General features: G+C 73.0%; 34 protein-coding genes and 1 tRNA gene (1 of these 35 cut by a window edge). 15 read left to right on the top strand and 20 right to left on the bottom strand.

The window, feature by feature from the left end; genetic code table 11:
• The 4 genes from MXD59_RS17930 to MXD59_RS17945 form a co-directional block, all read right to left on the bottom strand.
• Positions 1-4,053 carry the 5' portion of a type I polyketide synthase gene (locus tag MXD59_RS17930; protein ID WP_248825846.1) on the bottom strand. 1,275 nt of this gene lie to the left of the window's left edge, so only the first 4,053 of its 5,328 coding nucleotides appear in the window; the start codon lies at positions 4,051-4,053; its stop codon lies off the left edge, out of view.
• A complete protein-coding gene (locus MXD59_RS17935) occupies positions 4,046-12,415 on the bottom strand; it encodes a type I polyketide synthase (protein WP_248825847.1) in 8,370 nt (2,789 codons plus the stop codon). Before MXD59_RS17935 ends, MXD59_RS17930 begins: the two co-directional genes overlap by 8 nt.
• Positions 12,416-13,689: 1,274 nt before the next feature.
• Positions 13,690-13,911 carry a hypothetical protein gene (locus MXD59_RS17940; RefSeq protein ID WP_248825848.1) on the bottom strand — a complete coding sequence of 74 codons (222 nt, stop codon included), beginning with the start codon at positions 13,909-13,911 and terminating at the stop codon, positions 13,690-13,692.
• A gap of 146 nt (positions 13,912-14,057) precedes the next feature.
• Positions 14,058-14,843, bottom strand: coding sequence for a helix-turn-helix transcriptional regulator (locus MXD59_RS17945; RefSeq protein ID WP_248811344.1), 786 nt, complete (start codon positions 14,841-14,843; stop codon positions 14,058-14,060).
• A 1,078-nt stretch (positions 14,844-15,921) separates the two neighbouring features.
• On the opposite strand from MXD59_RS17945, the gene MXD59_RS17950 reads away from it, so the two are divergent.
• Complete coding sequence (locus MXD59_RS17950; protein ID WP_248825849.1) at positions 15,922-16,506, top strand: hypothetical protein; 585 nt, start codon at positions 15,922-15,924, stop codon at positions 16,504-16,506.
• 111 nt (positions 16,507-16,617) lie between these two features.
• Here the strand turns inward: MXD59_RS17950 and MXD59_RS27020 are convergent, their stop codons facing one another.
• From MXD59_RS27020 to MXD59_RS17965, 3 genes are all read right to left on the bottom strand, one after another.
• Positions 16,618-19,941, bottom strand: a complete 3,324-nt coding sequence (locus MXD59_RS27020) for a winged helix-turn-helix domain-containing protein (protein WP_248825850.1) — start codon at positions 19,939-19,941, stop codon at positions 16,618-16,620.
• Between the two features lie 160 nt (positions 19,942-20,101).
• Positions 20,102-20,401 carry a DUF4193 family protein gene (locus tag MXD59_RS17960; RefSeq protein WP_248811341.1) on the bottom strand — a complete coding sequence of 100 codons (300 nt, stop codon included), beginning with the start codon at positions 20,399-20,401 and terminating at the stop codon, positions 20,102-20,104.
• 476 nt (positions 20,402-20,877) lie between these two features.
• Positions 20,878-21,270: a GroES family chaperonin gene (locus MXD59_RS17965; protein WP_248825851.1), complete on the bottom strand. Its 393-nt coding sequence runs from the start codon at positions 21,268-21,270 to the stop codon at positions 20,878-20,880.
• A 255-nt stretch (positions 21,271-21,525) separates the two neighbouring features.
• Between MXD59_RS17965 and MXD59_RS17970 the strand changes: the two genes are divergently transcribed.
• The 4 genes from MXD59_RS17970 (at position 21,526) to MXD59_RS17985 (ending at position 26,459) form a co-directional block, all read left to right on the top strand.
• Positions 21,526-22,194 carry a hypothetical protein gene (locus tag MXD59_RS17970; RefSeq protein WP_248825852.1) on the top strand — a complete coding sequence of 223 codons (669 nt, stop codon included), beginning with the start codon at positions 21,526-21,528 and terminating at the stop codon, positions 22,192-22,194.
• 232 nt (positions 22,195-22,426) lie between these two features.
• Positions 22,427-24,307: a hypothetical protein gene (locus tag MXD59_RS17975; RefSeq protein ID WP_248825853.1), complete on the top strand. Its 1,881-nt coding sequence runs from the start codon at positions 22,427-22,429 to the stop codon at positions 24,305-24,307.
• Positions 24,308-24,537: 230 nt separating this feature from the next.
• Positions 24,538-24,984: an ATP-binding protein gene (locus MXD59_RS17980; RefSeq protein WP_248825854.1), complete on the top strand. Its 447-nt coding sequence runs from the start codon at positions 24,538-24,540 to the stop codon at positions 24,982-24,984.
• Between the two features lie 236 nt (positions 24,985-25,220).
• The gene (locus MXD59_RS17985; RefSeq protein WP_372512126.1) at positions 25,221-26,459 is read left to right on the top strand and encodes a lysylphosphatidylglycerol synthase transmembrane domain-containing protein; all 1,239 of its coding nucleotides are present in this window, start codon (positions 25,221-25,223) and stop codon (positions 26,457-26,459) included.
• Positions 26,460-26,559: 100 nt separating this feature from the next.
• Here MXD59_RS17985 and MXD59_RS17990 read toward each other — a convergent pair.
• Positions 26,560-26,641, bottom strand: a tRNA-Leu gene (locus tag MXD59_RS17990).
• A gap of 313 nt (positions 26,642-26,954) precedes the next feature.
• On the opposite strand from MXD59_RS17990, the gene MXD59_RS17995 reads away from it, so the two are divergent.
• Positions 26,955-27,410 carry a hypothetical protein gene (locus MXD59_RS17995; protein ID WP_248825856.1) on the top strand — a complete coding sequence of 152 codons (456 nt, stop codon included), beginning with the start codon at positions 26,955-26,957 and terminating at the stop codon, positions 27,408-27,410.
• A gap of 7 nt (positions 27,411-27,417) precedes the next feature.
• Here the strand turns inward: MXD59_RS17995 and bcp are convergent, their stop codons facing one another.
• From bcp to MXD59_RS18010, 3 genes are all read right to left on the bottom strand, one after another.
• Positions 27,418-27,909 (bottom strand): thioredoxin-dependent thiol peroxidase, encoded by a 492-nt coding sequence (gene bcp, locus MXD59_RS18000; protein ID WP_248825857.1) that lies wholly within the window; start codon positions 27,907-27,909, stop codon positions 27,418-27,420.
• A 123-nt stretch (positions 27,910-28,032) separates the two neighbouring features.
• Positions 28,033-28,776: a DsbA family protein gene (locus MXD59_RS18005; RefSeq protein WP_248825858.1), complete on the bottom strand. Its 744-nt coding sequence runs from the start codon at positions 28,774-28,776 to the stop codon at positions 28,033-28,035.
• Positions 28,751-29,425: a MauE/DoxX family redox-associated membrane protein gene (locus MXD59_RS18010; RefSeq protein WP_248825859.1), complete on the bottom strand. Its 675-nt coding sequence runs from the start codon at positions 29,423-29,425 to the stop codon at positions 28,751-28,753. The genes MXD59_RS18005 and MXD59_RS18010 overlap by 26 nt, the downstream gene beginning before the upstream one ends.
• Positions 29,426-29,908: 483 nt before the next feature.
• Between MXD59_RS18010 and MXD59_RS18015 the strand changes: the two genes are divergently transcribed.
• Together MXD59_RS18015 and MXD59_RS18020 are read left to right on the top strand one after the other, a co-directional pair.
• A complete protein-coding gene (locus tag MXD59_RS18015; RefSeq protein ID WP_248825860.1) occupies positions 29,909-30,277 on the top strand; it encodes a DUF3618 domain-containing protein in 369 nt (122 codons plus the stop codon).
• Positions 30,274-30,876 (top strand): histidine phosphatase family protein, encoded by a 603-nt coding sequence (locus tag MXD59_RS18020; RefSeq protein ID WP_248825861.1) that lies wholly within the window; start codon positions 30,274-30,276, stop codon positions 30,874-30,876. The genes MXD59_RS18015 and MXD59_RS18020 overlap by 4 nt, the downstream gene beginning before the upstream one ends.
• 104 nt (positions 30,877-30,980) lie before the next feature.
• On the opposite strand, the gene MXD59_RS18025 is transcribed toward MXD59_RS18020, so the two are convergent.
• Positions 30,981-31,415: a winged helix-turn-helix transcriptional regulator gene (locus MXD59_RS18025; protein WP_248825862.1), complete on the bottom strand. Its 435-nt coding sequence runs from the start codon at positions 31,413-31,415 to the stop codon at positions 30,981-30,983.
• Positions 31,416-31,569: 154 nt separating this feature from the next.
• On the opposite strand from MXD59_RS18025, the gene MXD59_RS18030 reads away from it, so the two are divergent.
• From MXD59_RS18030 to MXD59_RS18040, 3 genes are all read left to right on the top strand, one after another.
• Complete coding sequence (locus tag MXD59_RS18030) at positions 31,570-32,682, top strand: 4Fe-4S binding protein (RefSeq protein WP_248825863.1); 1,113 nt, start codon at positions 31,570-31,572, stop codon at positions 32,680-32,682.
• A gap of 179 nt (positions 32,683-32,861) precedes the next feature.
• Positions 32,862-33,434, top strand: coding sequence for an NUDIX hydrolase (locus MXD59_RS18035; RefSeq protein WP_248825864.1), 573 nt, complete (start codon positions 32,862-32,864; stop codon positions 33,432-33,434).
• A 17-nt stretch (positions 33,435-33,451) separates the two neighbouring features.
• Positions 33,452-34,339, top strand: a complete 888-nt coding sequence (locus MXD59_RS18040; RefSeq protein ID WP_372512127.1) for an NAD(P)-dependent oxidoreductase — start codon at positions 33,452-33,454, stop codon at positions 34,337-34,339.
• Here the strand turns inward: MXD59_RS18040 and MXD59_RS18045 are convergent.
• The gene (locus MXD59_RS18045) at positions 34,302-34,682 is read right to left on the bottom strand and encodes a hypothetical protein (RefSeq protein ID WP_248825866.1); all 381 of its coding nucleotides are present in this window, start codon (positions 34,680-34,682) and stop codon (positions 34,302-34,304) included. The two genes, MXD59_RS18040 and MXD59_RS18045, sit on opposite strands and share 38 nt — an antisense overlap.
• A gap of 643 nt (positions 34,683-35,325) precedes the next feature.
• Here MXD59_RS18045 and murI point away from each other — a divergent pair.
• The 4 genes from murI to rdgB are packed head-to-tail and all read left to right on the top strand — an operon-like array spanning position 35,326 to position 38,444.
• Positions 35,326-36,261, top strand: a complete 936-nt coding sequence (gene murI / locus MXD59_RS18050) for a glutamate racemase (RefSeq protein ID WP_248825867.1) — start codon at positions 35,326-35,328, stop codon at positions 36,259-36,261.
• A complete protein-coding gene (locus MXD59_RS18055) occupies positions 36,258-37,004 on the top strand; it encodes an MBL fold metallo-hydrolase (protein WP_248825868.1) in 747 nt (248 codons plus the stop codon). Before murI ends, MXD59_RS18055 begins: the two co-directional genes overlap by 4 nt.
• 34 nt (positions 37,005-37,038) lie before the next feature.
• Positions 37,039-37,821: a ribonuclease PH gene (gene rph, locus MXD59_RS18060; RefSeq protein ID WP_248811322.1), complete on the top strand. Its 783-nt coding sequence runs from the start codon at positions 37,039-37,041 to the stop codon at positions 37,819-37,821.
• Positions 37,818-38,444, top strand: coding sequence for an RdgB/HAM1 family non-canonical purine NTP pyrophosphatase (gene rdgB, locus MXD59_RS18065; RefSeq protein WP_248825869.1), 627 nt, complete (start codon positions 37,818-37,820; stop codon positions 38,442-38,444). Before rph ends, rdgB begins: the two co-directional genes overlap by 4 nt.
• A 98-nt stretch (positions 38,445-38,542) precedes the next feature.
• On the opposite strand, the gene MXD59_RS18070 is transcribed toward rdgB, so the two are convergent.
• From MXD59_RS18070 to MXD59_RS18100, 7 genes are all read right to left on the bottom strand, one after another.
• Positions 38,543-39,490: a PLP-dependent cysteine synthase family protein gene (locus MXD59_RS18070; protein ID WP_248825870.1), complete on the bottom strand. Its 948-nt coding sequence runs from the start codon at positions 39,488-39,490 to the stop codon at positions 38,543-38,545.
• A 31-nt stretch (positions 39,491-39,521) separates the two neighbouring features.
• Positions 39,522-39,836, bottom strand: a complete 315-nt coding sequence (locus MXD59_RS18075; RefSeq protein ID WP_163547292.1) for a MoaD family protein — start codon at positions 39,834-39,836, stop codon at positions 39,522-39,524.
• A 249-nt stretch (positions 39,837-40,085) separates the two neighbouring features.
• Positions 40,086-40,490, bottom strand: coding sequence for a M67 family metallopeptidase (locus MXD59_RS18080; RefSeq protein WP_163547291.1), 405 nt, complete (start codon positions 40,488-40,490; stop codon positions 40,086-40,088).
• 77 nt (positions 40,491-40,567) lie between these two features.
• Positions 40,568-41,107, bottom strand: a complete 540-nt coding sequence (locus MXD59_RS18085) for a DUF2017 domain-containing protein (protein ID WP_248811320.1) — start codon at positions 41,105-41,107, stop codon at positions 40,568-40,570.
• 511 nt (positions 41,108-41,618) lie between these two features.
• Positions 41,619-41,909: an ATP-dependent Clp protease adapter ClpS gene (gene clpS / locus MXD59_RS18090; protein ID WP_163547318.1), complete on the bottom strand. Its 291-nt coding sequence runs from the start codon at positions 41,907-41,909 to the stop codon at positions 41,619-41,621.
• 79 nt (positions 41,910-41,988) lie between these two features.
• Positions 41,989-42,678 (bottom strand): NUDIX hydrolase, encoded by a 690-nt coding sequence (locus MXD59_RS18095; RefSeq protein WP_248825871.1) that lies wholly within the window; start codon positions 42,676-42,678, stop codon positions 41,989-41,991.
• A 27-nt stretch (positions 42,679-42,705) separates the two neighbouring features.
• A partial coding sequence (locus MXD59_RS18100; protein WP_504858358.1) for a beta/alpha barrel domain-containing protein occupies positions 42,706-43,701 on the bottom strand: 996 nt, incomplete at its 5' end.

Genomic DNA, 43,701 nt, shown 5'->3' on the forward strand with positions numbered 1-43,701 from the left:
GTCCAACAACGCTCCGGACGCGGACGGCACCCGCAGCCGCCCCCGAACGCCACCCGAGGCGATCCCGTCGATGTGTTCGACACCCTGATAGCCGGGGCCGTGGAACAGAAACCGGCCGCGGTAGAGATCCGGCCCCTGCTGGCGCGGCGCACGCTCGTCCGGCAGGACGGGTGTGCCCGCCGGAGCCGGCAGATCCGCGGTGGTCGGACTCGTCGCCGGTGGGCTCGGATAGCCGGCGGCGAACAGCACCGTGCCGCGGGCGTACCCCTCGACACTGACCCGCACCGCTTCGACCGCCTCGGGCTCCCCGGCCGCCGTGCCACCGTCGCGCGGCCCGCGCTCCACCGCGGCGGGCTCGACCCCGCTCAGGGTGATCGTCACCTCGACGGCGGGCTCGATCGCGAGCCAGCGCAGCGCCCGCACGTCCCGCAGCCCGATCGGCACCCGTCCGGGCAGCAGCGCCGCCGCCTCGGCGATCATCAGCTCCAGGACCTCGGTCATCGGCACGACCGGAAAACGGTCGGACTGGTCGGTCCAGCCCGGCGGCTGCCGGTAGAAGCAGTGGTCGACGACGTGCGGCATCGACGCCAGCGACAGTCGACGCACCACGGTGCGCGGCCCCGCCCCCAGCCCGGACGACGGCACCGCCCCGGACGGCCCAGCCGCGCCGGGCGGCCCAGGCGGTACGCCCGCCCCGACCGGCGCCGAGGAGCCGACCAGCCCGTTGGACGCGGCGGACCTGGACGAACCAGCCGATCTCGCGGGCACCGAGGGCCTGGACGGCCTTGAGGGTCTGGAGGGCCTGGACGGTCTGGCCGGCGCGGCCACTCGCCGCCCGGGCGAGGTGCTCCGGTCGCGAGCGGCGGGCGAACCCGGCACCGCCCCGTTCCAGCGGCCGACGACAGCGGTCAGGGCCTGGTCCCCGTCCGCCAGCACGCCCTGCAGCTCGGCCAGCACAGGCGACCCGACCGCTCCGGGTGACCCGACGGTGCCAGATGACGCGACGGTGCCAGGTGACGCGACGGGCACTGTGGCAGGCGCGGCCTGGGGGGTCTGGGGGGTCCGGGCGGACGGGCGGCCCAGCAGGTCGGCGGCGGCGGGCCCGAGGCGCACCAGGGGCGTTCCCAGTCGCAACGGGACGGGCCGGCCTGCGCCGCGCGGCAGTTGCACGCGCCGGCCGGGCGGTGTCACGGGCGCCCCGGTTCCCACCGGGGGCGCGGGCGGCGTGGGGCGGGTCCGGCAGGGCAGCAGGTCCAGGCGCGGCGCGGCACCCTCGGCCCACAGCGCGGCGGCGACCCGGCGCAGCTGTTCCAGACCTGACCGCTTCGGTGTGTTCGAGACCAGGGAGAGATGTTCCCGTCCGCGCAGCGTGTCATCGACGAACCCGGCGATGCTGCCGACACCGACCTGCACGAACGCCCGCACCCCGGACGCGTACAGCTCGTCGAGCAGCTCCCGGAACCGCACCGGCGCGACGAGGTGGCGCAGCGTCAGGTCGCGCACCTCGTCGTGGTCACGGGGGTAGGGCGCCGCGGTCGTCGCCGACCAGATCGGCACCGTCGCCTCGGCGAAGGTGGTGGCATCGATCGCGGCGCGCGCGACGTCCTGGTAGGGCTCGAAGAACGGGGAGTGGAAGCCGGAGCGGAACGGCAGCAGCCGGCCGAGCACGCCGGCGCGGCGCAGTTCATCCAGCGCGGCGCGCACGCTGTCCTCCCGCCCGCAGATGATCGACTGATGCGGGCAGTTGTCGTGCGACAGGACGACCTCGTCGAGGTGCGCGATCACCGCGCCCGCCTGCTCGGCGCCGCAGCCCAGCGCCCCGAAGGCGACCCCGGGCACCTCGAGGGAGGCGGGGTCGAACCCGGCGATGAACGAGTCGGCGAAGGCGTCGGTGACCAGCCCGCAGGAGATCATCGCGTTCCACTCGCCGATGCTGTGCCCGCCGACGAGGTCGGGGACGATACCGAGCCGGCGCAACGCGAGGTCGAGGACCCGGCCGATTTCGATGCTCGCCACGCCATGCTGCCCCAGCCCGGCGGTGTCAGTGGCGTTGGGTCTGTCAAGGCCGAAATGGTCGCAGACGTCGTCGACGCGCGGGGTGAAGTTGTCCTCGAGCCCGCAGAACAGGAACGCCGTCTGCCCGGCGCCGGCCGGGTTCGCCGGGTCGAGCAGGCCGGTGGGGCTGAACCACAGGTCGTTGCGGCCCCGCCAGGGCGTTCCTCGTCCGACCGCGCTGCGGGCGAGGGCGAGACGCCGCGCGTTCGGCGCGACCAGCGCCAGTCGCCAGGGCCCGCCGGTGGGCGGGGCCGCGGCGTCGTCGCGGGCCAGCAGTTCGGCATCGGGCCGGTCCAGCTGGGCGAGAAGATCGTCTGGCCCGGAACCGGCCAGCAGCAGCACCCGTTCGGCGCCCGCGTCCGCCCCCAGCTCACCGGACGACACCACCACGCCGGACGGCGAGGCGGCGGCGGACGACGCGGCCGTGGGAGCGGGGAAGGTGCGGGCGGCGGTGACCGGGATGTCCGGCGGGGCCTCCTCGACGACGAGGTGCGCGTTGATGCCGCCGAAACCGAAGGCGTTGACGCCGGCCCGGCGCGGACCCCCGCCCGCCGGTTCGGCCCAGGGGGTGGCGGTGCGCACGGGGGCGAAGCGGCTGGCGGCGAAGGCCGGATGTGGTTCGTCGCAGTGCAGTGTGGGTGGCAGTGTCCGGTGGTGCAGCGCGAGGGCCGTCTTGATCAGACCGGCCGCGCCCGCCGCCGGCATCGCGTGGCCGATCATGGACTTGACGGACCCGAGGCCGATGCCACCCACGTCAGCGGCCGCGGCCTGGCCGAAGACCTCGGCGAGGGTGGCGAGTTCCACCGCGTCACCGGCGGGGGTGGCGGTGCCGTGCGCCTCGACCAGGCCGATCGCGCCGGGGGCGGTCGGGTCGAGTCCGGCGTCCGCCCAGGCCCGTCGCACGGCGAGGACCTGACCGCTGGTGTCGGGGGCCATCAGCGAGGCACCGCGCCCGTCGCTGGACGCCCCGGCGCCGCGCAGCACCGCGTAGACGCGGTCGCCGTCGCGGCGGGCGTCGTCCAGCCGGCGCAGCACCAGCATGCCCACGCCCTCGCCGATGACGATGCCGTCGGCGCGCCGGTCGAACGGCCGGATCACCTCGCTCGGTGACAGCGCCCGCAGCAGCGTGAACACACTCCAGAACGACGCCTCATGGACGAGATGGGCGCCACCGACGATCATCGCGTCGGTCCGGTGGGAGCCGAGGTCGCGCAGCGCCGACTCGACGGCGATCAGCGACGAGGCGCAGGCCGCGTCCACCGTGTAGGCGGGTCCGCGCAGGTCGAGCCGATTCGCGATCCGGGACGCGGCGAGGTTGGGCACCAGGCCGATCGACGCCTCGGCGCGCACCGGCCCAAGCTGGTCACAGAAGGCCGCGCGGACCCGTTCGACGGCGTCCGCCGGCAGGTCCGGCAGCACCTCCCGCAGGGTCGTGACGAGCTGACGTGAGGTGCGGACCCGCTGTTCGAGCCGGGCCACGCCGGAGCCGACGTAGCCACCGCGGCCGAGGACCACGCCGACCCGGTCGGCGTCACCGAGCCGGTCCGCTCCCCCGGCGTCCGTGATCGCCTCGGCGGCCAGGCGCAACGCGAGCAGCTGGTCGGGTTCGGCCCAGTCCACGGCGTTCGGGACGATGCCGAACGCCGTCGGATCGAAGGCCGCCAGATCGTCCACGAACCCGCCACGCCGACAGTAGAACGCGCCCCCGTCAGCGGCCGAGCTCCCCGAGCCGTTCGGACCGCCCTGGCCGCTCAGGCCCGAGACACCGGAGCCGCCCAGCCCACCGGCCGCGGACGGCGCGGCGAAGTAGTCCTCGACGTCGAACCGGCCGGGGGGGATGGCGCCCACCGCGTCCACCCCGCCGACGATGTTGCGCCAGAAGGCACCGAGGTCGCCCGCGCCGGGAAACAGCGCCGACATGCCGACGATGGCGATCGGCACCGCGCCACCCCGGCCCCCCGCTGCGCCGCCGGGATCCGGCGCGACGGGTTCAGGCATCGAACGCCTCCGCGTCCGCGCACATGTAGACCACCTGCGCGGGACCATCGAGCGGGCCGGCGAGCTCCGCGAGCAGCGCCTCGACCCCCTCGACCGGGTCGATCAGCCCGATGCCACGCCGGGCGTACTCGCGGGCGAGCTCCGGCGAGACCATCCCGCCGCCGGCGTGGGACGAACCCCAGGGGCCCCAGTCCACGCTGACGACCCGGCCGGCGAACCGCCCGGACGCCGCGCGGGCAAGCGTGTCGAGCGCGTCGTTACCGGCGGCGTAGTCGACCTGACCGCGGTTGCCGAACACACCGGCGACGCTGCCGAACAGGGCGACGAAACCGATGTCGTCGCGCGCCGCCGCGAGCAGCGCCCGCGCGCCGCCGACCTTCGTATCGTACACACGTTCGAAAGAGTCGGGCGTCTTGTCCCGCAGGAGCCGGTCGGCGAGCACCCCGGCACCGTGGATGATCCCGTCGAGCCGGCCATGGCGGGCGTAGACGTCGGCGACAACCGCCGCCACGGCCTCCGGGTCACGCACGTCCACCGCGTGATAGCGCACCGAGGAGCCGAACTGACCCAGCGTGGCCAGCGTCGCGCGCACCTCCCGTTCGGCGAGCAGCCGGGCGATCCGCGCCTCGATCTCCGCCGGGCGACGCACCCCCGCGGCGATGAACGCCCGGCGCAACGCCGGGGCGTCCGACGCGGACGCCGTCGCCGCGTCCTCCGGTCCGGTCGGCAGCGGTGTGCGACCCACCAGTTCGATCGCGCAGCCACTGCGGCGAGCCAGCTCCACCGCGACCCGGGCCGTGATCCCCCGTGCGCCGCCGGTCAGCAGCACCACCGCGGACGCGTCGAGGGCGGCGGGCAGCGCACCGCCGTCCGGTCCGGGGGCCGGGCGCAGCCGAACCACCGCCCGGGCGCCGTCCCGGTAGCCGACGACCAGCGGCCCGTCGGCGGTGAGCAGTTCGGTGAACAGACTGTCGGCGATGCCCCGCGGTTCCTCCTTGGGCTCCACGTCGACCAGCCGCAGCGTCAGTCCCGGCACCTCCTGGGCGATCGTGCGGACCAGCCCGGCCAGCCCCGCTCCGCGGGTCGGGCGCACCGCGGGCCGCTCGACCTCGATCTCACGCTCCGCCCCGTTGGCGACGCTGGCACCGGCGGCCCGGCCCGGCACCGCCGGCGTCGGGCAGCCGAAACGTCCGCCGTCGCCGGTGACCACCAGCACCCGCCGGCAGCCACCAAGCGCCGCGGCCCGCAGCGCCGGGAAGGCCGCCGGCAGCACCGCGTCCTCCTGGGCATCCGGATCGGCGGAGGCGATCCAGGCCAGACCATCGGCGCCGGCCCCGGCCCGGATCTGGTCGACCAGTCCCCGGTCGTGCGCGGCGAGGATACGCACCTCGGCGCCGGCCCGTTCCAGCCGGGTCGCCAGCGCCAGGCCGACCCCGAGGCCACCCTCGACCAGCAGGAACCGAGCTCCGCGCAGGTCGGTGGCGCCCACCTGCGCGGGCGGTCCGGCCTCCCGTACCTCGACGACGTACCGCCGCAGCGGGAACACACCGGACGGCTCGGCTTCAAGCGCACCGCCCGTGGACCGGGCCGCACCCGTGGCCGCGGCCCGGGAGACACCGGCCAACGCCGGCTGGGAGCTGCGATCATCGGAGCGGTGACCCGCAGAGGTCAGCGAGGCCTGTTCGGGCATGACGACATCGGCGAACGCCGGACCGGCGAAGGTCGCCGCGGTGCCGTTGGAGTTCGAGCCGCCCGTCGGCGTGCCGGCGAACGACCCGGTCCCGACCGGCGAGGCACCGCCCGGGGCCGACGGGCCCGGGCCGCCCGGTGCGGACGGGCCCGCCGACGCCGGATCAGCGGGGCCCTGGACCGGCACCCGGACCGGGTCCGCCACGGCCGCCGGCTCCCCCGGACCGGGGCGGGCGACGATCCAGTCGACGATGCCGCGCACCGTCTTGATCGCGGCCAGCTCCTCGACCACCGACTCGTCCAGCTCACCGGAACCCGGCGCCGCCAACCCCAACCGACCGGCCAGCTCCCCGAGCACCTCCGTCCGCTTGATCGAGTCGATCGACAGATCAGCCTCAAGATCCAGATCAGGTTCGAGCATCTCCACCGGATAACCGGTCTGCTCCGCGATCACCCCGACCACCACCTCGGACACCGCCACCCGGTCCAGCCCCACCGACGACGCCGCGGCGCCCCCGGTACCGCCACCCGCGACATTGGACGGCGGGACGCCGGCGCTCACCGCGGCCGCCGGGGCCGCGGCCGGGGCGGAGCGGGCGACGATCCAGTCGACGATGCCGCGCACCGTCTTGATCGCGGCCAGCTCCTCGACCACCGACTCGTCCAGCTCACCGGAACCCGGCGCCGCCAACCCCAACCGACCGGCCAGCTCCCCGAGCACCTCCGTCCGCTTGATCGAGTCGATCGACAGATCAGCCTCAAGATCCAGATCAGGTTCGAGCATCTCCACCGGATAACCGGTCTGCTCCGCGATCACCCCGACCACCACCTCGGACACCGCCACCCGGTCCAGCCCCACCGACGACGCCGCGGCGGCCGGCTCCACCGCTACCGACACAGCGGCGACCGGAACAACCCCGACCGGCACCCCAGCGCCGTTTCCACCCGCCGGTGACCCCTGACCCGCGGCCAGGCCCACCGGGCCGCCCACCGCCGCATCGGGACGGACCTGCGGCGGAACGCCCGCCCGGGCAGCGGACGCGACCGCCGGCACGACAGCCGCCGATGCCCCGGGCGTCGGTGCCACCGCCGTCCGGATGACAGCCGTCTGGGTGAGAGCCGCCGGGAGGGCGGCCGGTGGTGCCGCGGGATGGTCGGCGTACCCGGCCGGGTCGTAGCCCAGGTAGCCAAGTACGACATCGCGCTGCGCGGCGATCATCTCGCGGCTGGTTCGCAGGAAATCCAGGACGACGGCCTCCACCGGACCATCACCTCCAAACTCGGGCGTGGTCTCGGTCGTCGAAACATCGACCGTGGACGTGGGCGGTGGCGTGACGTTGGCCGACACCACCGGGCTGGTCAGGGATCGCGGCGTCGGTAGGGCGGGCGCCGGTCCGTGACCGTTGGACGAGCTGTCGACGGCATGCGCCGCACCAGCGGTGACACTCACGGCGGTCACCGGAACGGCGGTGCCGCCCGGAACGGCGGTGGCGACCGCCGGCGCCGCGGTAGCGGTGGGAACAGCGCCGCCGGCCGGGGTGAGCTGGCGTGGCGGCTGCAGACCACCGGCGACATGGGTGCCGTCGACGGTGCGGACGTAGGCCCCGTCGATCGTCCAGCCAGGGCGGCGCGGGATGTCGCTCGCGGCGACGATCCGTGCGTCGCGGCCGACGAACAGGGGGGACGGATCGACGGCGACGCCGGCGGCGGCGAGTTCGGCGACGGCGAGCAGCAACCGGCGCACCCCGGACTCACCGGCGACATCGGTGGCGACCACCCGGTGCGGCCGCGTCCCGAGGATCTTCGAGACCAGCTGGGACAGCACGCGGCCGGGGCCCGCCTCGATGAACGTCCGCACACCGGCGGCGTACATCGCCTCGATCTGCTCGACGAACCGCACCGGCGCGGCGACCTGACCGGCGAGCGCCGCCCGGATCTCCGCCGGTGTGCTCGGATACGGCGCCGCGGTGGTGTTGGACCAGACGGTCCGGTGCGCGGACTCGACCCGGGTGTCGGCGAGCCGGGTGGCCAGGGTGCGCGCGGCGGCGGCCACCACCGGACTGTGGAAGGCGCAGGCCACCGGAATGCGCCGGGCCGTCAGACCGGCCTGCGCGAACGCCTCGATCGCCCGGGCCAGTGCCGCGGTCGGCCCGGAGACGGCGACCTGACGAGGCGCGTTGTGGTTGGCGACCACCACCACGGTGCCCTCGGCCCCGTCGGCGCGCAGGTCGGCGAGAACCGCCCGGACCTGCTCGATGGGAGCGGCCACGGCGGCCATCGCGCCGGGGTCGTCGCCCGCGGCGGCCAGGATCGCGCCGGCCCGCGCCTCGCTGAGCCCGATCAGGTCAGCCCGGTCGAGCACGCCGGCGGCGACCAGGGCGACGAGTTCGCCGTAGGAGTGGCCACCGACATGATCGGGTCGGATGCCCAGGCCCGCGAGCAGGTCGTGCATGGCCAGCCCGGCCAGGCCCAGGGTGGGCTGCGCGGCCCGGGTGTCGGTGATCGCCGCGGCCTGGGCGTCTCGTCCGGCGCGGGTGAAGGCCGCCGGCGGGAACATCGTGTCGACCCACTGGGGGGCGAGATCGAGGACCTCACGCAGCCGCGGGAACGCCACGAACAGGTCGGCGAGCATCCCCGGCCGCTGGCTGCCCTGACCGGGGAACAGCATCGCGGTCGCCCCCGGACCAACGTCATCGCCGGCGTCAGCGTCGTCGGCGCGGACGAACCGACCGGCCGTCGGGTCCGCGGTGAACGTGCGGGCCGCCTCGATCGCGCCCGGCAGGGCAGCCAGGTCGTCGACGACGAAGGCGACCTGGACCGGCCCGCCGCCGGCGCTGGCCGTGCGGGCGAGGTCACGCAGCCGCAGCGGATGGCCGGCCGTGGCGCTGGCGGTGACGAGCTGTGTGAGTCGGTCCAGGGCCCGGCCGGCGGCCGCCCGGTCGCCACCGCGGATCACGAACAGTTCCGCGGGCCACTGGTCGAGGCCGTGGCTGGGTTCCGGACCGCCGTCGTAGGCCGAGAGCACGACGTGGAAGTTCGTGCCGCCGAACCCGAACGCGGACACGCCGGCGTGACGGTCCGCGGCCGGCGCCACCCAGGGCTTGGCCGACCGGTCGAAGTAGAACGGGCTGGTGTCGGCCTGCCAGTAGGCGTTGGGGGTGTCGATGTGCAGCGTCGGCGGACGCACCCCGGTCTCCAGCGACTTCGCCACCTTGATCAGTCCGGCCAGGCCGGCGGCACACTTGGTGTGCCCGATCTGCGACTTCACCGAGCCCACCGCGCACGAACCGGGCTCGGCACCGTTGTCGACGAACATCTCGGTGAGGGTGGCGAGTTCGGTGCGGTCACCGACCACGGTGCCGGTGGCGTGCGCCTCGAGCAGACCGACGTCACGCGGGGAGATCCCGGCCCGGGAGTAGGCCCGTTCCAGCGCGCGGACCTGGCCCTCCTTACGCGGGGCGGTCAGGCCGAGCGCCCGCCCGTCGGACGAGCCGGCCACCGCGCGGATCACGGCGTGGATGCGGTCGCCGTCGCGCTCGGCGTCGGCGAGCCGCTTGAGCACCACGACCGCGGCGCCCTCGCCGAGGCTGGTGCCGTCGGCCCCGGAGTCGAAACTGCGGCACCGGCCGTTCGGCGACAGCGCGTGCACCGAGGAGAACAGCAGGAAGTCATGGGCGCCGGCGTGGGTGTCCACACCCCCGCACAGCACCAGGTCGGAGGTACCGGCGACCAGTTCCTTACAGCCGGTGTCCAGGGCGGCCAGCGACGACGCGCAGGCCGCGTCGACGGTGAAGTTCACCCCGCCGAGGTCGAGCCGGTTCGCGACCCGTCCGGCGATGACGTTCGCGAGCATGCCGGGGAAGGAGTCCTCGTCCAGCTCGGGCAGGAACGCCTCGAGCTCCGCCGGCAGGGAACCGAGCAGTCCCGGCCACAGGGAACGCATGCTGTAGGCGGCGGACAGGTCGGTACCGGCCTCGGTCCCGAACACCACCGACGCGCGCGACCGGTCGAACGGACGGCCTTCACCGTGGCCCTTCTGGGCCGTGTCGTATCCGGCGCCGCGCAACGCCCGCGCGGCGACCTCGAGCGCCAGCAGCTGGCTGGTCTCGATACTGCGCAGCGCCCGCGGCGGGATGCCGTAGGCCAGCGCGTCGAACGGGATGCGCGGCAGGAAACCACCCCACTTCGACGGGGTGTGCCGGCCGGCGTCCTTGGTCACCGCGTCGGGACGGTAGTAGATCCGCGGGTCCCACCGGTCGTCCGGTACCTCGCGGATGGCGTCGACACCGGCCACGATGTTCGCCCAGTAGGCGTCGAGATCGGCGGCCTCCGGGAAGACCGCCGCCATGCCGACGATGGCGATGTCCAACGGTCGTGCGTCGCCGTCCCCGACCGGCACCGCCGTGGCCGGCCCGGTACGGCTGGACGGCCCGGTGGTCAGGCCCAGGTCGGCGGCGCGGGCCGCCAGCGCCTGGCCGGCACCGCTGGTGACCTCCTCGTGCAGGTCGGCGACCGTCGTGCGGGCCGAGCGCAGCGCCGCCACCTGACCGATCATGAACATTCCCTCCCGGACCTGCAGCGCCGGGTCGACCTGGACGAGCCGGTCACCGTCGCGGCGCAGGCCCTTGCTGGCCACCCGCAGCCGGCCCAGGTTCAGCGACTCCAGCTCCTGCCACATCTGCTGGCGGGGCGTACCGGCGGCCAGCAGCTCCCGGCGGCGGTCGAGGAAGGTGCGCACGAAGTCGGACTCGACGCACCGGGTGGCATGCCCGGGTGAGGTCTCCAGCAGAACGGTGCGTTCGCAGTCAAGCGCGGCCTGCTGGAAGCCAGTCATGATCGCACCGGACGTGACCGCCTCGGCGGTGAACAGGTAGGCGGTGCCCATCAGCACGCCGACGCGCGCACCGCGGGCGGCCAGGGGGGCCGCGGCGGCCGCGACCATCGCCGCCGACCGGGCGTCATGCACCCCGCCGGCGAACAGCAGGTGCAGTTCGGCGAAGAAGTCGGGTCCGGCCGCTGTGGACTCCCCGTAGGCGAGCAGACCCGCGATCTGGGCCTCCCACAGCGGGAAGCTCGCCCGCGGACCGACGTGCCCGCCGCACTCGCGTCCCTCGAAGACGAACTTGCGGGCGCCTTCGGCCAGGAACCGTCCGAGCAGGCCCGGCGAGGGCACGTGGAGGAACGTGTCGATGCCCGCGGCCTCCAGCGGGGCGGCCTGAGACGGACGTCCACCGGCGATGATCGCGCACGGCGGACGGATCTCACGGACCGCCTCGAGTTGGGCCGCGCGCAGCTGCGGCGGGGCGAATCCGAGGATGCCGACGCCCCACGGCGCGTCGCCAAGCTGGTCGGCGGTGCGGGCCAGCAGCTCGCGGGTGGCCGGCCCGCCCATCAGCGCCAGGGCCAGAAACGGCAGGCCGCCGCCGTCCGCCACGGCCCGGGCGAACTCGGCCCGGTCGCTGACCCGGGTCATCGGACCCTGCGCGATCGGGTAGCGCAGGCCGCGGTCGGCCGCGAACGGCGAGCCGGCGTCGAGCGGACGCACCCGCCCGGCGGTGGCCAGACCCTCGCGGATCGCAGCCCGTACCGCCCGCACCACCGCGCCGGCATGGCGGAACCGGTCGGCGAAGGCGGCGGCGAACGCCCCGTCCTGGCCGATCGGCAGAAACTGCTCACTCAGATCCCGGGCGCCCAGCCGGGCCGCGACCCACGCCGCCCGCTCCTGATCCTGATCCCGCCCGTCCCGGCTGGCCTGGTCGTCCCGGCTGGCCTGGTCGTCCCGGCTGGCCTGGTCCAGCGCGGCGGCGTCGGGCGAGTGTTCCGCCCGACGGGGAGCGGTGACGGACAGCGCGCCGTCCGAGGCGATCTCGCCGCCGGTGGCCCGCAGGTCGGTGACCGGCCGGCCGGAGCCGACCAGACCCGCGATGGGCAGATCGGGCCGGGTGTAGAGCCGGTGGCCTCCGTACAGGGCGGTCTCGCTGCCGTCCATCGCCCGGATCGCCGCCGCCACCCGCTCGGGCAGTTCCAGCTCCTGGACGAGCGCGAGCTGGGCGTCGAGCACGACCCCCGCCGCGCCACCGGCGACCGCGGCGGCTGCCGTGGCCAGGCCGATCCCACCGGCGGCGAAGACCGGCATGTCCCGTCCTGCGGTGGCGCTGGGGCCGTCCTCGGCAAGCAGATGCTGTAGCAGCGTGAACGTGGTCAGGTCACCGACCGCGCCGCCGGACTCGTTACCCCGTGCGAGCAGACCGGTGGCGCCGGCCTCGATCGCGGCCACGGCCGCGCCGACCGAGGTCACCTCGACCCACACCTGTCTGCCGGTCGCCGTCACCTCACCCACCGACCAGCCTCGTTCCGGCGCGCCGGCGGCGAGCACGACGAGATCCACCGCGTCCGGGAGGTCCCGCGGCACCAGCGGACAGTCGGTGCCCACGCGGACACCGAAGGCGCCGGGCGTCCAACGGGTCGCGTCCCGCAGCGCACGATGTGCGACGGCCTCGGATCGTCCCAGGTCAAGCACGCCGCGCCCGCCTGCGCGCGCCACCGCGGCGACCAGGGCCGGCGCGGGTTCGGCAAACGGTGTGATCACCACGACCAGATCGGCCGCGGCCAGCGGATCACAGCGGTCGCGACCAGCCGAGGACGCGAGGGAATGCGGGACAGCGATGGTCATCGGCAGGTCCTCCTGGCGGCTCGTAACCTGGGGTACAGCGACATGCATGTCGTACAGATCCGGTTCAGGGAGCCCACTGCGGCCGCGTGGCACGTTGACCGCCGCGACACCGGGGCATCCCGACTCGCCCTACTGGCACATGACCCGGATCCATAGCAACCGGACCCAGGACAAGGAAAGCACCCACCTCGCCAACGCGATGGACACGTTTCGACGGACGAGATCGCCCAGAGCGTCGATGACCCCCTGGCCGGAGCCTCTGGGTGACAGACGTCCTGGGGAAGCGGTATCTGTACTGAGTACGCGGAAAACGCACTGACCCCCAGCAACTCTCGTAGAACTGACACGGCGAACTACACGTGGCCCCGAGCGCATAGCCGTCGCGACATCACCAACGTGCGCGGATACTAGTCCGCCCCGACCTGAGCACCCGCACGGTGGCGGCCGCCGGTCGCCGAACGGAGCCACTGGCGTAGCTGACAGGTATGGGCCGACCGGGTCTGCACCTGCTCGATGACACAGATCACCATGGCCCGACATCGTCCGCGATGTCACCGGTCACAGTCCGCGCCAAGCCCATAAAAAGGCGGCGAACGCACACACCGGCCCGCAGCCTGCAGCAAGCTCAGGAATTCGTGGCCCACCCACCGAAAACCAGGTTCACCGCACGCCAGCTATTTCCGTTCGGACCCGAAGGCCAATTCCCCATCGGGCACGGCAGCACTGTTTTCCTTTTCTCTGCCACAAATGGCAAACGAGCGAAAAAAACCCGGGTACATCGCGCCCAATCGGCGGGAGACGACCGATCACGACGGGTCCGAGGCGAGGTCGCGCCGCCGACGGCAGGGGTCAGTGACCGAGGCGACCCGGACGGCGAGAGTGGTACTCGACCGGCCAGTACACCGCCAACCTAGCCACAGCCCACCATCGATCGCAAGCCGGCAGGAGGCCCATCTTGGTCGCCGATCGGACACCGTCCACCCGGGCGACACGGGCTAGGACAACCACGAATCCGACGCACCGGTATGTAGCGGACATTACACCCGCCCAGGGGGCTGTTCCCACCCTTTGGGTATCCTTGTCCGGACACACCATCGCGCGGTCGGGTCGACACCTTCCCGGTGCAACCCCCCGCGAAATCAGCGAAAAATGGTCTAACCAGTACAAAAAAAGATTTGGATTGCTGTCGGAGAAGGCCACGGAACGCCAGGCGAGACGGCGATCAGGCGAGGTGGGACGATTCCCGGCGCGCCTCGGACCCCGATCGCGGGCGGTCAGACCAGGGGCCGACCGCCCGCGATCGGGCGGGCTGCGCAGCACGCACCTGCGGGCAGGTGACCATCGGGCGCGGGTGGGGTCACCGCGACCGTGATCGGGTGGTTGCCGGCCCGGGCACCTGCCAGGTGCGCGACCGGCTGGGTACCGGCGCGGAGCCGGCCGACGATGACGAGAGTGGGCACCGTGCGGCGCCAGGGCAGCTCGCCAGCCAGCAACATCGTGCCTTCGCGACGTGCACGTGCCAGTCCGCGGTGACGTCAGCGCGTCGGGCCGACCGGAGGCCGAGCTGACGCGGACGTACGACGCCCAGACGATCCATCGGCCGCGAGCACCGGCCGAAGCGGACGGGTAGCGGCGCGGATCGTCACGGCCGGGGCGGACTCGGCGGTGCGAAGGCGCTGGTCTCGCGCTGCCAGGCGATGGCGAGCTGGGTGCGGTTCGTGCATCCCGTCGCGACCAACGCGTGGGTCAGGTGATGCTTGACCGTGTCGATGCTGATACACAGTGCCTCGGCGACCTGCCGGTTCGACCGACCCTCGGCCACCAGCCGCACGACGTCACGTTCCCGCGCCGAGAGCCGACCGGCGACCGAGGGCCCCGGGTCGGTGCGGATGTAGAAGCGCAGCAGGTTCCCCAGGTGCCGCCCGAGGACGGCGCCGACGGCCCGGTCCCGCGGGCCGAACGCGCCGGGACGGGAGTCGAGCAACGAGATCAGCGCGCCGACGTTCGACGGGCCGAACAGGCGCACGAGCAGCTTGGCGTGGATGCCGTGGGCGCGCAGGAAGCGCTCCAGGCGCATCCGCACCTCGGGCCGCTCCGGCACGCCGAGGTCATCCAGCGTCGCCAGACCACGCTCGCGGACCGAACGCAGACTCTCCGGGTTGCTCAGCGCCTCGAGCTCGCGGTAACGCTCCATGTAGGGACCGGCCAGCCGCAGGGCCAGACCGCGGCCGGTGGGCCGGGCGTCCTGGAAGGCGGTCTCGATGGAGGAACCGAGGAAGAAGGCCGAGTGCCGGTAGCCGAGGTGGCGGGCCATGCCGTCGAGGGCGAGTTCCCGGAACGAGGCCAGCGACGAGGCCCGCTCACAGTCCTCGACCACCCGCAGGATGCCGCGCAGCTCCGCGGCACCGAGGGCCAGGTCGCGGGGCATCGGCGCACCCGCGCGCGCCGCCGTCGCGCCGGGGCGCACCGGGGCACCGGCCGCGCTCCGGGCACCGGCCAGCGGAACCTCGCCGCGCCCCAAAGGGGCCCCTGTCAGTGGCCCCGCGGCCCGGGTGTGAGACAGTGGTCGCGCGGCGGCGCCGCCCGCACCCGTGGCCGGTGCGGGATGCCTGGTGGCCGCGGCACGGTGCGGTGCGACTGGCGAAGCCGATGGGCTCACCGGAGCGTGCCGTGCCATACGTCCCACCACACCGAGATCTGTTGGTGTGTCCACGGTCACGCCGATTCGCGGCTGATGGGGTAGGTCCTCACCGATATCATCAGCCGGGCGGGGGACTCGGTCGTTCACGTGTGCCTCCGGGGGTCATACGCAGATGTGCACCGGGCGGGGCCCGGTGGTGGCAGCGCACCGGGCGGGGCCCGGTGGTGGTGGCTACGTCACCGGATGAAATTCCGGTGAAGGTGGACATGTTCGGCAAGCGTAGGGCCCGCCTACCTTGCTACGCCAGCACTGACCCACGCCCCTCGTCTGTTATCCGGACAAACCCACCACTCAGGTGGGAGAAACACGCCCCCAACCGGCCATCTCTTGTCCGGGTTACGTCGTGGACCCCGCAGAACACTCGTTTGCGTGACGCTTGCCTCTCCCGCGTACCCCCCCATTGGGCTACCTTGGTAGAGGTTCAGGCGCTTTCCGTGGCCGCCTTACGGCCGCTTCGTGGCCCGCCCCGGCCTCTTCCGGCCGTCCCACGAACAGGCGCGGCCCTTCTCCGGGCCCACAGCCCAGACTGGTCCCCGACCGCCCGGGCCCTACCCCTCACGTCGGGTGATACGTCTCGCGCGCAACGTCAGAGCGCATGGGACGCCGTCACGCAGGGAACAAGACAGCTGCACCAGAACGGAAGACGCATCGCCGCCGCCGGCCGGCGGCGGGGTTCCTGGCCTATGCGGCGACCCGCACCGGACGCGGATCGACTGATGCGGCCACGCGCCACCGATTCCCTCGTCCCCACGGCGGCGATCCCGCCACCGCGACGGGATGAACGGGGTAAACGGGGTGAACGACGATGACATTGGGACTGTCGGTCTTCCTGGTCGCCGTGGGCGCCGCGCTGCGCTACGCCCTCACCTGGCGGCCAGGGGGAATTGATCTTCAGGTTCTCGGCCTCATTCTGATGGTCGCGGGCATCGCCACCGGCGTCATCTGCGTGTTGCGGGCTGTCCTTCGGACGCCGGCGGCACGTGAGAACGCGCCGCTCGTCCCGTTCCCCGATCGAGCGGCCCGAGCCCGCCCGGACGAGCTGACCAGCGACTTCCCCGGGACGGACGGGGATGCCTTCGGGCCGGTCCCGACGACCCCGCCGCCGTACCGCGACCTCGAACGCCACCTGTTCGCTTCGGTGTTCGACCACACCCCGGCCCTCGACCACACCCCGGCACACGACCACATGTCAGCGTCCGACCACATGTCGACGCCCGACCACATGTCGACGCCCGGCCGGGTTGCGGATACTGCCAGCGCACCCCTGGCCCACGCCGCGTCGGTGGCGGCCGAGATCGACCCGACCGCGGAGTCACTCACCGACGACGAGCGCCCCACCCAGCCCGGCGCCATCGACCCCGGTTGGCAGGGCAGCCGTCAGCCCGGCTGACCCGCGGGCGACGGACCCCGCGGGCGGCCGGGCTGACCGTCAGCCGCCCGGTGGCCCGCGCCACCATCCGCATCCGCGCGAATGACGCAGAGCGGATGCCTCAGAGATGCCTCAGAGCAGATGCAGCTCACGGGCGCGATGGACGGCGTCTCGTCGGCGGGGGACGTCGAGCTTGCGGTAGATGCTCTTCAGATGTGTCTTCACCGTGTTGACCGAGACGTAGAGCTCGGCGGCGATCTCGGCGGTGGTGAGCATCGTCGGCAGGTAGCTGAGCACCGCGAGCTCGCGGTCGCTGAGCCGGTCGCCGGCCGTCGGCGTCCCGGACCGGCGCCCGGTGACGGGCGCCGGTCCGCGCCCCCAGGTTCCCGGCCCGGACGGCCGCCCGGGGCCGCCCGCACCGCTCGGGCTCGGGGCCTCGCCCGCGCCCACCGGGCCGCCAGGTCGGATCGGTGCGCGCGGACCGGCCGGTGCGGGGACCCGGACAGTCCCCGCATGCTGCGCGGCCCGCACGGACGACGGCCCAGGGCGGGGGCCTGGCGCCGGCACGCCACCGGAGGGCGATCCGGCGGGCAGCGCCTCCCCCCGCGCCGACGCCCCGATCGTCACCCTCTCGGTCATGGACCGCCCGGACGGCGCCTTCCCGGGCGTCGGGACCGTGGCGCTCTCCCGGGTCAGCATCCCGCGTAGTTCGGTGACGAACCTCGGATGCGCGCTCGACAGCCCGGGATGCGCGTCGAGCAGTGCCGTCACCTCGCTCCCGAGGTCGAGGAAGGGGCTGGCGAAGCCCTCGTCCTCGGCCAGGGCCAACCCCCGGGCGAGCAGATCGGCCGCCCGGGCATGATCGTCGCGACGGGCCGCGATGACCGCGGCGAACACGCAGGCCGTCACCGTCGGCCCGCCTCCCCCGCCGGCCCGCAGCAGCACCGACACCGCCTGATCGGCGGCCGTCAGGTCCGCACAGCCAAGTTCGACCCGGGCCCGGGCGAGCAGCCGGACATGGTCGGCCTGGCGCGACGGAGCGCCGCGTTCGAGCACCGCCCGGGCCGCCTGGGCGTTGCCGCTCGCCAGCAGCAGGTCGATCTCGGCGGCCTGCCACAGTGACACGCACAGCGGCGGACCGGTCGGTCGGCTCTGACCGCCGAGCAGCCGCCGGGCGGCCCGCAGATCGTCGGGATGGCCAAGCCGTTGCAGCAGCCTGGCCTGCCAGATCGTGACCAGGTCGAGCAGCCCCGGCGGATGACCACTACCCTGGCAGGCCCGAGCGGCCTGCAGGTGCCGGGCGGCCAGTTCCCGGTCGACCCGGCCGAGGGCCACCACCACGAGGGCGAGATGGGCCTCGAGTACACCGGTCGGCGCGACCACACCCGGCCGGTCGCTCCCCTGGTCAGGTTCGGCGGGCCGCGCCGTCCCCCCGACGAGCGCCAGCACGTCGCACGCGTGGGACTCGGCCAGCCGCAGCCGACCACGCAGGGCGAGAGCGAGAGCGAGGGCACCGCCGGCGGACGTCGCGACCGCCCGCGAAGCCGCCGACCGCGCCGCGTCGAGCGCCGCCAGAAGATCGTCCGCCGCGGCGTCGGGCCGACCGAGCCACAGATGCGCGCGCCCCCGGCCGCACCGGGCCAGCGCGTACACGATCTCGTCGACGTCCACCGGCAGCGCCGTCCTCGCCGTCGACACCGCCAGCCCCACCGATGCCTCGGATGCCTCGGGCGGCTCGGATGCCTCGGGCGGCTCGGGCGGCTCGGAGGCCGGCGCGTCCGTCGATGGCGTCAGCGCTGCCGGAGCGGTCGAAGTTGCCGAAGTTGCCGAAGTTGGCGGGGTTGTCGCCGGTGGACGCAGAAGCCGGCGGGCCAGGCTCTGCATCTGCTCGGGCGCGCCGGCCAGCTCGGCCAGGCCCAGGTCGATCAGATCCGCCTGCACGCCCAGCCCGCGCCGCCGCGACGCCGGGGCGACCGCGATCGCCTCCCGGGCGGTCCGCAGCGCCCCACCGGCCCGGTCCGGTTGGCCGGCCCGCAGCGCACGGACGGCGACGACCAGCGCCCATTCCGCACAGTGCGCGGGGGCGGCCGGCAGCCCGGCCAGGGTCGAGTCCAGCACGTGGGTCGGGCCCAGCAACGCGCCGACCAACCCTGCCTGCTCCGGTCGCCCGGACCCGTCGAGCAGCAGGCAGGCGGCGTACCACCAGTCGCCGGCCTGGGCGGCGTGGCGAATGGCGTCCAGGGGACGGCGGTGCGCGGTGAACCACAGCGCCGCCCGCAGGTTCAGCTCGTCCACGTCCTCGCCGCGGTCGCGGGCGAGGTCGGCGCGCAGCATCGCCACGAGCAGCCGGTGGTAGCGGTAGCCGCGGTCACCGGCGAGCTCCACCACGAAGCCGTCGTGCTCGGCGAGGTCGGCCAGTCGGCCCGCACCCGGCAACGTCGATCCGTCGGCGACCACGACCTCGGCGAGCGGCCCCGTGACCTCGTCCAGCAGGCTGGTGCGCAACAGGAAGCGCCGCGCCTCGGGAGAATGTCGATCGAGCACTTCCGCTCGCAGGAAGTCGGCGATGTCGGGTGCTCTGGCCAGGACGTCCTGCGCCCGACCGAGTACCGGTGCCGGCGCCGCCCCGGATGACACCCCGGCGGCGTCCCGGGGTTCGGGGGGAGCACCGGCGGCGAGGGCCAGACGCAGACCGGTCGCCCAGCCCTCGGTCGCGCCCACCAGATCCGCGACGGTGTCGGGTGGGGCGGTCCGCGGGTCCGGCGGGTGCAGCCGTAGCAGGTCGACGGCTTCGCGTTCGGAGAAGGCGAGGTCGCGCGGCCCGAACTCGGTGACCCGGCCGTCGGCACGGGGGCGGTGCAGGGCCATCGCCACCGAACGGCCGGCCACCACGAGGCGCACCCTGTCCCCCGCGTGTTCCAGCAGCAGATCGAGCCCGCCCAGATCGGCGGCGTGGCGCACCCGATGGACGTCGTCGAGCACGATGACGACCGGTTCCGTCCGGGTGGCGAGCAGGTTCGCCAGTGGCCGGTAGTCGGTCGCGGTCGCCGGGGCCGACTCGTCGCCGTCGCGTAGGGCGTCCGGCCCGACGATGCCCGCGAGCCGCAGCCCGTGACGCAGCTGCGGCCACAGGGCCAGGCCCGGTTCGCTTTCGGCGGCCGATCGGGTCGCCGGGTCGAGCCGAATCCACACCAGGGGCGGTCGACCGGAACGTCCCACCGACCAGGAGGCCAGCAGTGTGGTCTTGCCCCAGCCTGCGGACGCGCACAAAACGGTGAGCGGCCGGGCCATCGCCGCGTCAAGATCGGCCCGCAGCCGGGGCCGGTCGACGAATCCGGCCGGCGCCGACGGAACGACGAAGTTGCCGTGCACCAGCGGCAGCCGCGCCAGGGCACGGCCTGACGGCACACCACCGGGTAGCACATCACCGGCTATCGGTGCCTGTTCGTCCCGCACTCCACACCACCCCCACGGCAATCTCGCCCTGGGTAGTGGTACAGCTACTTAGACGGAGGGGCAACCCGTGTCGGCCTCCGGACGCCAAGCACGTCGGCCGGCGCCCGGAGCAGGCGGGACGGGATGGGACGAGTCACCTCGCCGCCAGGGCGGCGGCCGACTAGGCCGCGCAGTCCGAGCAGACCACCCGCCGAGGGTCGGCCAGCTGGCTGCGGTGCTGCACCAGGAAGCACCGGGTGCAGGTGAACTCGTCAGCCTGACGCGGCAGGACCCGCAGGGAGAGCTCCTCGTCGCGTACCTCCGCATCCGGTAGGTCGAGTTCGGTCTCGAGAGCGTCCATGTCGTCGCCGAGATCCGCGGCCGCACCAGCCCGCTGCGCCTTCAGCGTCTCCAGGCTCTGCTCCTGAAGCTCGTCGTCCTCCACGTCCGCGCTTCGCCGAGCGTCGAAGTCACGCGCCATGCGTCCTGTTCCCTTCCCTTTCTCTACCGTCGCTCGCCCACTGGCCATGCCAAGGCCGATGACCACACCGATGGGACCGGGTCCACCGGACACACGAAACTCCACAACCCGGTACCCGAAGACATCGGACGGCTACCGTACGCAGCAAACCCGGGGACGCAGTGACTACCGGGCCAATGTCCGCATTCCCGGTGCCTCACCACATCCAAGGGTCCCGGCCGGAACGCGGATCTCCAAAGCCGAGCGAAGGATACGGGTCACAACCGCGTCAGGCCAGACAGCGGACCAGCCGGCGCGGTGTCTGTCCCACCACATTCACGACCGGCCACCACGGCCCGGGCGGCGCACTCGTATGCCGACCGATGCGGCACCGTACACCATTGCGGCCCGGGTATGACGACAGGTGGTCCCCGCACCGCTCCAACGGCACCCGCGGCGGGCCACCCGCGGCGCGGATCAGGCGAGGTTCGCGCCGCTCAGAGGTACAGGCCGGTCAGCCCGTCATCGACGCGCTGGGCGGCCACCGCGTGCACGTCCCGCTCCCGCAGCAGGATGTAGGTGGTCGAGTGGAGCTCGACCTCGGCCCGCTCCTCGGGGTCGTACAGCACCCGGTCGCCGACCTGGATGGTGCGTACCGCGGTGCCCACGGCGACCACGTCCGCCCAGGACAGCCGCTTGCCCATCTGCGCGGTCGCCGGGATCACGATGCCGGCCTTGGAGCGCCGGTCGGCGGCGTCCTCGCGCGGCTGCACCAGCACGCGGTCGTGCAGCAGCCGAATCGGCAGGCCGCCGGCCTGGGTGACACCTGCCGGGACGTCCATCCCCGTCATCGGGTCGACTCCGTTGACACCGCCGGACACAACAGTCACAGCTGGGGACACTACCCGTCCGCCACCGGGATGCCACAGGGATGTCACTCAAGTCCGATTCCGCTGGCGACTTCATACGGCGCAGAGAGTGCTGAACCATACCGGAGCGGGAATGCTCTCCCAACGGGGTATAAGCTGCCGCCCATCGCCGCCCGGGCTGGCGCTGACGGGCGACGTGCCGTGGCACCTCATCGCTTGTCTGTTGGCGCCTGCGAACCGTCGGCACGTCACGAACCTCAGGGATGGGGCACCACCATGGCATTGCGCATCAGTGTCGATCTCGATGGACTGCGCTGGGCCGATCTGTTCCGTTTCGTCGATCTCGCCCGTAACGGCGGGATCAGCGCGGAGGACCAGGTCGACGTCATCACCTACGGCAGCGATCCCATGTCGGTGAGCCTCTCCGCCCGCATCTACCCGGCGGCCGAGGGTTTCCTGTCCACCGAGCAGGCGGACCCGAACGGCGACGGCCGACACGGCGCCCCGCTGTCGATCGCGCCGGGTGCGGCCAGCGCGAACGGCTCCGGCGGTTACGGCTACGACGGGGGCGCCGCCGAACGGGCGGCCGCGGCGAACGGCGCGCACTACCCGGCGTTCGACAACGCCCAGGACCGCCCCGCGGCGCCGGGCACCCCGCCCATGCCGCCGTACGGGCCGAGCTACGACACCCCCGGCGACCGGGGCGCACAGCAGGCCGCCGGCCACTACCCGGCCTTCGACGGCCAGGCCGACCGGATGCCACTGGCGAACGGAGCCGGCCAGTTCGCCGGCTTCGAGTCGTTCGACCGCTCCGCACCGGGTGAGAAGCCTGGCGGCGCTCCCGGCCAGGTCGAAAGTCCCTACATCGAGGAGTTCGCCCGGCTGCAGGAAGGCCTGATGCGCCAGGTGCGTCGCACCGACGAGGTGCGGCCGGAACGCTCCTGATCAGCTGGGAGCCGAAACGTCGACGGACCAGAGCGCACGTGCGGCCGCAGCGGGCGGGGCGAGGCGGGGGCCCCCAGGGGCCCACCGCCGTTACGTCGCGTAACGAAATTTGGACGCTCGGCGCCGCTTTGGGCCTGTTCACGGGCGCGGAAGGTAAGGCGTCCGTAACAACACCCTCTTTCGTTCTACACCGTTCGCGCCTTCTCGGCCGCTATGGTGCATGCTGCCTGTGATGGACGATCCGCGGCTTGCCGACGTCGAGCAGTATCACGGGCGACTACGCTCCGAGCTCGACGTCATCGCGCGTGGGCCGGTACTGGTCGGTCCAAAGATCATCGAACACATCAACTCTCTGATCACACTGATCGACCTGCACCAGCCGAACGAGTTCGAGCTCTGCCTCAGCTGTGACCGGCTCTGGCCCTGCGCCTCGATCGTGGCGATCACCGGCATCGCACCCGACGATCCCAGCCAGGACGGCGACGCCGATCTCGCGCCGCTGGGCCTGCACGCCGGTGCGCCGGGCGATCACTCCGAGGAGCTGCCGGCGCCGCGGCCACCGGTCGGCCGCATCCTGCCGCCCCCGCCGACCGCGCCTGTTCCCATCGCCCCGCCGCCGCCGTCCGCACCACCGCCGTCCGCACCCATGCCGTCCGCACCCATGCCGTCCGCACCCATGCCGTCCATACCGCCGCCGTCCGGACCTCCCCCGGCCGTGCCCATGCCGATGGCACTGGCCGACCGGTCCGAGCGCCCGCGGTCCCAGGATCCCCGCCGCGAGACGGACCGCCGATATCCCACCGCCGCCCGCCCCGGCGACGACGCCAGATACACCCAGTACGGGCAGGAAGCCCAGTACGGCAACGGTCGACCCGAGCCGGACGGCCAGTACGCCGAGGATGCCCGCCACCGCGAGGACGCCCGTCTCGGCGACGAGGCTCGGCGCCGAGACGCGAACCGGTACGACACGCAACGCCGCCCTCGCGACGAGCAGCGCTACGGCGACGAGCAGCGCTACGGCGACGAGCGCCGATACGCCGGCGATCCGCGCGGCGTCGAGCGTCGGCCCGTGAGCGAAGTCCCCTACGGCGCCGTCCCCTACAGCGAGGACGCCCCGTACACCGAGGGCACGCGACGCGACAGCGAGCGCCACCCCGACGACGTCCGACGTCGGGGTGGCGCCAGACCCGGCGATCAGCCCGCTGGCCCGGCGGCCCCGCCAGTCCGCCAGCCCACCACGGCGCGCCGCTTCGACGATCCTGGCCGTGGCGCGCCGGCCGGCCCACGACCAGGCCCGGTGCCCTCCGGGTCCGGCGTTCCCTTCCCACCCGCGCCTCTTCGGCAGGCACCCGGTCAGCCTCGGCCCACCGGCGCGGTGCCCCGGTTGCCGGGTGTGGCCGCCCCCGAACCAGCACCCGCGCCCCCGCTGCCCGTGGCACCGGCTCCCGCCGCCGCCCAGCTGGACGGCCGGCACTACCCGGCACCCGGCGCCGCGCCACCGGCACGTCCGGCCGATCGCGCAGCAGTGCCCCGCTACCCGGACGGCATCGCGGTACCCACCTCCCGTCCGGCGCCGCCGATCTCCGGACCGGTCGAGATCACCGGCCGTTCCGGGTTGGCCGCGACCCGAACGGGCGACGGCGGCAACGGTGCGGCGGACCGTGGCGCGCCCGGCAACGGGTTCGGACCGGGCAACGGGTTCGGACCGGGAGAATCCGGGCTGGCGGAACTCGGGCCGCAGGGACGCCCGCCCGCCGCGATGCCCGTCGATCGGCTCGGCGTGCCCCGACGGACCCCACCCGAGCCCACCCACGCCCCGCGAGGGGCGATGGGTGGCGCCGGGGCCGCGGGGTCGAACGCGCGCCGGGCCGCCGACGCCCGCGCCGCCGAGCACCGGACGGTCCGCCCGGCTCAGCAGCCCGCTCAGCGGCACGCGTCCCCGGCACTGCCCGGACTGTCACCGCGGTCCCCGCAGCCCGTGACGGGCACCCACAGCGGCACGAACGGGCTCTCCCCGGCGGCCGCCCTCGTCGACCAGGCTCAGGTCGACGAGGTCACCAGGGCGTGGCTGGCGCGGCAGGAATCGGTCCTCGATGGCATCGACGTGATCTGAGTCGGTCGGCCGCGGATCTCGCTGTCCACCGCGGCGCGTCGTCCCCTGTTGGGGGGGCCGCACGCGGTATCCAGGTGCGACCGGCGGAGGAGAGACGACCCGCGGCCACGATCGGCGCAGGTTTGAGGTGCCGGACAAGGAGGCAGGTACGCGTCGCCGGGCAGCGTGCCCGACGCGAGGACGACACCGCGTGCCGGAGCCGTTCCGCTCGATCCCACGGAAGGTGAGGCGTGGCCGGAGTACTGACCGCACGCTTCGACCTGCCCGCCGAACCCCGCGCCGCCGGGCGGGCCCGCCGGCTTGTCACCGAGCTGCTTGCCGCCTGGAACCGGGCTGAGGCGATCGAGGTCGCCCAGCTGCTCATCAGCGAGGTGGTGACGAACGCGGTCCGATTTGTCGGTGACCGCGGCGCACTACGGCTGACCGTCACCCTCAGCATCGACCGCATCCGCATCGCGGTCGATGACGGGAGCTCGTTGCATCCCACGTTGCGGCTGGCCGACGACGACGACGAGTCGGGGCGAGGTATGCATCTGGTGGCGGCGCTGGCGCTGCAGTGGGGGATCGTGGACTGCCCACAGGAGCAGGGGCCCGGCAAACAGGTGTGGTTCGACCTACCGCGCCAGCCGGACCCCCCGCGACAGGAGGGCTCCGTGGAGGTCACCTGCGGCACCTGAGCGACCGGGCGTCGGAGCGGGAGCGCAAGCGCCGCACCCAGCTCGGGACCGGCCTTTCACAGATAGTCCAAAATATCCGCTTTTATTATTATGAAGTAATGCAATCCAGCTCGAACTGACCGGGCGGGAGGTCGCATGACGTGGCGCAGAGCGAGTGGCGCACCGCCGACAGCATCTGTCGGCGATAGTCGGGTCTGCGATACGTACGTTCTGGATGGGCAGCCGTCAGCACAACAGTGTGGGCACTTCAGTCCCTGTTCAGGCAACTCGCGTACGGTGATCACAGCTCGCCGCGCCACGATCGTGGCCACGGCACCAGCCCGACGGGGGTTGCCATCGAGATTCCGGTCGTTCTCGGCTCGCGTGTCGGCGAGATCACCGCGGTCCCTGGTGACGCGGGCATGACAGTCTCCTCCTCACCCGCCGCCTCCCCGGCCGCGCGTATCTGCGGCCCCGTGGATCCGTACCGTCATGTTTTCGCCGAGCCGCTGGCGCTGGTGATGCCGGATGCGTCCACCGCTCGGGCGCGTTCACGGCGGCGCACCCTGGCGTGTCTGATCGCCACCGGCATCCTGCTGGTCGTCCTGGGCATTCAGTTCCGCGGGGATGCCGCGTCCCGGCTGTCCGGCGTGCCGGCTCCGCGTTGGCACTGGCTGGCCGCCTGCGCCGGCGCGACCGCCCTGTTCTACGTCGCCAACGGCGTCTCCCTGCGCTCCGCCAGCGGCCTGCGCATGTCACTACGGACGGTGACCGCCGTGCAGCTCGCCGCCGCCGCGACGAACCGCATCGTCCCCGCCGGCCTCGGTGCGATCGCGGTCCACCTGCGGTTCCTGCAACGGCGTGGGATGACCCGGCCGGCCGCACTCGCCGCCGTCGCCTCGGTGAAGGGCGCGGGCGCGGTGACCCACCTGCTGGGTCTCGCGATCGTCGCGGGCACCCTCAGCGACTCCGGCATCGGCACGGCGGTGGTCAGCCCGGTCCGCACCACCGTCCACGATCTGGGCGCGGGGCCGACCACGATCGGCGTCGTGATCGTGATGGCGCTGGTCACCGGTACCGTCGCGCATCCACGGGTCCGGGTGGTCGTGCGCCCGGCCGCCCGGGTGTTCCGCAGCCACCTGTCGACCCTGGCGCACTCCCCCGGTCGGGCCGCGCTGCTGGTCGCCTCGCAGGCCGCTACCCGGCTGTTCCAGATCCTCGCGCTCGCCTGCACGGTGTGGGCGTTCGGTGCCAGCGTCACGCTGATGTCGGTCGCCACCGTCTACCTGGTCGGCTCGATGGTCGCCGGAGCGGCACCGACGGCCGGCGGGGTCGGCGCGCTGGAGCCGGCGCTGGCCTTCGGCCTGACCGCGGCCGGTGGCAGTGCGGCGACCATGCTCGCCGCCGTCCTGGTCTACCGCGTGATCAGCTTCTGGCTGCCGGTCGTCCCCGGCGCCCTCGCCCTGGCCGGCCTGCGCCGCAGCGGCGACCTCTAGACGCATGCCGGCGGGACGGCCCGCCGACCTGGGCACCGCTGACCTGGGCACCGCTGACCTGCGCACCGCCCGGCTCGTCCCGAGTGCGACAGCGCAAGGGTGCGGGAGGGGGGACTTGAACCCCCACGCCCAGTGGGCGGCAGGACCTAAACCTGCTGCGTCTGCCATTCCGCCACTCCCGCGTGCCACCAGGGTAGCGAGGCCGGGCAAGCGGTTTACCGGCTGGTTCGGCGAAGCACCGCAGGCCCGCTACGCTGCGCCGTCGCATCAGTCCGGATACGTCCTGATTCCGCGCGCGGGGTTTGTCGCGCCGGGGACGGGACACATAACCCCGCGTCGATGAGGTGACAGCTGTCGGCTGGCCGACCCGCACGGTGGGCCCCGCTACGGCACGCTGAGCCTGCTGCGGCCCGCCAGGCCCAGCCCCGGTAGCGCGCTGGACCCGCTCGCGAACCGGCAGGTGAGACCGGCACGCGAGGACGGGGAGACCGACCCATGACCGACCCGAACATCCCGGATTCCGCCGCGGCGGCCACCCCCGAGCCCCGCGCGTCCACGCCGTCCACGCCGCCCACGCCGCCCACGCCAGCCGGGCCCGCCGCGCCGGCGCAGCCCCCGGCGACGTCCACCGCCGCGCAGGCGCTGACCGAACGCAACGAGGCCCTGCGACTGATCGACAGCGGACGGGCGACCACCGCGACCGTCGACGCGCTGCGCGACACCGGCGCCCGGGTGAACGGCCGGCCCGTCGCGGAGGTCCACCTGCTGGTGGACCAGCCGGGCGGCCAGCCCTATCCGGTGGTGCGCGCCGCCGTCGCCCCGGGCACGGACGTCGACCTCGCCGCCCTCGCCGTCGCCTCGTCCGGGCGCCCACGGCGCATCCCGGTGCTCGTCGACCCCGGCCGGCCGGACAACGTACTGCTGCGCTGGGACCTGCGCCCCGCCAGCTGAGCCGCGCTCAGTCGGCGGCGAGGCTCAGGTCGCGGAGCAGCTTGGCGACGTGGCCGGTGGCGCGCACGTTGTACTGCGCGACCTCGATCGCGCCGTCCGCGCCGACGACGAAGGTCGAGCGGATCACCCCGACGGTCTTCTTCCCGTACATCGTCTTCTCCCCGAACGCACCGTAGGCCGCCAGCACGGACCGGTCCGGGTCGGACAGCAGGGGGAAGGTCAGCGACTGGGCGTCGCGGAACTTCGCGAGTTTCGCCGGCTTGTCCGGCGAGATGCCGAGCACGTCGATGCCGGCATCGCCCAGCAGGGCGAGGTTGTCCCGAAAGTCGCAGGCCTGCTTCGTGCAGCCCGGGGTGGAGGCGGCCGGGTAGAAGTAGACCACCACCCGGCGGCCTCGGTACGACTCGAGCGACACCTCGCGTTCCTCGGCGTCGGACAGGGTGAACAGCGGTGCGGGGTCGCCGGCGGACAGGCGGGCGGCGGTGGCGGTCTCGGTCATGGGCCGACAAGGTAGTCGGGGCCCGGGCAGATCGGCAAACCGACCGCCGACCGGGCGTGGTCTCCACTTCGCCCCACTCCCGTTTCAGCCCGGACCACCTGGTCGGCCGGCGACCCGCGGTGCTCAGGCCGCCGCGTTGACGGCGGCGGTGAAGCCGTCCGGCGTGAGCTCGGCGCCGGTGAGCCGCTTACCGTTGATGATCACTGTCGGGGTGCCGGTGACATCGGCCTTGGACGCGTCCTGGTCGACCTTGTGGACGTAGCCGTCATAGGTGCCGTTGTTCACCGCGTCCTTGTAGGCCTGCGAGGTCAGGCCGGCCTTGGCGCCGAGCTCGATGAGGGTGGCGTTGGTGAAACCACCGGTTTTCTCCTCGGGCTGGTTGGCGTAGAGGACCTCGTGCAGTTCGCGGAACCGGCCCTCGTTCGCCGCCGCGGCCGCCGCGTTCGCCGCCCGGACCGACTCGGGGCCCAGGAACGACATCATGTGATAGTCGATCTTGATTTTGCCCTGGTCGAGCAGGGTGCCGATGGTCGGGCCGGTCTGGGTCTCCAGCGCCTCGCAGGCCGGGCACTGGAAGTCCTCGTACATGTCGACCGTGACGGGCGCGCTGGCCTTACCGACGATGATGCCGTGATCGGTGCCGGTGGCCGGGGCCGGCAACACCACCGGCTTCGATCCCTCCCGCGAGTTCTGCACGAGGAAACCGAGCACGGCGACCAGCGCGAGCACGAGGACGACGGCCCCGCCGACGATCAGGTTGCGCCGCCGCCGCTCCGCCGCGGCCGCCGCGGCCCGGGCGGCGGCGGCCTTCGTCCGGCGATCCTCGGCGCTCGCCGTCTGCTTACTTTTTGAGACTTTCGAAGCCATCTACGTCACTCCTGCGGTGGTCGGCGGTCGACGTGACGCCATCACCCGAGCCGGCTTCGTCCGGACTGGCTTCGCCCAGGCGGGGATCGTCCAGGCTGGGATCGTCCAGGGCTGATTCGTCCTGGTTCGGGTCGTGCGAGGTGTCGAGGTCGACCGGTCTGTCGAGAAGACGGTCCACCGCGAGGTAGCCGGTGGGCCGCCACACGAGCACGAGCGCGACGAGCAGCAGCAGGCTGTCGCGGACGAGCTCGGAGGTGTAATGGGTGGGCGCGTCGGCGCCCAGATCGCCGCCGGAGGAGAAGCAGCCGCAGTCGATCCGCAGGCCGCGGGCCGCCGCCGAGGCGATGGCCGCGATGTACGTCGCGAACATCAGCGCCGACACGACCGCGCTGACCCGCACGGCCAGTCCGAGCACCAGCAGCACGCCGAGCGCGATCTCCAGGAACGGCACGCCGTAGGCGACCGGTTGGACCAGCGACTCCGGCAGGATCCGAAACGCCCGCACCGAGCGCAGCATCCCGTCGGGATCGTTGATCTTGAGTAGCCCGGCGGCCAGCCACACAGCACCGAGGACGAGCCGCAGCGCGGTGGAGACCACGCGGCTCGCCGGCTGCGACGGGGCGCGCAGGCGATGGGCGATCGTGAACATGTCCGTTCCGTTCCTGGTCGAACGTGCCGCGGACGCCCGGGACAGACCCGGGTCGAACTGCCTGTGCCAACGAGTGAGAAGCGGCCCGATATCCCGATCGGGGTCAGCCGTCGCGAACCAGGCCGGGGGTTGCCCCCCATATCCGGTCTGACCTGGTCCGAGGCCGTCACACCCAGTCTCAGCGTAGTCCGCGCCGCGTCATCCCCCAGGCGCCGAACGGCCCGCTCTCGACGGGCCGGGCGGCCCGTTCCGGCCCCGACCGGCGCCGCCGTGCACCCGCGGCGGCCAGCCGTGGCGACCGGGTCCGCCCTGCTCGGTGCCACCGCCGGGCGGGCTGGGCGCCGGATGAGAGGTATGTCCTGGCACGCGCCGCGACGTTTCGCCTCGCCGGGGGGTGGCAGGTCTGGCACGATCGGAACAGGCCGGCCACACCCGACGCGGGACGTCGCGCCGCCACCCGCACCGGACGAGAGGGCAACATTCGTGCCGCAGGACCCGGCCGCCATCCAGCAGCAGATCGAGGAGACCCGCGCCGAGCTCGCCGAGACGATCGACGCCATCGCGGAGATCGTCAGCCCCCGTCGGGTGGCCGAGCGCGCCCAGGAGCAGCTGCGCGTGCGCACCACGGAGCTGCGCCAACGCTACGGTCCCGTACTCGGCCTGGCTCCGGCGCCGAGCCCGGAGACGGCGCTCACCCCCGGGGTGCCCTCCGGCGCGCCACCCGGTGTCGACACAGGCGCGCCGAGGGTCGTGCGGGCGGTCCGCTGGGACCGGGTGGTCCTGGCCACGAGCACGCTGGTGTTGTTCGTCGGCGGGGTGCGCCGACGCCGTCGGCGGCATGCCAGCCGATGAGCGGCGCCCCGGCACCGGGCCGGGTGGTGCTGCTGCGGCACGGCCAGACGGCCTGGAGCCGCGACGGCCGGCACACCGGGCGGACCGACGTCCCGCTGACCGAGGAGGGCAAGCGTCAGGCCGCCGCGCAGGCCGCCCATCTGGACGGGCTGACGTTCGTGCTCGCGGTGACGAGCCCCCGGCGCCGCGCCCGGCACACCGCGGATCTCGCGGGTCTGGTCTCCCCTCCGGTGCCCGAACGTCTGGTCTGGGAGGACCTCGCCGAGTGGGACTACGGCGACTACGAGGGCGTCACCACCGTGACGATCCGTCAGAGCGTCCCCGGGTGGACGGTGTGGGACGCGCCCGTACCGGGCGGTGAGACCCCCGAGCAGGTCGGTGCCCGCGCCGACGCGGTGCTCTCCCGGCTGCGTCCCTGGCTGGAGCGCGGCGACGTGGCCCTCGTCGGCCACGGGCACATGCTGCGCGTGCTCATCGCCCGGTGGCTGGGCCTGCCGCCGCGCGCCGGCGCACGGTTCGTGCTGGGCGCGGGCACCCTGTCGGTGCTCGGTCACGAGCACGAGTCCCCCGCGATCGAACTGCTCAACCTGCCCGGCTGAGCCCGCCCGCCCGCGCGCCGGCGGCCTTCGGCCGGATCGATCAGGCCAGGGGGCGGTTGACCCCGGCGCTGACCAGCAGTACTACGCCAATCGCACGTGCGACATCAGACCTGGCCGAGGCGCAGCAGACGGGTGGAACCGGCGACCACCGGGGCGTGGCAGTGCCGGCACACCAGTTCCGGCTCCAGCTCGGCTCCGCAGTCATGTTCCCACCGGGTCGGCGGCGGGCCGGTGGTGACGTAACGATCGCCCCAGTCGGTGAGCGCCAGCAGGATCGGCGCCAGGGCCTGACCGGCCTCCGTGGGCAGGTACTCGTAACGCGGCGGATGCCGCTCGTAGAGCTGCCGGGTGAGCACACCACGGTCCACCAACGTCCGCAGGCGAGCCGCGAGGATGTCCCGGCTCGCCCCGGTGTTGCGGGCGATCTGGTCGAACCGGCGTTCTCCGAGCAGCACCTCGCGCAACGCGAGCAGGCTCCAGCGCTCCCCGATGACGCCCAGCGCGTTCGCGATCGAACAGTCCCGCCCACCAGCGGCCATGATCACAGCCTCCTCGGACCCGTCGATCCACCGGGCCGCTGGTCCGAACCTACCGGTTGACCCCACTACGCGACCCGTCCGATAGTGAGTTGGAATTTCCAACCTAAAAGCCCAAGGACCTTTTGGAGGGCCCATGGAGTCTTCGGACGAGCACGTGACCGAGACTCGCCTGCCGGCGCGGCTCGCCAACCATCCGACGGTGCGCGCGGCCCACGCCCGCCGGGCCGCGCTCCGCGACACACCTGGCGCACCCGCCGTCGTGGACGCCGGCTGGCTACGGGAGATCGCGCTGCGAGCCGGCGCCGACGACGTGGCCGCCGTGCCGATCGACCGACCCGAACTCGCCGCCGAACGCGAGCACGTGGAGCGGGCCCTGTCCGGCACCCGCAGCCTGGTCAGCCTCGTGGTCCGCATGAACCGCGACAATGTCCGCTCACCCGAGCGCAGCGTCGCCAACCAGGAGTTCCATCACAGCGGCGAACTCGTCAACACCGCCGCCCGCCGGACCGTCCGCGCCCTGCAGGACACGGGATTCCGGGCGGTCAACCCGTCGGCGACCTTTCCGATGGAGATGGACCGCTACCCGGGACGCATCTGGGTGGTCGCCCACAAGACCGTCGCGGTCGCCGCGGGCCTCGGCGCGATCGGCATACACCGAAACGTCATCCACCCCCGGTTCGGGAACTTCGTCCTGCTGGCCACGCTGCTGGTCGGCGCACCCGTGAGCGAGTACGGCTCGCCGATCGACTACAACCCCTGCCTGGAATGCAAACTGTGCGTCGCGGCCTGCCCCGTCGGCGCCATCGACAAGGACGGCGGTTTCGACTTCCTCACCTGCTTCACACATAACTACCGTGAGTTCATGGGAGGTTTCACCGACTGGGCGGAAACAGTCGCCGACAGCACCGACGGAGCGGACTTCCGACACCGGGTGAGCGACGCCGAGAACGCCTCCATGTGGCAGAGCCTCTCGTTTCGGGCGAACTACAAGGCGGCGTACTGCATGGCGGTGTGCCCGGCCGGCGAGGACGTTGTCGACCCCTACCTGGCGGACCGTCAGGGGTTCATGGCACAGGTGCTGCGCCCCCTCCAGGACAAGGTCGAACCGCTGTACGTCACCGCCGGTTCGCCGGCCGCCGAGCACGCCCGCCGCCGCTTCCCACACAAGCAGATCCGCCAGGTGGGCGACGCCGGCCGCTCCCGGCGGCGGATCGACCCCGACGGGCCGCCCGAGCCGGACGAACCGCCCAAGCCCGACGAGCGGTGAGGCATGTGCGGTCGGTGGCCGCATCCCCACGTTCCCGGGTCGGGGCGAGACCGTTCCCGCGAACCTGGCACCCCGGGTCGCCGCGGTCGTGGTCTACGGCAATCCGCTGGCGCTGATGGGTGGGCACATTCCGACGTCGAGCCCGACCTACGGTCCGAAGGCGAAGGAGATGTCCCCGCATGGACGCCGAGAACCCGCACACTGACCACCCGGCCGCCGCGCAGGCGGGCCGCCCGGGCACCGATCCGGCGCGCGCCGATCGGCGCCAGGTGCGCGGCGCGGGTGAGCGGCCCTCGACCCTCACCTGCCTCGGCCCCTCCCCGGATCCGCCCTTCGAGCAGGTCACGAGCGCGTCCGTGGTGGCTGTGACCGACGACGGGCATCTGGTCGTCGCCGAGCTGACCCGCGGGCTGGACATCCCCGGTGGGCATGTGCAGCGCGGCGAGTCGTCGCTGGAGCAGACCATCCGCCGGGAGGCATGGGAGGAGATCCGGGCCCGGCTCGGCCCGCTGCATCCCGTCGAGGTCATCGAGTCGGACCACTTCGGCCCGGACGACCTCACGTACATGGTGATCCGCACCGCCCGGGTCCGTGACCTCGGTACCTGGGAGAGCACCCACGAGTCGGCGGGACGGCGGATCCTCGCGCCGGAGGACTTCCTCGCCCGCTACCGCGGCGATGACCCGGCGCTCATGCGCCACCTGGTGACGACCGCGCTGGCCGTCCTACGGGATGCCGCGCCGGCGGCTTGACACCGGCTCGTCGCCCAGTGGAGCGTGGCCACATGCGGATCGGATTCATCGGCCTCGGCGGCATGGGTGGCGCGATGGCCCGTAACCTGCTCGAGGCCGGTCACACGGTGCTGGTCTGGAACCGCTCCCCCGAGCCGGTCGAGCGGCTCGTGGCGGCCGGCGCCACCGCGGCCACCATCGACGAGGCGTTCGCGACCGGCGTCGTGCTGAGCATGCTCGCCGACGACCGGGCGGTCACCGACCGTCTGCTGGACCCGGCCGTGCTGGACGCGGCCCCGCACGGCGCGCTGCATGTCAACATGGCCACCGTCAGCACGGCGCTGGCCGACCGGGCGCTGCGCGCGCACACCGACCGGGGTCTGCGTTACGTCGCCGCCCCGGTGTTCGGGCGTACCGAGGCGGCCGCCGCGGGCAACCTCGTGGTTGTGGCCGCGGGTGCGACCGCCGACATCGACAGTGTGCGTCCGCTGTTCGACGTGCTCGGCCGGCGCACCTGGATCGTCGGCGACCAGCCGTCCGCGGCGAACCTGACGAAGATCTTCGGGAACTATCTCATCGCCTGCTCGATCGAGGCGATGGCGGAGGCGACCACCGTCATCGAGGCCGGCGGCCTCGACCCGGTCCAGTTCCTCGAGCTGCTCACCGATGGCCTGTTCACCGGTCCGATCTTCGCCGGATACGGGGCGATGATCGGCAGCCGCAGCTACGAGCCGGTGAACTTCCGCCTGCCGCTGGGCTTCAAGGACGTCCAGCTGGCGCTGACCTCCGGGCTGGAACACAACGTGCCGTTGCCCTTCGGTGGGGTTCTCCGGGACGCCTTCGTCGAGGCGCTCGCGCACGGCCAGGCCGAGCAGGACTGGGCCGCCGTCACCGAGACGGCGCGCCGCCGCGCGGGGCTGGCCTGACCCGCTCTCGTCGGGCCGGGTCCCGACCGGCCGGGTCCCGTCGGTCCGCGCCTGGCCTGGCCACGCTGGCGAGGCCGGCCAGATCCGTGGTGCCGGCCAGATCCGTGGTGCCGGCGAGCCCCGCGGTGTCGATCAGGCCCGCGGCGCGGGCGGGCCCGGCGGTGACGGCCAGACCCCCGGCCAGACCCGCGGTATCCGCCAGACCTGTGGGGTCGGCGGTCATGCCGTCCGCGTCGACCAGACCGTCGGACTTCGCGTAGTCCCAGCTCCGGGACCACTCGTCCGCATGCGGTTCGACCGCGAGACACGGGCTTACGAGCCAGGCTGTGATGTCAACCCCCACGACGCTTGGACCCGATCAGGGTCGGTTCGGTGAGCCGGCCACCTGCCCCTTCCTACTCCCTGGCCGCACGGCCGCGGTATCGATCGACGCCAATCCGACAGGCTCGGACCGTCACCGACGAGCCCTGGATCGGCCGGCGCCGCCAGCCCGACCTGCGACGCTCTCGGCCTGACGGCGCCGGTCGGACCTCCCTGGGGATGCCCGACCGGCGCCGCCCGGACCGAGAAGCGACTGGGTATCGCGAGCCGGGGACGGATGGGAACGACCCGGACACCACAGCCGCGACCTCAACCTACCTGCTCGATAGCTTGTAGTCACTGATCGATCACAGGCAGTTTCAGCGTACACCCTCTTTGCGATCCTTCAACCCGTATGCCAACACCGGCGGCCAGCCGGCCTCCCCGCCGTGCCTGTCCGTGTTTCCCGACAGATGTCGGACACACGAATGTCGACCGAGCCACACATCGTCCAGACACCGCACGGACAGCGACGCCAGTGGGTAGCACCAGGGGATGACTGGAGCGCGCCGCACCGGACAGATCGCCACGATCTCTGACATCAGCGATGTGTCCGGCATTCGACAAAGGTTTCGTGATGACAGCCACAGGGTGAGCGCCGGGTTTCCGGCTTAGTCTGATCGCTCATGAGTGGCGCGCCGGTCGGAGTGTTCGACAGCGGGGTCGGGGGTCTCACCGTGGCCCGCGCGATTCTGGACCAGCTACCGCACGAACCGCTGGTGTATCTGGGTGACACCGCACGGGCCCCGTATGGACCACGTCCGATCGCCGAGGTCCGTGGGTTCGCGCTGGAATGCCTCGACCGTCTCGTGGCCGAGGGGGTGAAGATGCTCGTGCTGGCCTGTAACACCGCCAGCGCCGCCTGCCTGCGCGACGCCCGCGAACGCTACGACGTCCCGGTCATCGAAGTGATCATGCCGGCCACCCGGCGGGCGGCGGCGGCCACGCGCAGCGGTCGCGTCGGCGTCATCGGCACCGTCGCGACGATCACCAGCCGGGCCTATGACGACGCGTTCACCGCGGCCGCCGGCATCGAACTGACCAGCGCCGCCTGCCCCGCGTTCGTGGACTTCGTCGAGCGGGGCACCACCGCGGGACGCCAGCTGCTCGGCCTCGCCGAGGCGTACCTTTCGCCCCTGCAGGAAGCCGACGTTGACACCGTGATCCTGGGCTGTACCCATTATCCGCTGCTGACCGGTGTGATTGGCCTTGTGATGGGGGATGGCGTGACACTGGTAAGCAGCGCCGAGGAGACGGCGAAGGACACCTACCGCGTGCTGGCCCGTGAGGGCCTGTTCCGCGACCCCGATCTGCCCCCGCCCACACACCGCTTCCTGACCACCGGTGATCCGACGTCCTTCACCCGGGTGGGCCGCCGCTTCCTCGGCCCGGAGCTGCTCGCCGTCCGCGGCGTGCCGCAGCCCGGCGAGCCGGGTACTCCCGGTCAGTCCGGCCATCTCGGCCCGAAAAACCTCATCAGCCCGCAGAGTCATTCCAGCCCGCAGAGTCATTCCAGCCCGCAGAGTCATTCCAGCCCGCAGAGTCCGGTGGTGCCACGGTGAAACTGACCATTCTTGGATGTTCCGGCACGTACCCGGGCCCGGCCTCGGCCTGTTCGTCGTACCTGATCGAGGCGGACGGGTTCCGACTGGTCGTCGACGCGGGTAACGGTTCGATGGGCGAGCTGCAGCGGCACTGCGACCTGCGCGACATCGACGCCGTCCTGCTCAGCCACCTGCACGGTGACCACTGTCTGGACCTGGTCGCGAACTCCTACGCCCGGCGCTACCACCCGGAGGGCATGCCGCCGAAGCTGCCCGTCTACGGGCCGATCAACACCCAGGAACGACTGTGCGGCGCGTTCGAGAAGCGGCCCGAGGACAGTCTCGCCGACATCTACGACTTCCGGACCATCGGCGCCGGCTGTCTGCACATCGGGCCGTACCGCATCGATCTGACCCGGGTCGCCCATCCGATCGAGGCCTATGGGGTGCGCATCACCGACGGCGACAAGGTGCTCACCTACTCGGGTGACACCGGCGCGTGTGACCGGCTCGTGCGGCTGGCCCGCGACAGCGACCTGTTCCTGTGTGAGGCGTCCTTCCTGGACGACGAGGACAACCCGCCCGACCTGCATCTGACCGGCCGGGAGGCCGGCGAGCACGCCCAGCGCGCCGACGTCGGGCATCTGGTGCTCACCCACCTGGTGCCCTGGGGAAACGCGGCCCGGTCGCAGCAGGAGGCGGCCGCGGCGTTCGACGGCCAGCTCACCGTCGCCAGTTCCGGCGCCACCTTCGAGGTCTGATCGCCACCTTCGGCCTGGCCGGTAGGGTCACGACGTGACTCGAGTTGATGGCAGAAAGCCGGACGAGCTGCGTCCGGTGACCATTGCGCGCGGCTGGCAGGAGCATGCCGAGGGATCGGCGCTCATCACCGCGGGCCGTACCCGGGTGCTGTGCGCCGCGTCGGTGACCACCGGCGTCCCCCGCTGGCGCAAGGGCAGCGGGCTGGGCTGGGTCACCGCGGAGTACGCGATGCTCCCCCGCTCCACCAACACCCGCAACGACCGGGAGTCGGTGCGCGGGCGCGTCGGCGGGCGCACCCACGAGATCTCCCGTCTGATCGGCCGCAGCCTGCGGGCCTGCATCGACCTGTCGGCCCTCGGCGAGAACACCATCGCCATTGACTGTGACGTTCTGCTCGCCGACGGTGGTACCCGCACCGCCGCGATCACCGGTGCCTACGTCGCCCTCGTCGACGCGGCCCGCTGGCTGGGCCGGCCGCAGGCCATCACCACCAGTGTGGCGGCGGTCAGCGTCGGTGTGGTCGGCGGCGAGGCGATGCTCGACCTGGCCTACACCGAGGACTCCACCGCCGGCACCGACATGAACGTGGTGTGCACCGGCGCGGAGGGCTTCGTCGAGGTGCAGGGCACCGCGGAGGGCGCGCCGTTCGACCGGGCGATGCTCGACAGCCTGCTCGACCTCGCCGTGCGCGGCTGCGCGCAGCTGTCCGCTCTCCAGAGCGAGGCGCTGGCAGGTCCGGCCCCGGCCGGGCCGGCGCCCCTGGGCCGCGGCGGTGCCGGTTCGTCCGGTAACCGGGCCGCGGCGGGTGCGCGGTGAGCGGGCCGACCCGGCTGGTGCTCGCCAGTCGCAACGCGGCGAAGCTGGTGGAGCTGCGCCGCATCCTCGCCGCCAGCGGCCTGGACGTGGAGCTGGTGGGTCTGCCCGACGGCGAGGAGGTGGCTGAGACCGGCACCACCTTCGCCGAGAACGCGCTGATCAAGGCGCACGCGGCCGCCGAGCTGACCGGCCTGCCCGCGGTCGCCGACGACTCGGGCCTGGCCGTCGACGAGCTCGGCGGCATGCCCGGGGTGCGCTCCGCGCGCTGGGCCGGGCTACGCGGCGGCACCCGTGAGCAACGGGACGAGGCGAACAACGCCCTGGTGCTGGCGCAGCTCGACGACGTGCCCGCGCCGCGCCGCGGGGCCGCGTTCGTCTGCGCCGCCGCGCTGGTCACGCCCGCCGGCGTCGAACTGGTCACCCACGGCGAGCTGCGCGGTGAGCTGCTCGCCGCGCCCCGGGGTGCGGCCGGTTTCGGCTACGACCCGCTGTTCCTCGCCGAGGGCCAGACCCGTACGAACGCCGAGCTGACCGCCCCGGAGAAGGACGCGATCAGCCATCGCGGTCGGGCCTTTCGTGAGCTGGCCCGCCAGCTCGGCCCGATCCTGACAGCGGCCGGCTGACACCGCCTCTGGCGGCCCGCCCCGGGGGGCGGGCCAGCTAGGGTTCAGCGCCGCCCCGCCGGGGCCAACGGCTGAACCCTGGGCCAGCATGGCTGCCCCTAGGCCCAGAGCTGGCCTTCCAGGGCGGCCTCGGCCTCCTCGAGGGTGCCCGCGTAGGCACCGGTGGACAGGTACTTCCAGCCACCGTCACAGACGATGAGCGCGATCTCGGCGGACTGCCCGTCCCGGACGGCCCGGTCCGCCAGGGCCATCGCCGCGTGCAGGATGGCGCCGGTGGAGATGCCGGCGAAGATGCCCTCCTCCTGCACCAGCTCCCGGGTGCGGCGCAGGGCCTCCCGCGGGCCGACCGAGTACCGCGTGGTGAGCACCGACGGGTCGTACAGCTCGGGCACGAAGCCCTCGTCGATGTTGCGCAGGCCGTAGACGAGCTCACCGTAACGCGGCTCGGCGGCGACGATCGCGATGCCGGGCACGTGCTCCTTGAGGTACCGGCCGGTGCCCATCAGGGTGCCGGTGGTACCCAGGCCGGCGACGAAGTGGGTGATCTCCGGCAGATCCTCGAGGATCTCCGGCCCGGTCGTCTCGTAGTGGGCCTGGGCGTTGGCCGGGTTGCCGTACTGGTAGAGCATGACCCAGTCGGGGTTCTCCGCGGCCAGCCGCTTGGCGACGGCGACCGCCTCGTTGGAGCCACCGGCCGCCGGTGAGTACCTGATCTCGGCGCCCCACATCGCCAGCAGCTGACGTCGCTCCACCGAGGTGTTCTCCGGCATCACGCAGATCAGCCGGTAGCCGCGCTGGCGACAGACCATCGCCAGCGAGATCCCGGTGTTCCCGGAGGTCGGCTCCAGCACGGTCGCGCCCGGGGAGAGCAGCCCACGCTTCTCCCCGTCCGCGATCATCCACAACGCGGCTCGATCCTTGATCGAGCCGGTTGGGTTGTCCTGTTCCAGCTTCGCCCACAGCCGGACCTGCGGCGACGGCGACAGTCGCGGAAGCCCGACCAGCGGGGTCCGGCCGACCGAGTCGGCCAGGGAGTCGTATCGCATGAGTCGGACCTGCCGCTTCGATCTGGCCGGCTCAGCCGGCGGCGAGCGGACGCACGAACCCGCCCGCCCCGCCCGCGACCGCAGGCAGGATGGTCACCTCGTCGCCGTCCTTGAGCTTCGCGTCCAGCCCGCCGAGGAAACGCACGTCCTCGTCGTTGATGTAGATGTTGACGAACCGGTGCAGCTCGGCGCCGTCATCACCGGTGACCAGCCGGCCACGCAGACCGTCGTGGCGGGTGTCGAGGTCACGGAAGAGATCGGCGACCGTGTCGCCCGCGCCCTCGACCAGCTTCGCACCTCCCGTGTAGGTACGCAGGATCGTCGGCACACGGACCTGGACTGCCATGATGTTCCCTTCGCGGCTGTGTCTGACTGCTCGAACTGTGCTGACTGGCTGGCTACTGACCGCTGGCTGCTCGGGCTCGCATCGCTGGTGGACACCCGGGCGGCACCGCGGACCCGGCGCCTGGGCCCGCCGACGCCCCGTGACCCTGGACCCCCTGACCCCCTGACCCGGGCGGCGACGGCTGGGACGTGCGGGCCCCGGACGACGGTGTCCGGCGGGCGACGTCGGGGAGGATAACGCCCGGACAGGTCAGACGATTTCCACCGGCTCCTCGGTGACCTGACCGTCGAGGATCCGGAACGAGCGGAACTCGATGCTGTCGGGCTCCCGGGTCGACGCCAGCACGTAGTGGGCACCGGGCTCGCCCGCCAGCGAGATGTCCGTCCGCGACGGGTAGGCCTCGGTCGCGGTGTGCGAGTGGTAGATCACGACAGGCTCCTCGTCGCGATCGTCCATCTCCCGCCAGACCCGCAGCTGCTCCATGGAGTCGAACGCGTAGAACGTCGGTGAGCGCTCGGCGTTCTCCATCGGGATGAACCGCTCCGGCCGGTCCGAGCCCGCGGGCCCGGCGACCACGCCACACGCCTCGTCCGGGTGGTCACGCCGGGCATGAGCGACAATCGCCTCATAACAGGCACGGTCGATTCGCAGCACTGGCCCACCGTACGACGCGGACGGGGCGATGGGCTCGCGGCTGCGACGATTGACCCGGGTGGTCGGACTCGGGTCGCTCAGCCCAGCGCCCGGGTGAGGTCGTCGAGCAGTTCGGTGAGAAACCCGTACACGGCCGCCAGCGGCCGGCGCGGGTCGTCGGCGGCCAGGTGTTCGAGCTCGCCCGTCGAGTCGTCGTCGGTGAGCCCCAGCCGGGTACCCAGCACCAGACGCAGGTCGTTGAGCGTGGTCAGCCAGTCCTGCGCCGCGGTCTCGTCGAGCACCAGCACCCGGCCGGGAGCCGGCACCGCGGCCAGTACCCGGCGGGCCGCCTCACGCTTGCGGGCGAGCAGGTCGTCGGTACGACGGCGCCGGAAGTCCCCCGAGGCCATCGGGTCGTCCGGGTACGGGTCGGGCAGCAGGCGGGACAGCGCCGGGTCATCCGGTGGCGGTGGGGCGGTGTCGCGCAGCCCGACCAGCGCCTCCAGCGGATCCTCCACCGGCGGTGGTTCGAGCATGCCGTCGATCTGACCGACGAGCTCGGTGAGCAGCGCCGCCTCCAACTCGGGCAGGCTCAGCTCGATGCCGGCCCTGGTGCGCCGGAAGCCATCTGCGGGCACGTCCTCACGTCCTGTTCGTCCAGCGCGCGTCCGACGCCAGCCTAGTCCAGCCACCGCCGCGACCCGGCGGGCGACCCGTACGGCGGCCTGGCCGGATCGGGCCATCCGGCCAGCCGGTGCCAGGCACCTGTGGGGACCGGGGCGAGCGCCCGGCGCCTGGGAACCCCGGATGGGGGTAGCCCGGACGATCCGGTCGCGCACACCCCGCTTGACCGAGGACGAGATCATCAGGACGGATGCTGAACGCCCACACGGGGGCGAAAATCTGGCCACCCTGACAGGAATACAAGAAATTTGGCACGAAGCGGGTCGGATTCGCGAGGACCGGAGACATCGCTCCAGAACAAGGCCGTAGACGTATTACCTTCACGTCCGGCGATAGCAGCCGGTGCCACCACCAGGGACTGCTTCCCCACCTCCGGTTTCGGCGTGGCCGATCGAATGTGTGCGGAGGGGATCGGGATATCCCGGGCCCGGCGCGCGGACCCGGGATATCGGGCGGACGGCGCGGTCAGTCCTGCGCGATAGTTGCCCACAGCCCGTAGGCGTGCAGGCGCGCAGCGTCGGTTTCCATCTCCTCCCTGGTACCGGTGGCGACCGAGGCCCGGCCCTTGTGGTGGACATCGAGCATGAGCTCATGGGCCTTCGCCCGGCTGTAGCCGAACAGCTTCTGAAACACGTACGTCACGTACGACATCAGGTTGATCGGATCGTTCCAGACGATCGTGACCCACGGCCGATCTTCGTCGACGGACTCGTCGACCTCCTCGACGTCGAGGGGCGACACGGCGGTGACAGACACGAGGCCTATTGTGACGCCTTCGGCGCCCACGGACCGAGCGGCCCGTCCGACCAATCCGCCGGTCAGACCGAGCGGCCGGTCAGACCGAGCGGCGCAGCAGCGGTGGATGCAGCGCGGTCGCCGGGCCCCGGCTGTAGAGCTCGGCCGGCCGGCCTCCCCCGGGCGGCGAGGTGCGTCGTCCCAGCGGCACGACGAAGCCGGGGGTGGACAGCACCTTGCGCCGGAAGTTCGGCGGGTCCAGGGCGACGCCCCAGGCCGCCTCGTAGACCCGACGCAGATCGGCGAGGGTGAACTCGTCCTCGCAGAAGGCCGCGGCCAGCGGGGTGTACTCCAGCTTCGCCCGGGCCCGCTCGACACCGTCGGCCACGATCCGCAGATGGTCGGGCGCGAGCACCCGCTCCGGGGGGCTGGTCAGGGCGTCCACCGGGCACCAGCAGGCCCGGCCCGCCGGCTCGGGCTCGGTCGCGAGCAGGTCGGGCAGGTCAGGGAGCAGGGCGAGGTAGGCGACGCTGACACCGGAGATCCACGGCCCGTGGTGCGGACCACCGTAGGTGCGCAGCTGTTCGAGATGACCGGTCGCGGTCACCCCGGCCCGGGCCGCCAGCTGCCGGGCGGCGGCGGTGTCGAGATCCTCGTCGCCGTCGACGAACCCGCCGGGCAGCGTCCAGACGTCGGTGCCCACCCGCCGGGTCAGCAGCACACACAGCTGACCCGAACGCAGGGTCAGCAGGACCAGGTCCACGCTGACGGCGACGGCGGGCGGTGACACACCTCCAGTGTGGCCGGTCCCCGCCGGTCAGGGCCCGGCGGTGTGGACGACGGGCAGGCAGGGTTGACCGAACCCGACGTCGCGGGCCCCTCGCGGCAGGGCGGCGAAGGCCTGGGCGTGGTGCGCGCGGGCTCGCGCGGTGCCGGCCGGCCCGACCAGCCCCTCCTCGGCGAGTTTGCCGCCCACCACGAGCTGGCGCAGCAGCTCCCGGTCGCGGCTGTTCTCGGTCACCCCGGACGACCTGGCGGCGCCCGCCCAACGGGCCGAGGTCGCGGCGTCGGGCGAGATGGCGGCGTCGGGCGAGATCGTGGGCTCGGGTCCGGGCGCGGCGGCGGTCAGCACGATGTCGGCCACCGCCCGACCGGCCGGATCGTGACGGCGCAGGACCCGTTTGCGCCCGCCCCGGGTGCCCTTGCCCACCGAGCGTTTCGCCACGGGAACGCCGTCCACCTCGACCAGTTTGTAGACGAAGCCCGCCGTGGGCGCGCCGGAGCCGGTGACCAGACTCGTCCCGATCCCGTAGCCGTCGAGCGGACTCGAGGCGAGCCGGGCGAGGGCGTGTTCGTCGAGGTCACCGGTGGCGACGATGCGGGTGTTCGGGGCGCCGAGGCGATCGAGCTGGGCGCGGGTGGCGCGGGCGAGTGCGGCAAGGTCACCGCTGTCGATGCGCACCGCGCCCAGCCGTGGGCCGGCCGCCGCGACCGCCGCGGCCACTCCGTCGGCGACGTCGTAGGTGTCCACCAGCAGGGTCGTGTCGGCGCCCAGCGCACGGACCTGGGCGGCGAACGCCTCGGCTTCGCTTGGATGCGCCAGGGTGAACGCGTGCGCGCTGGTGCCGACGCCGGGCACGCCGTAGGTGCGACCGGCCTCCAGGTTCGAGGTGGCGGTGAACCCGGCGACGTAGGCGGCTCGTGCGGCCGCGACGGCCGCCGCCTCGTGGGTGCGCCGCGAACCCATCTCCAGGCAGGGCCGCGGGCGGCGGCGCCGCCCCGCCCGCCGGCGCGCGCCGGCGCGGGGCGGCGT

The organism is Frankia umida, assembly GCF_023242945.1.
Lineage (GTDB): Bacteria > Actinomycetota > Actinomycetes > Frankiales > Frankiaceae > Frankia > Frankia umida.

Coding starts and splice junctions, on each gene's coding strand:
- MXD59_RS17970 (WP_248825852.1), top strand. CDS start 21,526: ATGGCATTGCGCATCAGTGTCGATCTCGATGGACTGCGCTGGGCCGAT.
- MXD59_RS17975 (WP_248825853.1), top strand. CDS start 22,427: ATGGACGATCCGCGGCTTGCCGACGTCGAGCAGTATCACGGGCGACTA.
- MXD59_RS17960 (WP_248811341.1), bottom strand. CDS start 20,401: ATGGCGCGTGACTTCGACGCTCGGCGAAGCGCGGACGTGGAGGACGAC.
- bcp (WP_248825857.1), bottom strand. CDS start 27,909: ATGACCGAGACCGCCACCGCCGCCCGCCTGTCCGCCGGCGACCCCGCA.
- MXD59_RS18075 (WP_163547292.1), bottom strand. CDS start 39,836: ATGGCAGTCCAGGTCCGTGTGCCGACGATCCTGCGTACCTACACGGGA.
- MXD59_RS17995 (WP_248825856.1), top strand. CDS start 26,955: ATGACCGACCCGAACATCCCGGATTCCGCCGCGGCGGCCACCCCCGAG.
- MXD59_RS17940 (WP_248825848.1), bottom strand. CDS start 13,911: ATGTTGCTGGCTGGCGAGCTGCCCTGGCGCCGCACGGTGCCCACTCTC.
- MXD59_RS18025 (WP_248825862.1), bottom strand. CDS start 31,415: ATGGCCGCTGGTGGGCGGGACTGTTCGATCGCGAACGCGCTGGGCGTC.
- murI (WP_248825867.1), top strand. CDS start 35,326: ATGAGTGGCGCGCCGGTCGGAGTGTTCGACAGCGGGGTCGGGGGTCTC.
- MXD59_RS17950 (WP_248825849.1), top strand. CDS start 15,922: ATGACATTGGGACTGTCGGTCTTCCTGGTCGCCGTGGGCGCCGCGCTG.
- MXD59_RS17945 (WP_248811344.1), bottom strand. CDS start 14,843: ATGCCCCGCGACCTGGCCCTCGGTGCCGCGGAGCTGCGCGGCATCCTG.
- MXD59_RS18035 (WP_248825864.1), top strand. CDS start 32,862: ATGGACGCCGAGAACCCGCACACTGACCACCCGGCCGCCGCGCAGGCG.
- MXD59_RS18070 (WP_248825870.1), bottom strand. CDS start 39,490: ATGCGATACGACTCCCTGGCCGACTCGGTCGGCCGGACCCCGCTGGTC.
- MXD59_RS18020 (WP_248825861.1), top strand. CDS start 30,274: ATGAGCGGCGCCCCGGCACCGGGCCGGGTGGTGCTGCTGCGGCACGGC.
- MXD59_RS18005 (WP_248825858.1), bottom strand. CDS start 28,776: ATGGCTTCGAAAGTCTCAAAAAGTAAGCAGACGGCGAGCGCCGAGGAT.
- MXD59_RS17935 (WP_248825847.1), bottom strand. CDS start 12,415: ATGACCATCGCTGTCCCGCATTCCCTCGCGTCCTCGGCTGGTCGCGAC.
- MXD59_RS18010 (WP_248825859.1), bottom strand. CDS start 29,425: ATGTTCACGATCGCCCATCGCCTGCGCGCCCCGTCGCAGCCGGCGAGC.